Origin of the sequence: Pseudomonas sp. Irchel s3f19, assembly GCF_900187555.1 — a bacterium.
GTDB classification, from domain to species: Bacteria; Pseudomonadota; Gammaproteobacteria; order Pseudomonadales; family Pseudomonadaceae; genus Aquipseudomonas; species Aquipseudomonas capeferrum.
In genome coordinates this window covers 1-56,437 of sequence record NZ_FYDW01000004.1, presented here as the reverse complement: position 1 = coordinate 56,437, position 56,437 = coordinate 1, and the positions used below count along the sequence as shown (strand labels likewise).

Annotated in this window: 48 protein-coding genes, 1 rRNA gene and 1 pseudogene (1 of these 50 cut by a window edge); 25 read left to right on the top strand and 25 right to left on the bottom strand. The window is 63.9% G+C overall.

Features of this window, described 5'->3' with window-relative positions:
- Positions 1–833, top strand: the 3' portion of a protein-coding gene (locus CKW22_RS12100; RefSeq protein WP_033702929.1) for an acetyl-CoA C-acetyltransferase. The gene continues 346 nt to the left of window position 1, outside the view; only the last 833 of its 1,179 coding nucleotides appear in the window; the start codon falls outside the window, past its left edge; its stop codon occupies positions 831–833.
- 67 nt (positions 834–900) lie between these two features.
- Here the strand turns inward: CKW22_RS12100 and CKW22_RS12095 are convergent, their stop codons facing one another.
- Both CKW22_RS12095 and CKW22_RS12090 read right to left on the bottom strand, forming a co-directional pair.
- The gene (locus tag CKW22_RS12095; RefSeq protein WP_095064173.1) at positions 901–1,620 is read right to left on the bottom strand and encodes an SDR family oxidoreductase; all 720 of its coding nucleotides are present in this window, start codon (positions 1,618–1,620) and stop codon (positions 901–903) included.
- Between the two features lie 72 nt (positions 1,621–1,692).
- Positions 1,693–2,829, bottom strand: a pseudogene (locus CKW22_RS12090) (5-methyltetrahydropteroyltriglutamate--homocysteine S-methyltransferase); the annotation flags it as partial.
- A gap of 214 nt (positions 2,830–3,043) precedes the next feature.
- Here CKW22_RS12090 and CKW22_RS12085 point away from each other — a divergent pair.
- The gene (locus CKW22_RS12085; RefSeq protein WP_047582615.1) at positions 3,044–4,531 is read left to right on the top strand and encodes a methylenetetrahydrofolate reductase C-terminal domain-containing protein; all 1,488 of its coding nucleotides are present in this window, start codon (positions 3,044–3,046) and stop codon (positions 4,529–4,531) included.
- On the opposite strand, the gene yjiA is transcribed toward CKW22_RS12085, so the two are convergent.
- The 3 genes from yjiA to CKW22_RS12070 all read right to left on the bottom strand — a co-directional run bounded on the left by yjiA (position 4,491) and on the right by CKW22_RS12070 (position 7,828).
- Entirely contained in the window at positions 4,491–5,468 is a 978-nt protein-coding gene (yjiA, locus tag CKW22_RS12080) for a GTPase (RefSeq protein ID WP_033702933.1), read from the bottom strand. The two genes, CKW22_RS12085 and yjiA, sit on opposite strands and share 41 nt — an antisense overlap.
- A 78-nt stretch (positions 5,469–5,546) precedes the next feature.
- Positions 5,547–5,744 (bottom strand): YbdD/YjiX family protein, encoded by a 198-nt coding sequence (locus CKW22_RS12075; protein WP_027595234.1) that lies wholly within the window; start codon positions 5,742–5,744, stop codon positions 5,547–5,549.
- A gap of 17 nt (positions 5,745–5,761) precedes the next feature.
- Positions 5,762–7,828: a carbon starvation CstA family protein gene (locus tag CKW22_RS12070; RefSeq protein WP_033702935.1), complete on the bottom strand. Its 2,067-nt coding sequence runs from the start codon at positions 7,826–7,828 to the stop codon at positions 5,762–5,764.
- Positions 7,829–8,188: 360 nt separating this feature from the next.
- Here CKW22_RS12070 and CKW22_RS12065 point away from each other — a divergent pair, with 360 nt between their 5' ends.
- The 3 genes from CKW22_RS12065 (at position 8,189) to CKW22_RS12055 (ending at position 10,605) form a co-directional block, all read left to right on the top strand.
- Positions 8,189–8,353: a lytic polysaccharide monooxygenase gene (locus tag CKW22_RS12065; RefSeq protein ID WP_095064172.1), complete on the top strand. Its 165-nt coding sequence runs from the start codon at positions 8,189–8,191 to the stop codon at positions 8,351–8,353.
- A gap of 103 nt (positions 8,354–8,456) precedes the next feature.
- The gene (locus CKW22_RS12060; protein ID WP_033702937.1) at positions 8,457–8,822 is read left to right on the top strand and encodes a PilZ domain-containing protein; all 366 of its coding nucleotides are present in this window, start codon (positions 8,457–8,459) and stop codon (positions 8,820–8,822) included.
- Between the two features lie 265 nt (positions 8,823–9,087).
- Positions 9,088–10,605: a nucleobase:cation symporter-2 family protein gene (locus tag CKW22_RS12055; RefSeq protein WP_095064171.1), complete on the top strand. Its 1,518-nt coding sequence runs from the start codon at positions 9,088–9,090 to the stop codon at positions 10,603–10,605.
- A 79-nt stretch (positions 10,606–10,684) separates the two neighbouring features.
- On the opposite strand, the gene radA is transcribed toward CKW22_RS12055, so the two are convergent.
- On the bottom strand, positions 10,685–12,055 hold the full coding sequence (radA, locus tag CKW22_RS12050) for a DNA repair protein RadA (RefSeq protein WP_033702939.1): 1,371 nt from the start codon (positions 12,053–12,055) through the stop codon (positions 10,685–10,687).
- Positions 12,056–12,232: 177 nt separating this feature from the next.
- Between radA and mscL the strand changes: the two genes are divergently transcribed.
- Entirely contained in the window at positions 12,233–12,652 is a 420-nt protein-coding gene (mscL, locus tag CKW22_RS12045) for a large-conductance mechanosensitive channel protein MscL (protein WP_033702940.1), read from the top strand.
- A gap of 30 nt (positions 12,653–12,682) precedes the next feature.
- On the opposite strand, the gene CKW22_RS12040 is transcribed toward mscL, so the two are convergent.
- Positions 12,683–13,459, bottom strand: coding sequence for a ferredoxin--NADP reductase (locus CKW22_RS12040; protein WP_033703015.1), 777 nt, complete (start codon positions 13,457–13,459; stop codon positions 12,683–12,685).
- A 217-nt stretch (positions 13,460–13,676) separates the two neighbouring features.
- Between CKW22_RS12040 and CKW22_RS12035 the strand changes: the two genes are divergently transcribed.
- Together CKW22_RS12035 and CKW22_RS12030 are read left to right on the top strand one after the other, a co-directional pair.
- Positions 13,677–14,384, top strand: a complete 708-nt coding sequence (locus CKW22_RS12035; protein ID WP_033702941.1) for an autoinducer binding domain-containing protein — start codon at positions 13,677–13,679, stop codon at positions 14,382–14,384.
- 96 nt (positions 14,385–14,480) lie between these two features.
- Positions 14,481–15,605: a methyltransferase gene (locus CKW22_RS12030; protein WP_047582611.1), complete on the top strand. Its 1,125-nt coding sequence runs from the start codon at positions 14,481–14,483 to the stop codon at positions 15,603–15,605.
- A 32-nt stretch (positions 15,606–15,637) separates the two neighbouring features.
- Here the strand turns inward: CKW22_RS12030 and CKW22_RS12025 are convergent, their stop codons facing one another.
- From CKW22_RS12025 to CKW22_RS12015, 3 genes are read right to left on the bottom strand one after another with little or no spacing between them, the layout of a single operon-like run.
- Positions 15,638–15,793 (bottom strand): DUF2474 domain-containing protein, encoded by a 156-nt coding sequence (locus CKW22_RS12025; protein ID WP_033702943.1) that lies wholly within the window; start codon positions 15,791–15,793, stop codon positions 15,638–15,640.
- 9 nt (positions 15,794–15,802) lie between these two features.
- Positions 15,803–16,810, bottom strand: a complete 1,008-nt coding sequence (cydB, locus tag CKW22_RS12020; RefSeq protein WP_033702944.1) for a cytochrome d ubiquinol oxidase subunit II — start codon at positions 16,808–16,810, stop codon at positions 15,803–15,805.
- Positions 16,811–16,813: 3 nt separating this feature from the next.
- Positions 16,814–18,250, bottom strand: a complete 1,437-nt coding sequence (locus tag CKW22_RS12015) for a cytochrome ubiquinol oxidase subunit I (protein WP_033702945.1) — start codon at positions 18,248–18,250, stop codon at positions 16,814–16,816.
- A 354-nt stretch (positions 18,251–18,604) separates the two neighbouring features.
- Between CKW22_RS12015 and CKW22_RS12010 the strand changes: the two genes are divergently transcribed.
- From CKW22_RS12010 to CKW22_RS11990, 5 genes are all read left to right on the top strand, one after another.
- Complete coding sequence (locus tag CKW22_RS12010) at positions 18,605–19,825, top strand: MFS transporter (RefSeq protein WP_033702946.1); 1,221 nt, start codon at positions 18,605–18,607, stop codon at positions 19,823–19,825.
- A 212-nt stretch (positions 19,826–20,037) separates the two neighbouring features.
- Positions 20,038–21,333 (top strand): NCS2 family permease, encoded by a 1,296-nt coding sequence (locus tag CKW22_RS12005; RefSeq protein WP_033702948.1) that lies wholly within the window; start codon positions 20,038–20,040, stop codon positions 21,331–21,333.
- Entirely contained in the window at positions 21,330–22,415 is a 1,086-nt protein-coding gene (trmA, locus tag CKW22_RS12000; RefSeq protein WP_033702949.1) for a tRNA (uridine(54)-C5)-methyltransferase TrmA, read from the top strand. Before CKW22_RS12005 ends, trmA begins: the two co-directional genes overlap by 4 nt.
- Positions 22,416–22,473: 58 nt before the next feature.
- Entirely contained in the window at positions 22,474–23,379 is a 906-nt protein-coding gene (locus CKW22_RS11995) for a LysR family transcriptional regulator (RefSeq protein ID WP_095064170.1), read from the top strand.
- Positions 23,380–23,482: 103 nt separating this feature from the next.
- Positions 23,483–23,917 carry a cupin domain-containing protein gene (locus CKW22_RS11990; RefSeq protein ID WP_033702951.1) on the top strand — a complete coding sequence of 145 codons (435 nt, stop codon included), beginning with the start codon at positions 23,483–23,485 and terminating at the stop codon, positions 23,915–23,917.
- Positions 23,918–23,951: 34 nt separating this feature from the next.
- Here the strand turns inward: CKW22_RS11990 and pcaG are convergent, their stop codons facing one another.
- Together pcaG and pcaH are read right to left on the bottom strand one after the other, a co-directional pair.
- Positions 23,952–24,557 (bottom strand): protocatechuate 3,4-dioxygenase subunit alpha, encoded by a 606-nt coding sequence (pcaG, locus tag CKW22_RS11985; protein WP_033702952.1) that lies wholly within the window; start codon positions 24,555–24,557, stop codon positions 23,952–23,954.
- Positions 24,558–24,567: 10 nt separating this feature from the next.
- Positions 24,568–25,287, bottom strand: coding sequence for a protocatechuate 3,4-dioxygenase subunit beta (pcaH, locus tag CKW22_RS11980; RefSeq protein WP_033702953.1), 720 nt, complete (start codon positions 25,285–25,287; stop codon positions 24,568–24,570).
- Positions 25,288–25,487: 200 nt separating this feature from the next.
- Between pcaH and CKW22_RS11975 the strand changes: the two genes are divergently transcribed.
- Positions 25,488–26,375 (top strand): neutral zinc metallopeptidase, encoded by an 888-nt coding sequence (locus CKW22_RS11975; protein WP_095064169.1) that lies wholly within the window; start codon positions 25,488–25,490, stop codon positions 26,373–26,375.
- A 183-nt stretch (positions 26,376–26,558) separates the two neighbouring features.
- Entirely contained in the window at positions 26,559–28,478 is a 1,920-nt protein-coding gene (locus CKW22_RS11970; protein ID WP_095064168.1) for a methyl-accepting chemotaxis protein, read from the top strand.
- Between the two features lie 118 nt (positions 28,479–28,596).
- Here CKW22_RS11970 and ggt read toward each other — a convergent pair whose 3' ends face one another.
- The 3 genes from ggt to CKW22_RS11955 form a co-directional block, all read right to left on the bottom strand.
- Positions 28,597–30,264, bottom strand: coding sequence for a gamma-glutamyltransferase (gene ggt, locus CKW22_RS11965; protein WP_033702957.1), 1,668 nt, complete (start codon positions 30,262–30,264; stop codon positions 28,597–28,599).
- A 117-nt stretch (positions 30,265–30,381) separates the two neighbouring features.
- On the bottom strand, positions 30,382–31,278 hold the full coding sequence (locus tag CKW22_RS11960) for a LysR family transcriptional regulator (protein WP_033702958.1): 897 nt from the start codon (positions 31,276–31,278) through the stop codon (positions 30,382–30,384).
- 91 nt (positions 31,279–31,369) lie between these two features.
- Entirely contained in the window at positions 31,370–31,960 is a 591-nt protein-coding gene (locus tag CKW22_RS11955) for an NAD(P)H-dependent oxidoreductase (protein WP_095064167.1), read from the bottom strand.
- Positions 31,961–32,155: 195 nt separating this feature from the next.
- Between CKW22_RS11955 and CKW22_RS11950 the strand changes: the two genes are divergently transcribed.
- The gene (locus tag CKW22_RS11950) at positions 32,156–32,470 is read left to right on the top strand and encodes a putative quinol monooxygenase (RefSeq protein WP_033702960.1); all 315 of its coding nucleotides are present in this window, start codon (positions 32,156–32,158) and stop codon (positions 32,468–32,470) included.
- Here the strand turns inward: CKW22_RS11950 and CKW22_RS11945 are convergent.
- Positions 32,460–33,224, bottom strand: a complete 765-nt coding sequence (locus tag CKW22_RS11945; protein ID WP_095064166.1) for a sulfite exporter TauE/SafE family protein — start codon at positions 33,222–33,224, stop codon at positions 32,460–32,462. The genes CKW22_RS11950 and CKW22_RS11945 overlap by 11 nt on opposite strands.
- Positions 33,225–33,301: 77 nt before the next feature.
- Here CKW22_RS11945 and CKW22_RS11940 point away from each other — a divergent pair, with 77 nt between their 5' ends.
- The 8 genes from CKW22_RS11940 to CKW22_RS11905 all read left to right on the top strand — a co-directional run bounded on the left by CKW22_RS11940 (position 33,302) and on the right by CKW22_RS11905 (position 40,536).
- The gene (locus CKW22_RS11940) at positions 33,302–34,201 is read left to right on the top strand and encodes a LysR family transcriptional regulator (RefSeq protein ID WP_095064165.1); all 900 of its coding nucleotides are present in this window, start codon (positions 33,302–33,304) and stop codon (positions 34,199–34,201) included.
- Positions 34,202–34,282: 81 nt separating this feature from the next.
- Positions 34,283–34,888 carry a CDP-alcohol phosphatidyltransferase family protein gene (locus CKW22_RS11935; protein WP_095064164.1) on the top strand — a complete coding sequence of 202 codons (606 nt, stop codon included), beginning with the start codon at positions 34,283–34,285 and terminating at the stop codon, positions 34,886–34,888.
- Positions 34,889–34,917: 29 nt separating this feature from the next.
- Positions 34,918–36,675, top strand: coding sequence for a bifunctional alpha/beta hydrolase/class I SAM-dependent methyltransferase (locus tag CKW22_RS11930; RefSeq protein WP_095064163.1), 1,758 nt, complete (start codon positions 34,918–34,920; stop codon positions 36,673–36,675).
- A complete protein-coding gene (locus tag CKW22_RS11925; protein WP_033702965.1) occupies positions 36,672–38,000 on the top strand; it encodes a phosphatase PAP2/dual specificity phosphatase family protein in 1,329 nt (442 codons plus the stop codon). The genes CKW22_RS11930 and CKW22_RS11925 overlap by 4 nt, the downstream gene beginning before the upstream one ends.
- A complete protein-coding gene (locus tag CKW22_RS11920; protein WP_033702966.1) occupies positions 37,997–38,428 on the top strand; it encodes a hypothetical protein in 432 nt (143 codons plus the stop codon). The genes CKW22_RS11925 and CKW22_RS11920 overlap by 4 nt, the downstream gene beginning before the upstream one ends.
- A 10-nt stretch (positions 38,429–38,438) precedes the next feature.
- Positions 38,439–39,062: a lysophospholipid acyltransferase family protein gene (locus CKW22_RS11915; protein WP_033702968.1), complete on the top strand. Its 624-nt coding sequence runs from the start codon at positions 38,439–38,441 to the stop codon at positions 39,060–39,062.
- Between the two features lies 1 nt (position 39,063).
- Positions 39,064–39,996, top strand: a complete 933-nt coding sequence (locus CKW22_RS11910) for a phosphatidate cytidylyltransferase (protein ID WP_033702976.1) — start codon at positions 39,064–39,066, stop codon at positions 39,994–39,996.
- Positions 39,997–40,191: 195 nt separating this feature from the next.
- Positions 40,192–40,536, top strand: coding sequence for a cupin domain-containing protein (locus tag CKW22_RS11905; RefSeq protein WP_003251579.1), 345 nt, complete (start codon positions 40,192–40,194; stop codon positions 40,534–40,536).
- A gap of 140 nt (positions 40,537–40,676) precedes the next feature.
- Here the strand turns inward: CKW22_RS11905 and mmsB are convergent, their stop codons facing one another.
- On the bottom strand, positions 40,677–41,564 hold the full coding sequence (mmsB, locus tag CKW22_RS11900; RefSeq protein WP_033702977.1) for a 3-hydroxyisobutyrate dehydrogenase: 888 nt from the start codon (positions 41,562–41,564) through the stop codon (positions 40,677–40,679).
- 10 nt (positions 41,565–41,574) lie between these two features.
- Positions 41,575–43,101 (bottom strand): CoA-acylating methylmalonate-semialdehyde dehydrogenase, encoded by a 1,527-nt coding sequence (locus CKW22_RS11895; RefSeq protein WP_033702978.1) that lies wholly within the window; start codon positions 43,099–43,101, stop codon positions 41,575–41,577.
- 132 nt (positions 43,102–43,233) lie between these two features.
- Between CKW22_RS11895 and CKW22_RS11890 the strand changes: the two genes are divergently transcribed.
- Positions 43,234–44,184 (top strand): LysR family transcriptional regulator, encoded by a 951-nt coding sequence (locus CKW22_RS11890; protein ID WP_033702979.1) that lies wholly within the window; start codon positions 43,234–43,236, stop codon positions 44,182–44,184.
- A 183-nt stretch (positions 44,185–44,367) separates the two neighbouring features.
- Here the strand turns inward: CKW22_RS11890 and CKW22_RS11885 are convergent, their stop codons facing one another.
- From CKW22_RS11885 to rrf, 7 genes are all read right to left on the bottom strand, one after another.
- On the bottom strand, positions 44,368–44,859 hold the full coding sequence (locus CKW22_RS11885; RefSeq protein ID WP_047582598.1) for an OmpA family protein: 492 nt from the start codon (positions 44,857–44,859) through the stop codon (positions 44,368–44,370).
- A 4-nt stretch (positions 44,860–44,863) separates the two neighbouring features.
- A complete protein-coding gene (locus tag CKW22_RS11880; RefSeq protein ID WP_033702981.1) occupies positions 44,864–46,132 on the bottom strand; it encodes a diguanylate cyclase domain-containing protein in 1,269 nt (422 codons plus the stop codon).
- Complete coding sequence (locus CKW22_RS11875) at positions 46,129–46,695, bottom strand: YfiR family protein (protein ID WP_033702982.1); 567 nt, start codon at positions 46,693–46,695, stop codon at positions 46,129–46,131. Before CKW22_RS11875 ends, CKW22_RS11880 begins: the two co-directional genes overlap by 4 nt.
- A 265-nt stretch (positions 46,696–46,960) precedes the next feature.
- A complete protein-coding gene (gene recD / locus CKW22_RS11870) occupies positions 46,961–49,036 on the bottom strand; it encodes an exodeoxyribonuclease V subunit alpha (RefSeq protein ID WP_095064162.1) in 2,076 nt (691 codons plus the stop codon).
- Positions 49,033–52,710, bottom strand: a complete 3,678-nt coding sequence (recB, locus tag CKW22_RS11865) for an exodeoxyribonuclease V subunit beta (RefSeq protein ID WP_095064161.1) — start codon at positions 52,708–52,710, stop codon at positions 49,033–49,035. Before recB ends, recD begins: the two co-directional genes overlap by 4 nt.
- Positions 52,707–56,189, bottom strand: a complete 3,483-nt coding sequence (recC, locus tag CKW22_RS11860; RefSeq protein ID WP_095064160.1) for an exodeoxyribonuclease V subunit gamma — start codon at positions 56,187–56,189, stop codon at positions 52,707–52,709. The genes recB and recC overlap by 4 nt, the downstream gene beginning before the upstream one ends.
- 148 nt (positions 56,190–56,337) lie before the next feature.
- Positions 56,338–56,437 (bottom strand): 5S ribosomal RNA (gene rrf / locus CKW22_RS11855); the annotation flags it as partial.

The following is a 56,437-nucleotide window of genomic DNA, read 5'->3' as shown; positions in this document are numbered from 1 at the left end:
AAAACATGAGCCTGGCCCCCTACGTCATGCCTTCGGCCCGCACCGGCCAGCGCATGGGCCACGGTCAACTGGTCGACAGCATGATCACCGACGGCCTGTGGGACGCCTTCAACGACTACCACATGGGCATTACCGCCGAGAACCTGGTGGACAAGTACGGCCTCAGCCGTGAACAACAGGACGCCTTCGCCGCCGAGTCCCAGCGCAAGGCCGTGGCCGCGATCGAGGCCGGCCGATTCAGGGACGAGATCACGCCGATCGTGATGCCGCAGAAAAAGGGCGAGCCCACGGTCTTCGAGCGCGACGAACAACCCCGCCCAGGTACCACTGCCGAGTCTCTGGGCAAGTTGCGCGCAGCCTTCAAGAAAGAGGGCAGCGTGACGGCCGGCAATGCTTCCAGCCTCAATGATGGCGCCGCTGCCGTATTGCTGATGAGTGCCGCCAAGGCCAAGGCCCTGGGCTTGCCGGTGCTGGCGAAGATCGCGGCCTATGCCAGCGCGGGCGTGGATCCGGCGATCATGGGTATTGGCCCGGTTTCGGCTACCCAACGCTGCCTGGACAAGGCGGGCTGGCAGCTGGCGGACCTGGACCTGATCGAAGCCAACGAGGCCTTTGCCGCACAGGCGTTGGCGGTGGGCAAGGCCCTGGAATGGGATGCGGCGCGGGTCAATGTGAATGGCGGGGCGATTGCCCTGGGCCACCCGATCGGTGCGTCGGGGTGCCGGGTGCTGGTGACCCTGTTGCACGAGATGATCAAGCGAGATGCCAAGAAAGGGCTCGCCACGTTGTGCATTGGGGGTGGCCAGGGGGTAGCGCTGGCGATCGAGCGTTGATCCGTCATTGATGCCTGCAGGCTCGGCCCCTTCGCGAACAAACCCGCGAAGAGGCCGGGCTGGTTACTCAGAAGCGCTCATCGGCAATCGCTGGCAGTGTCAGCTCACGCACATAACTGGCCGCCGACAGTTCCAGCATCGTGCGCACCACCAGCACCACATCGTGCAGCGGAATCAGCCCCCCTTCCCCGCGCGCCGCGGCTTCTGCCACTGGCACATCCAAGCCATCCTCGGTGTTCAGGTAGCCCAGGTTCAGGCACGTCACACCAAGCCCCTGCTCGCGATACCCTTCACGCAAGGCTTCGGCAATACCGCGCAGGGCGAACTTGGACGCGGCAAAGGTCACTTCAGGGCGCCCGCTTTGCGGCAGACCCGAGGTGGAACCGGTAAGCAGGATCCGTGGCTTTTCGCTTTCGAGCAGCATCGGCAGCAAGCGCTTGATCAGCAGGATGGTGGCCGTGATGTTGCAGTCGACCATGCCTTGCAGTTCGGCATCGCGGTCGGCAAGAAAGCTGTAGTGCTCGGCAAACGCCTCGGCTTCCCACAGCCCGAGGTTGTAGATGAGGGTATCCACGCCACCGCCCGCCAGCGCCTGGGCAATGGCCTCGACGGCGGCGGCCGGCTGAGCGAGGTCGGCCGCGATCCACTGCACCTCGACATCCTTGCTGGCCACCACCCGCTCGGGGCGCGAGCGGGACACGCCGATCAGCGTATCGCCCGGTTTGCCCAGCCCTTCCATGAAGGCCTTGCCCAGCCCCTTGCTGGCGCCAACTACCAGAACTCTCATCGCATCATTCCCTGTCGATTACCTTTCGAGCCGGCATTATAAGCACCCGTAGCGGCCCGATGATCAAGCCGTGGCGCGCAACGCGCGGGCAGCCTCTGGCGCGTCGAGCGCTTTGCTCAGCGCGGCCACTTCCTGGCACTTCTGCACGGCGAAGGCCAACCCGCCTTTGCGCTCGGCGTCGAGCTGGTCTTCACAGGCCAGCCCCAATGGGTTGTGCAACAGCGAGCAGGACGGCGCGACCCACAGGCGGTCACCCAGGCGTTCGGCCGCGTGCTGCAACACAGCCAGGGCTTTTTCCAGGTCGCAGGCCGAGACACTAGAGCCGTCGACCAGGCCCAACGACAGGATCTTGTAAGCCGGCAGGCGGTCGAGCAGGGTCGGGTACTGGTCTGGCGCACGCACCAGGTCGATGTGCAGGCCATCGACGGGCAGGTTCGCCGCCAGGCCCAGGTTTTCTTCGAGGCCCCCAAAGTAGGTGGCGATCAGTTTCTTCAGCGGCGCACGTTGCAGGATGTTGTAAACGCGCTCGTAGGCGTTTTTCCAGTCTTGCGGCAAATCCAGCACCAGGATCGGCTCGTCGATCTGCACCCATTCAACGCCCTGTGCGGCCAGGCGGTTGAAGATTTCGTCGTACAGCGGCAACAACCGGTCGACCAGCTCCAACTTGTCGACGTCGGCGCCTTGGGCCTTGCCCAGCCACAGATAGGTCAGCGGGCCGATCAGCACGGGTTTGACCGCATGGCCCAGGGCCTTGGCTTCTTCGACCTCTTCGAACAGCTGCTCCCAGCTCAGGGCAAACTGTTGGTCGGCGGTGAATTCCGGTACCCGGTAGTGATAGTTGCTGTCGAACCAGCGGGCCATTTCCTGGGCGTGGGCACCGCCGCTGTCGCTGCGCTCGGTCGTGCCTCGCGCCATGGCGACCAAGGTTTGCAAAGTAGGCTTGGCACCATCGTGGCTGCGAAAGCGCTGCGGGACGACACCGAAGGTCAGCGAATGGGTCAGCACCTGGTCGTGCCAGGCGAAATCGCCCACCGGCAGCAGCTCGATGCCGGCGTCCTTTTGCACCTGCCAATGGCTGGCACGCAGCGCGCGGCCCACAGCGCGCAGGCCGGCTTCGTCGAGTTCACCTTGCAAGAAGGCTTCCTGGGCTTTTTTCAGATCGCGATCATGGCCGATGCGTTGAAAGCCCAGGGAATGTGCCAGTGCCATGTCTCGTGCCTCAGAATGTCTAAATGAATATGGGCATTTTCGGGACCAACGAGCGCTGAGACAAACTCATTTAATTTGATATGAAATCAAGATTTACTCATGTTGATGTGTCCACCTGCATGTCTCGTTCAGAGCAGCACCCTACGCATCCGGACATGACCCCATCGGCCCTTTGCCGCACAATGCCACCCTGCCCCAACCCGGTGCCCGATCCATGAGCCTGCTGAAAACGGCGCTGCACGAAAAAACCTTCGTCTGCGTCATGGAGTTCGTCCCCAAGCCCTCGGCGGAACGTTTCGCCGCCATGGAAGCGATCATGGCCCGTGCGCACCTGTGTGGCTGGCCGATGACCCTGGCCATCGGTGATCGCGTCGGCAGCCCACTGGACCTGTCGCCCCTGGACGCCCTCGCCAGCTTCAGCTCACCCGTGCCTGCCCTGCCGCACTTTTCTGGCAAGGACCGCGAACGGCACCACTTGCTGGCGCAACTGCAACGCATGGATGCCGACGGGCTTGACCAACTGCTGCTGCTCACTGGCGACCGCCTGCCTGGGCATCAACCCGCAGAGCGCCCGGTGCGCTACCTGGAATCGGTGGCCGCCCTGCAGCTCGCGCGCCAGGCTTGCCCACACTGGTTGCTCGGTGCCGCGCTCAACCCATTCAAGTACTGCGAGGAAGAAGGCGGCGCGCAGTACTTCAAGGCCGAGAAAAAACTGGCTGCGGGCGCCGACTTTCTGACCCTGCAACTGGGCTTCGATGCCAGCAAGCACCAGGAAGCCCAAACCTGGATGAACCGCCAGCCGCACCCGAAACCCTTGCTGGCCTGCCTGATGAGCCTTACCCATGGCCGCGCCGCAATGCTCGATCACGTGGCTGGCGTGACGGTCACGCCGTCCATGCGCGACATGCTCGAAGCGGAAGCAGCCGTGTCCAAGGCCCACGCCCAGGCGCGCAGCGTCGACCGGCTGGCGCTGCAGGTGATTGGTGTAAAACTGATGGGCTACGCCGGGGTGCACGTGTCGGGCATTCACGAACTCAAGCAGCTGTTGGCCCTGGAACAACGCATCGAACACTGGCAAGCGCAGATCCACTCACTGGAACAGTGGGCGCCAGCCTGGGCGGCCAGTTGGCAGGTGCCCGGCCTGCCTGCCGTGGTCTTTCATCCGCCGTCAGCGAGCTGGCGCCAGGGCGAGTCGAAGGTCAGCGCGTCGAACAAAGAGAAGGCGCGGTACCACCTGCTGCACGCGTCCCATGCCTTGCTGTTCAGCCGCAGCAACTGGCTGAGCCAGGCATTCGGCTGGGCCGTTCGCCAACCGTTGTGGGCAACAGCCCGCGGTGCGCGCGTGCTGCACGGGGTGGAGCGTGCGCTGAAGCGACCGCTGGTGGGCTGCGACACCTGCGGCCGCTGCCGCCTCGAAGACACCCTCTACATCTGCCCGGAAACCTGCCCCAAGGGCCTGGCCAACGGCCCCTGCGGCGGTACCTCGCTGAACCGCTGCGAATTCGGCGACCGCGAATGCATCCACAGCGTCAAGTACCGCACCGCCAAGGCTGCGCGGCAGACGGCTGTGCTCACCGAGCGGCTGATCCCGTGCATCGAAGTGCAAACCCGCCACCGCAGTTCATGGCCGGCCTGGTTCGCGGCCCAGGCACCTCACCGGCTCAAGCCCTGCTCAAAGCCTCGAACCCAGCCCGAATCGTAGCCTCGGGCAGGTCATCGGCAATGAACACCAGCACGCTTTCGCGGGCCTCGCCTGCTGCCCATTCGGCATCCCAGTCAAAGCCGTAGAGCTTGAGCACGCCCTGAAACACCAGGCGACGATCGTCCCCGGCAATGTTCAGCACGCCCTTGTAACGCAGCAATTGCTTGCCGTGGGTTTCCAGCAGCGCGTTCATGAAGTCGCTGAGGCGGTCGATGTCCAGCGGGGTGTCGGTGCGCAACACCAAGGTCGAGATACGGTCCGGGGTGGCCGGCTTGAGCACCGGGCGCAGGGCCGGCTTGAGGCTGGCGCCCAGGTCGCTATTGAGGTTGAAACCGCGCACATCGAGTAGTTCGGCCAGGTCGATGCGCCCCTGTTCGACCACACGAATGGCGGCACGGCCGTTGATGCGCGACAGGCGCTCGCGCAGGGCATCCACCGCCGCAGGTTCGACCAGGTCGGTCTTGCTCAGCAGCAGGCGGTCGGCAAACCCGACCTGGGCCTGGGCAATGGCCTGGGTCAGGTGCAGCTCGGCATGGGCGGCGTCGACCAGGGTGATGATGCCGTCGAGGATGTAGCGATCACGCAGGTCCTCGTCGATGAAAAAGGTCTGCGCAACCGGTGCAGGGTCGGCAAGCCCGGTGCATTCGATCACCAGGCGGTCGAAGGCGATCTCGCCGGCGTCCAGGCGCTCCAGCAGCAGGTACAGGGCGCGGGTGAGGTCGCCATGGATGCTGCAGCACACGCAGCCGTTGGCCAGGGTCATGACCTGCACCGGCTCGTCGCCCAGCAGCTGGCTGTCGATACCGGCCTCGCTGAACTCGTTCTCGATCACGGCGATCTTCAGGCCGTGCTCGGCCTTGAGCATGTGCTTGAGCAAGGTGGTCTTGCCGGCACCCAGAAAGCCGGTCAGTACGGTGACGGGAATAGGCGATTGCACGCAAAAAGCTCCTGAAGCTGAAAATGAATGTGGGAGCCCGGCTGCCCGGGCTCCCACAGGTTCACAGGTGTTGCAGGCTCAACAGCACTTGGGCCCGGACTTGCCACCGTAACGCGCTTCCTGGCGTTCACGGAAGAACGCCTCGTAGCTCATCACCGGTTTGTCCGGGTGCTTGTTCTGCATGTGTTCGACATAGTTGTCGTAGTCGGGCATGCCGACCATCAGGCGGGCTGCCTGCCCCAGGTACTTACCCAGTCGACCCAGGTCGTTGAACATAGCTGCAGTCCTCTCGTTTACGCGTCAGGCAGCGCCTGGAACGGGGTTTCCTTGTCGGTGCGTTCCTTGCGGCCCCAGGCGGCGTAGCCGACCTTGATGGCGAAGAACAGGATGCTGAACACCACCAGCAGGAACAGAATCGTCAGGCCCGCGTTGGTGTAGGCGTTGTAGATCACGTGCTGCATCTGCCCGATGTCCTTGGCCGGGGCCAGTACCTGGCCGGCGTCCAGCGCAGTGCTGTACTTCTTGGCCAGGGCCAGGAAGCCAACGGCCGGGTTCGGGTCGAACAGCTTGATCAGGCCTGCGGCAGTGGTACAGATCAGCAGCCACACGGCCGGCACCAGGGTGACCCAGATGTAGCGCTGACGCTTCATCTTGATCAGCACCACAGTACCGAGCATCAAGGCGATACCGGCCAGCATCTGGTTGGAGATGCCAAACAGCGGCCACAAGGTGTTGATGCCACCCAGCGGGTCGATCACGCCCTGGTACAGCAGATAACCCCACATTGCCACGCAGCCAGCGGTGGCGAGCAGGTTGGCACCCCACGATTCGGTGCGTTTGAGCGCCGGCACGAAGCTGCCCAGCAGGTCCTGCAGCATGAAGCGCCCGGCACGGGTACCAGCGTCCACGGCGGTGAGGATGAACAGGGCTTCGAACAGGATCGCGAAGTGGTACCAGAAGGCCATGGTGTTCTCACCCGGCAGCACCTGGTGAAGGATCTGCGCGATACCCACCGCCAACGTTGGCGCACCACCGGCACGGGCCAGCACGGTGTGCTCGCCAATGTCGCGGGCGACCGCTTCGAGCTGCTCAGGGGTGATCAGGAAGCCCCAACTGCTGACCGTCTGCGCCACCGTAGCAACGTCGGCGCCAACCACCGCAGCCGGGCTGTTCATGGCGAAGTACACGCCAGGCTCGATCACCGAGGCGGCGACCATGGCCATGATGGCGACGAACGACTCCATCAGCATGCCGCCGTAGCCGATGTAACGGGCGTTGGTTTCGTTATCCAGCAGCTTGGGCGTGGTGCCCGAGGAGATCAGCGCGTGGAAGCCCGATACCGCACCGCAGGCGATGGTGATGAACAGGAACGGGAACAATGTGCCCTTCCAGACCGGCCCAGTACCGTCGGTGAACTGGGTCAGGGCCGGCATTTTCAGCTCTGGCGCGATGATCAGGATACCGATGGCCAGGCCAACGATAGTGCCGATCTTGAGGAAGGTCGACAGGTAGTCACGCGGTGCCAGCACCAGCCATACCGGCAGTACGGCAGCGACGAAGCCATAACCCACCAGCATCCAGGTGATCTGCACGCCGGTGAAGGTGAACGCCGGGCCCCAGACCGGGTCCGCAGCGATCACGCCGCCCAGCCAGATCGACGCCAGCAGCAGCACCACGCCGACCACCGAAATCTCGCCGATGCGGCCCGGGCGGATATAGCGCATGTAAATGCCCATGAACATCGCGATCGGAATGGTCGCCATCACCGTGAACATGCCCCATGGGCTCTCGGCCAGGGCCTTGACCACGATCAGCGCCAGCACCGCGAGGATGATGATCATGATCAGGAAGCAACCGAACAGGGCGATGGTGCCCGGGATCCGGCCCATTTCCTCGCGCACCATGTCGCCCAGCGAGCGACCGTTGCGGCGGGTAGACATGAACAGGACCATGAAGTCCTGCACCGCACCGGCCAGCACAACGCCGGCGATCAGCCAGAGCGTGCCGGGCAGGTAGCCCATTTGCGCGGCAAGTACCGGGCCCACCAGTGGGCCGGCGCCGGCAATAGCGGCGAAGTGGTGGCCGAACAGGATGTGCTTGTTGGTCGGGACGTAGTCCAGGCCATCGTTGTTGAGCACCGCCGGGGTGGCTCGGCGCGGGTCGAGTTGCATCACCTTGGTGGCGATGAACAGGCTGTAGTAGCGGTAGGCGACCAGGTAGATGGCCACTGCCGCGACCACGATCCACAAGGCGTTGATCGCCTCGCCGCGACGCAGGGCGACAACACCCAGCGCGCAGGCTCCTATGACCGCCAACGCCAGCCACGGGATGTGGCGTAGCAGGCTGTTATTGTTGTTCATGGCATGCTTCCAGCTAAGTGGTTGGAATAGACAGCCCCTTGAGTCTAGGGCCTGCTTGACGGCTTTACCATCCCGATTTGGCGCTCAGCCACTGACCAGCACGCGCTCTAGCACGCTACTACCCGAACTACCCGCAGTCCGTGGCGACAACGTTACTTCGGCTGACCTGTCATTTCTGCCAGTTGTCCAGGGTGGCAACCGCGCATTAAATGATCAGGCAAACCAGTCGCCACGATATGACTCACGGTGCGCAAACGCTCGAACCGTGCGTCGATCAGTTGATAACCAGCAAGCAGGGACAGATGATGACTCAGGATAAGAGTAAATCCACGCGTGACTCAGGCTCAATCGAACCCACCCATGGCTCGATCTCAAAGCCCAAGTCCCGAGCGACCTTCGCTGAGGAAAGAGACGCTGAAGTTGCCTGAGCGCGACGGTTATCATGTGCTGCTTGGGGTATGGGAAATTGCCGAGATCGATAAAGCCTTCTATCAGGTGGTTGACCTGAATTTCGTCCCCAACTAAGGGCGGCACCAGGCGACGCCCGCAGACGGTATCTTGTCGCTCGCCATCAGGCAGAACAGGCCATGGCTGGTCTATAGTCAGAACATCTGACGAGGGGCCCGCCATGACCACTTCTTCCAACAATCGCCGACGCTTCCAGCGCATAGACTTCGACGCCCCCACCGAACTGCGCCAGGGTGACCGCCGCTGGCCGGTCAAACTGCTTGACCTGTCGCTCAAGGGCCTGCTGGTCGAGCGCCCCCAGCCGTGGAATGCCGACCTCTCACAGGACTTCGATGCGGTCATCCACCTTGACCCGCATACCCACGTGCGGATGCAGGTGGAGCTTCGTCATGAAGAAGCACAGCGCCTGGGCTTCGTCTGCCTCTACATCGACCTCGATTCGATGAGCCATTTGCACCGTCTTGTAGAACTGAACGTGGCCGACAGCACCGAAATGATGCGTGAGCTGCGAGAACTCATCGAATAATGGGATCTCTTAGCTAGCTAACATCCTTCCCACCTAGCGTTTCCTGTCTACCCAGACAGCTTTAAGCCTGGGTAGCAGCTCTTTGTACACACCCCTCTAATACAGCCTTTCATGACTTGGTACGCGTTCTGCATTGGGTTTCAGGCCACCCTGAAGCCGGGCTTGTTCGCGCTCCGATCAAAATATTGTATACAATTCTTGTAGCAATCAATTGTAGGAAGTGTCTACAGTAGCGGCACAACAATAAACGCAGAGAGCCTGCTCCATGACTACGTCCCCTAGCACGTCTCCCGCCAAGCGCCCCGAGGATGAAAACCTCGGCCTTGGGGCCAACCTGGCCTATGGTCTGCAGCATGTGTTGACCATGTATGGAGGGATCGTTGCGGTACCCCTGATCCTGGGGCAGGCCGCGGGCCTGAATGGTGCCGAAATCGGCATGCTGATCGCCGCGTCATTGTTTGCCGGTGGCCTGGCCACCTTGCTGCAGACGCTTGGCCTGCCATTCTTCGGTTGCCAGTTGCCGCTGGTGCAGGGCGTATCGTTCGCCGGCGTGGCAACCATGGGCGCCATTCTCAGCAGCGAAGGCGGTGGTGGCCTGCCGGGTGTGCTGGGTGCGGTCATGGCGGCTTCGTTCATCGGCTTCCTGATCACGCCGGTGTTCTCGCGCATCACCAAGTATTTCCCACCGCTGGTAACCGGCATCGTCATCACCACCATCGGTTTGACCCTAATGCCGGTGGCCGCACGCTGGGTGATGGGCGGCAACAGTGCTTCGCCGGAGTTCGGCAGCGTGGCCAACATCGGCCTGGCGGCACTGACCTTCGCCATCGTGCTGCTGCTGAGCAAACTGGGCAGCGCGACCATCTCGCGCCTGTCGATTCTCCTGGCCATGGTGTTTGGCACCCTGATCGCCTGGGCGCTGGGCATGACCGACTTCAGCAAGGTCACCCAAGGCCCGATGTTCGCCTTCCCCACGCCGTTCCATTTCGGCATGCCGGAATTCCACATCGCCGCGATCCTGTCGATGTGCATCGTGATCATGGTGACACTGGTGGAAACCTCGGCCGACATTCTCGCGGTGGGCGACATCATTGAAACCAAGGTCGACTCCAAGCGCCTGGGCAATGGCCTGCGTGCCGACATGGCGTCGAGCATCCTGGCACCGATCTTCGGCTCGTTCACCCAGAGCGCCTTCGCCCAGAACGTCGGCCTGGTGGCCGTGACCGGGGTCAAGAGCCGCTACGTGGTGGCCACCGGTGGCGTCATTCTGGTGGTGCTCGGCTTGCTGCCGGTCATGGGCCGGGTAATTGCCGCCGTGCCAACCCCGGTATTGGGCGGCGCGGGGATCGTGCTGTTCGGCACCGTGGCAGCCAGCGGTATCCGTACCCTGTCCAAGGTCAGCTACAAGAACAACGTCAACCTGATCATCGTCGCCGCTTCGCTGGGCTTCGGCATGATCCCGATTGCCGCACCGACCTTCTACCACCACTTCCCGAACTGGTTCGAGACCATCTTCCACTCGGGCATCAGCTCGGCGGCGATCATGGCGATTCTGCTGAACCTGATCTTCAACCACTTCACCACTGGCAACTCGGACCAGCAGTCGGTATTTGCCGCAGCCTACGAACGCACCATCCAGTATTCGGACATTTCTGCACTGCGCGATGGCGATTACTTCAAGGATGGCAAGCTGTTCGATGCCGAGGGTATTGAAGTGCCGATGCTGGAGCTGGACGAGCATGGCAAAGAGGCGCCCAGGCGCAGCCCGGTTGCCGAGCATTGACCGCTGATTGAGCGGTTAAGCAAGGGGAGCCGATGCGCATCGTCGGCTCCCCTTTTTGTTTGCCTTTACAGGCAATACATCACTCGAACAGGGCATCCAAAGCCTGTTCCAGCCGGGTCACGGCGATCACCTGCAACCCTGCCGGCGGCTCCTTGGGCGCATTGCCCTTGGGCACGATGGCCCGCTTGAAGCCATGCTTGGCCGCCTCTTTCAGCCGCTCTTGGCCACTGGGCACCGGCCGCACCTCGCCCGACAAGCCAATCTCGCCAAACACCAGCAACCCATGGGCCAACGGCCGGTTGCGCAGGCTGGACATCACCGCCGCCAACAAAGCCAGGTCAGAAGCCGTCTCCAGCACTTTCACACCGCCCACCACGTTGAGGAACACATCCTGGTCGTGGGTAGGAATGCCGCCATGGCGGTGCAGTACTGCCAGCAACATGGCCAGGCGGTTCTGGTCCAGGCCCAGGGTCACCCGGCGCGGGTTGGCCAGGTGGCTGTCATCGACCAGCGCCTGCACCTCGACCAGCATCGGCCGAGTGCCCTCCCAGGTGGCCATCACCACACTGCCCGGCACCTCTTCCTGGGTGCGATTGAGGAAGATCGCCGAAGGGTTCGAAACCTCCTTGAGGCCGCGGTCGGTCATGCCGAACACGCCCAGTTCGTTGACCGCACCAAAGCGGTTTTTCACCGCCCGCAGCAGGCGCAGGCGGCCATCGGACTCGCCCTCGAAATACAGCACGGTGTCGACCATGTGCTCCAGCACCCGCGGCCCGGCCAGCGAGCCTTCCTTGGTGACGTGGCCCACCAGGAAGATGGCCGTGCCGCTCTGCTTGGCGTAACGCACCAGCAACGCCGTGCTCTCGCGCACCTGGGCCACGCCACCGGGCGCTGATTGCAGCTGTTCGGTGAAAATGGTCTGGATCGAGTCGATGACCATGACTCGGGGCTTTTCCTGGCGAGCCGTGGCGATGATGGTCTCGATACAGGTTTCGGTCATCACCTTGAGCTGGTCCTGGGGCAGGCCCAGGCGGCGCGAGCGCATCGCCACCTGCTGTTGCGACTCTTCGCCGGTGACATACAGCGCAGGCATGTGCACGGCAATGTTGCACAGGGTCTGCAACAGAATGGTCGACTTGCCGATACCCGGGTCACCGCCGATCAGCACCACCGAGCCATCGACCAAACCGCCACCCAGCACGCGGTCCAGTTCGCTGCTGCTGGTGGTGAAGCGCGGGATCTCTTCCACGCTGACTTCGGCCAGGGTCTTGATCTGCGCCTGTTGCCCGGTCCAGCCGGCACGGCCACTGCTGGGTGCCGCCGCCCCGCCGCTCTCGATCATGGTTTCGACCAGGGTGTTCCAGGCCCCGCATTCGCCGCACTGGCCGGCCCATTTGGGGAAGGTCGCGCCGCATTCGGTGCAGCCATACAAGCGCTTGGCCTTGGCCATGGGCGGTTTCTCCTGGAAAAAACCGCCATGATAGCCGAGCGAGACGTGTCTCGAACGCTTCGGCGTGCGACAAAACTATTCGTTCTAACCGCAGTCACTACCCCTGAACACAACGCATGAAGCGTTTTAGTGGCTTACACTGCGTTAACCTCACCATTTGTTACAAAGGAATCGAACATGGGCATGATCAGTGAGTTCAAGGCCTTCGCGGTCAAAGGCAACGTCGTCGACATGGCGGTCGGTATCATCATCGGCGCGGCCTTCGGCAAGATCGTCTCGTCCTTCGTGGGTGACGTAGTCATGCCACCACTGGGCCTGTTGATCGGTGGCGTGGACTTCAGCGACCTGGCCATTACCTTGAAGGCTGCAGAAGGCGACGTTCCGGCAGTAATGCTGGCCTACGGCAAGTTCATCCAGACCGTGATCGACTTCTTGATCGTTGCGTTCGCCATCTTCATGGGCGTGAAGGCGATCAACCGCCTGAAGCGCGAAGAGGCCGTGGCACCGAGCGCGCCACCCGTGCCAAGTGCCGAAGAGACGTTGCTGACCGAAATCCGCGACCTGCTCAAGACGCAGAACCAGAACCGCCTGCCTTGAAGGTGCCGGGGCCGCGTTGCGGCCCCCGTGTCACCAGTAGTTTTCTACCGCCACCTGCCCTGGCCGCTTGCTCAGGCTCAACTGCAGATCACGCGCCTTGAGCACCTTGCGCGTTTCATCGATCATCTCCGGGTTGCCGCAGAGCATCACGCGTGAATGCTCGGGCGACAGCGCAAGCCCCGCCGCCTTCTCCAGCTCACCGTTCTCGATCAACGTGGTAATGCGTGCATTCAACGCGCCCGGATGCTGCTCACGGGTCACTATCGGGATGAACTGCAATTTGCCGGCGTGCTCTGCCAGGTAGTCGCGCTGCTCCAACTCGGCGATTTCCTTCACGTAGGCCAGCTCCTTCGCTTCGCGCACCGAGTACACCAGCTTGATGCTGTCGAAACGCTCCCAGGCCTCGAAGTCCTGGAGGATGGACATGAACGGTGCAATGCCGGTGCCGGTGGCCAGCAACCACAGGTCGCGGCCGCCAATGAAGCGATCAAGTGTCAAAAAGCCAAAGGCCTGCCGGTCGATCAGCAGGCTGTCACCCTCGCCCAGCCGGCTCAGCTCGCTGGTGAACTCCCCGCCGGGCACCACGATCGAGAAGAAGTCGAGGTACTCGTCATGGGGCGCGCTGACCATGGAATAGGCGCGCCACACCACACTGCCATCGGCCTTGGTCACCCCGAGACGAGCAAACTGGCCGGCCCGGAAGCGAAAGCCCGAATCGCGTGTTACCCGCAGGCTGAAGAGGTTCGGCGTCAGTGGCTGAACATCGAGCAGGGTCTGGCGGGTGAACTTTTCGGCGCTGGCAGTCATATCGGGCTCCAAGGTTGACGTGCGCACAGTGTCGCGCAAAGCGGCCTGGATAAAAACCACCCGTTTGTAAGGCCTCACCACCTCGATGCTGCCGATGTCGCAGACAAACATGATCGCTATAACAAAAAATTCCCAACGCTTTGGTAGGTTTTTCCTACAATGATGCGGGTATGCAAACGGATTGGATCCTGTTGCCCCATCCATAGGAGCGTTACGGATGCCTCACTGGAAACCCGAGCATCTCCATCAATTTGTCAGCGAGCGGTGCCCGCGCAAGTTGTTCAACATCGCTGTGCATCTGGTGCAAGACTTGGGTATGGAACACTTGGGGCTGAACATTCGCATCCAGATTGCCACGCAGACACCCCGGCTTTACCTCTACAGCAATTACCCAAGCGAATGGATCGAGCGCTATCAGCGCGATGATTTCTACAAGCAAGACCCGGCCGCACGCTTGAGCCATGGCCAGACCACACCTGTATTGTGGACCGACGAACTGTATTGCGAGGCCCCGCAATTTCGCGAGGCTGCCTGCCAGCACGGGCTGCGTCATGGTTGGACACAGTCGCTGCACGACCTGCAGCACAATGAAAGCCAAGTCAGCGTCGCCAGGCCAGCAGGCCAGATTGCAATCAACGAACTCTACGAAAAAGCCGCCAGCGTGCAGTGGCTGTGCCACACCCTGCACTCGGTACTGTGCGAGCACCACCTGGACGCGCTCTGCCCGCCTCAGCCGAAAATGAGCGAGCGGGAGCTGGAAGTGCTGAGGTGGTCAGCTGCAGGCAAGACCGCCGCCGACGTTGCCTCCATCCTGTCGCTGTCACAAAGTACGGTCAACTTCCATATCCGCAGCGTGATCACCAAAACCAACGCCTCCAACAAGGCAGGCGCCATCGCCATAGCCGCCCTGCGTGGGTGGATCTGATAGCCACCCCTGCGACTACCGGCAAAGCCCTGTAGAATGGCGCGGCAAAGCCCGTGGCGATCCGCAACGGGCAGATTCGTACCCGAGCCAGACGCCATGCCCTTGTTGACCACCCCCTATGCCGAACTCGACCTGATCCGCCAGCCGGACCAGGCCAACGAACCTCTGCAGGCATTCGACGCCGCTGACGAGTACCTGCTCGCGCACTTGCATGAGCAGGCGCCTGACGCCAGCTGCCGGGTATTGGTGCTCAATGACAGCTTCGGTGCCCTGGCCGCCAGCCTGGCCGGGCAGCTTGCAGTGACCAGCAGTGGCGATTCGCACCTGGCGCACCTGGCCTTGGAAAAAAACCTCGCGCGCAACGGCAAGCCGTTCGACAGCGTGCCGTTCGTACCGGCCAGCGAACCGTGGCAGGGTCCGTTCGACCGGGTGCTGGTACGCGTGCCCAAGACCCTGGCCTTGCTCGAGGAGCAACTCATTCGTCTGCAGGGCCACCTGGCGCCCGGCGCGCAGGTGATTGCCGGGGCGATGATCAAGCACCTGCCCCGTGCCGCCGGTGAGCTGATGGAAAAGTACATCGGCCCGGTTCAGGCCTCGCTGGCGCAAAAGAAGGCCCGACTGCTGACGGCCACCGTTGCCGACCGCCCGGCCGCGCGCTCGCCCTACCCTAGCCGCTATCAGCTCGAAACGCCGGCCCTTGAGCTGCTCAACCACGCCAACGTGTTCTGCCGCGATGGCCTGGATATCGGCACCCGTGCCTTTCTCCCTCACCTGCCGCGCAACCTGGGCCAGGCCCGTGTTGCCGACCTTGGCTGCGGCAACGGCGTCCTGGCGATCGCCAGCGCACTGGCCAACCCCGAGGCGCATTACACGCTGGTCGACGAGTCGTACATGGCGGTGCAATCGGCGCGGGAAAACTGGCAGGCGGCACTGGGCGAGCGCCCGGCATTGATGCTGGCGGCCGATGGTTTGGCGGGGGTAGAAAAGCAGTCGCTGGACGTGGTGCTGTGCAATCCGCCGTTCCACCAGCAACAGGTGGTGGGCGACTTCCTCGCCTGGCGCATGTTCCAGCAGGCCCGGGAGGCATTGGTGGTGGGCGGTGCGTTGTATATCGTCGGTAACCGTCACCTGGGTTACCACAGCAAGCTGGCGCGGCTGTTCCGAGGGGTGGAACAGGTGGCGGCGACGCCGAAGTTCGTGATTCTCAAGGCCCGCAAGTAAGTGGCTGGGGCCGCTTGGCGGCCCCAGCCCCTTTAATGGGTAGTCAGGCCGGCTGCCCCCATGAACAGCCGCATTACCCAGGCCGCCACCCCCAGGGCCGCCACGCTCATCGCCCAGATCAGCACCAGCCAACCCAGCCGCTGCCACAAGGGCTTTTTCTCTTCTACACCATGCTTGCCGGTCATCATGCGGCCCTCCTAGTGATAGCCGTCTTCGTGAGTCACCTTGCCGCGGAACACGTAGTAGCTCCAGAAGGTATAGCCAAGGATGAACGGCAGGATGAACAACGTCCCCACCAGCATGAACCCTTGGCTCTGCGGCGGCGCCGCTGCGTCCCAGATCGAGATCGACGGCGGGATGATGTTCGGCCACACACTGATACCCAGGCCGCTATAGCCGAGGAACACCAGCACCAGGGTCAGCAGGAACGGCGTGTAGTTGGCATTGCGCGCGACTGCCTTGAGCAACCCGTAGAAGGTCACCAGCACCAGGATCGGCACCGGCATGAACCAGATCAGGTTGGGCATGCTGAACCAGCGATCGGCAATCTGCGGGTAGGCGAGCGGCGTCCACAGGCTGACGATGCCGATCACCACCAGCAGCACCAGCGCCAGCGGCCTTGCCAGGTCATGCATCTGCAGCTGCAGCGGCCCCTCGGTCTTCATGATCAGCCAGGTGCAGCCCAGCAGGGTGTAGGCGACGATCAGGCCCAGGCCGCTGAACAGGCTGAACGGGGTCAGCCAGTCGAGCGTGCCACCGGCATAGTGGCGGTCGACCACCTTGAAGCCCTCGATGAACGCGCCCAGGGCAACCCCCTGGAAGAAGGTGGCGATCAGCGAACCCCAGATGAACGCCTTGTCCCAGATGTGGCGCTTGTCGTCCTTGGCCTTGAAGCGGAACTCGAAGGCCACGCCACGGAAGATCAGCCCGATCAGCATGAGTATTAGCGGCAGGTACAAGGCTTCGAGCACCACCGAATAGGCCATCGGGAAGGCCCCGAACAGCCCGGCGCCGCCCAGCACCAGCCAGGTCTCGTTGCCGTCCCATACCGGGGCGACGGTGTTCATCATCACATCACGGTCACGCTCGCCCTTGACGAAGGGGAAGAGCATGCCGATGCCCAAGTCGAAACCATCCATCACCACGTACATCATGACGCCGAAGATGATGATCACGGCCCAGATCAGCGGAAGGTCGATACCCATGGCTCAGTTCCCCTTGCTCAGGCTGGCAGTGTCGGCCTCATGGCCATCATCGGCGGCGGACAACGGCCGCGCCGGCGTGCGTTTCTGGCCTGGGCCACCCGGGTTGGGTTCATCACCCTCGCCCGTCTGCGGCCCTTTGCGCACCAGGCGCATCATGTAGCCAAGGCCGGTGCCGAACAGCGCGAAGTACACCACCACGAACGCCACCAGGGTAAAGCCGAGCTGCGCATAACTGTGGTTGGACACCCCTTCGGAGGTGCGCATCAGGCCATACACCACCCACGGCTGGCGGCCGATTTCGGTGGTGAACCAACCCGCAAGGATGGCGACAAGGCCAGAGGGGCCCATCCACAAGGTCAGGTACAGGAACGGCCTGGAGCTGTAGAGCGTGCCGCGCTTGCGCAGCCACAGGCTCCACAGGCCAACGAAGATCATCAGCAAGCCCAGCCCGACCATGACCCGGAACGACCAGAACACGATGGTCGAGTTAGGCCGGTCCGCCGCCGGGAATTCCTTCATCGCCGGCACTTGCTTGTCCAGGCTGTGAGTCAGGATCAGGCTGCCAAGCGCTGGGATCTCGACCTTGAAGCGCGTGGTCTCGGCTTTCATGTCGGGGATGCCGAACAGGATCAGCGGGGTCGGCTCGCCCGGCACGTTCTCCCAATGGCCTTCGATGGCCGCGATCTTCACGGGCTGGTGCTTGAGCGTGTTGAGGCCGTGGAAGTCACCGATCACCGCCTGGACCGGCGCGACGATCAGCGCCATCCACATGGCCATCGACAGCATCTTGCGCACGGCCGGGTTGTCACGCCCGCGCAGCAGGTGCCAGGCCGCCGATGCACCGACGAAGAAGGCGGTGGCGACGAACGCGGCGGTGGCCATGTGCATCAACCGGTAGGGGAACGAGGGGTTGAAGATCACTGCCAGCCAGTCCACCGGCACGACCCGGCCATCGATGATTTCGTGGCCTTGCGGGGTCTGCATCCAGCTGTTGGACGCCAGAATCCAGAAGGTCGAGACCAGCGTGCCAAGCGCCACCATGACCGTGGCGAAGAAGTGCAGGCCACGGCCCACACGGTTCCAACCGAACAGCATGACGCCCAGGAAGCCTGCCTCGAGGAAGAACGCCGTCAGCACCTCATAGGTCAGCAAGGGGCCGGTGACGGCACCGGCAAAATCGGAGAAGCGGCTCCAGTTGGTGCCGAACTGATAGGCCATGACCAGGCCAGAGACCACGCCCATGCCGAAGTTGACGGCGAATATCTTCGACCAGAAGTGGTAAAGGTCACGGTAGACCTGGTGGTGGGTCCGCAGCCAAAGGCCTTCAAGGACCGCCAGATAGCTCGCCAGACCAATGGTGATGGCCGGGAACAGGATGTGAAAGGACACGGTAAACGCAAACTGGATTCGGGCGAGATCTAGGGCCTCTAAACCGAACATAGTGCTTCCTCTTCAGATAATCCGGCGTTCGGGCTCGTGGCCTTTGCGCCTACTGCCCCCACGGTATCGAGTGCGGCGAGTTTGAATTGTTCTGTGCAATCGCAGGGATTCCGGCCCAAGGGCCACATCGTTGCCGGTTCGTTGCAAATACAACGATTGATCCAGATCAACGACTGACTGCAAGCATAGTCCTGAATAGCCAGCCGGGCCGTGTGGTTGATTGCCGCGTGACCTGTTGCCCCACCCTCTTTCAGAACCTGTGAAAAAGTGCCGATCACGGCAAACAGTAACTGCTTGTTACAAACAGATGATAATCTGCCGGCCCCTCTACTGCGCCAAGGCCACAGGTTTCCGATGCCCGATTCCGCACCGCAGCTGTTGCGCCATCATCGCCCCTTCCTCGCCTTCTGGCTGGCCCGTGTGTTCACCGCCAGCGGCTTCCAGATGCTCACCGTGGCCATTGGCTGGCACCTCTACCAGCTCACCGGCAATGTGCTCGACCTGGGCCTGGTCGGCCTGGTCGAATTCGCCCCACGGGTGCTGTTCATGCTGCACACCGGGCATGTCGCCGACCGCTATGACCGGCGCAAGGTCGCGGCCCTGTGCCAAAGCCTGCAGGGGCTGATTGCCCTGGCGCTGGTAGTGGGCAGCGCCACCGACAACGTCAGCCGCGAGCTGATCTTCGCCCTGGCCTTCCTGCTGGGCGCCACGCGCTCGTTCGAGATGCCGGCCACCCAGGCCCTGCTGCCCAATGTGGTGCCGCCGGGGTTGTTCCCACGGGCGGTGGCGGCCTCGGCCTCGGCGACCCAGGCAGCCACCATCGTCGCCCCGGCGGTGGGCGGGTTGCTGTATGCCTTCGGCAGTATCTGGGTGTACGGCCCGACCGTGGCGCTGTACGCCATTGCCTGTGCACTGACATTGAGCCTGGACGCACGCCAGCAAGTGGCCCAGCGTGGCCGTGCCAGCCTGGAGTCGCTGCTGGCCGGCATCCGCTTCATCCGCAGCCGGCCAGACATCCTCGGCGCCATCTCGCTGGACCTGTTCGCCGTGCTGCTGGGCGGTGCCACCGCGTTGTTGCCGGTGTTCGCCAAGGACATCCTGCTGACCGGCCCCTGGGGCCTGGGCCTGCTGCGCTCGGCACCGGCGGTGGGGGCGTTGCTGATGTCGCTGTGGCTGGCGCGCTTCCCGTTCGAGCGCAAGGTAGGCCGCACCATGTTCACCGCCGTGGGCGTGTTTGGCGTGGCGACCATCGCATTTGGCCTGTCGACGTCGTTCTGGTTCTCGCTGGCGGTGCTGGTGGTACTCGGTGCGGCGGACATGATCAGCATGGTCATTCGCAGTTCGTTCGTGCAACTGGAGACGCCGGATGAGATGCGCGGGCGGGTGAGCGCTGTGAACGGGTTGTTCATCGGTGCCTCGAACCAGCTCGGTGAATTCGAATCGGGGGTCACCGCGCACTGGTTTGGCACAGTGCCGGCGGTAGTGCTGGGGGGCGTGGGCACGCTGGTGGTGACCGGGGTGTGGATAAAATTGTTCCCGACCCTGGCCAAGCGCGACCGCTTGCACAGCGGTTGATGGCTCGGCGGTACTGGCCTCTTCACAGCTAAACCCACTGCCACGGGCGATGGAAAAGCCATTCCCCGAAGGCCATAGGCCCCTGCCGAGCATGCTGGTATGATGCGCGGCTTTTTTCCGCCCCAGATAAAACCACGGCAACCGGTACGGTCTGTGCTTTGCTGATGGGGTCGATATATATCACGGCGCCGGGGGCGCCTTGGGGAGCGGGCATGCTGGAAAGGCTGTTTCAACTAAAAGCACACGACACCAATGTGCGCACCGAGATTCTTGCGGGCGTCACCACCTTCCTGGCCATGGCCTACATCCTGTTCGTCAACCCCAGCATCCTGGGCGAGACCGGCATGGACAAAGGTGCGATCTTCGTCGCCACCTGCCTGGCCGCGGCCATCGGTTCGGCGACCATGGGCCTGATCGCCAACTACCCGATCGCGCTGGCGCCGGGCATGGGCCTGAACGCCTTCTTCACCTATACCGTGGTTCTGCACATGGGCCATACCTGGCAGGTTGCGCTGGGTGCTGTGTTCCTGTCGGCGGTGATGTTCTTCCTGTTGTCGATCTTCCGCATCCGCGAATGGATCGTGAACAGCATCCCGCTGCCGCTGCGCTCGGCCATTGCCGCAGGCATCGGTTTGTTCCTGGCACTGATTGCCCTGCATAACGCGGGCATCGTCGTCGATAACCCAGCCACCCTGGTGGGCATGGGCGACCTCAAGCAGCCCTCGGTGATCCTCGCCACGCTGGGCTTCTTCCTGATCGTCGGCCTTGAGTCGCTGAAGGTGCGCGGCGCGGTGCTGATCGGCATCCTGGCCGTCACTGTCGCGTCGATCGCGATGGGCGTCACGCCGTTCGGCGGCATCGTGTCGATGCCCCCTTCGCTGGCACCGACCTTCCTGCAACTGGACATCGCCGGTGCCCTCGATGTGGGCCTGATCAGCGTGATCTTCGCCTTCCTGTTCGTCGACCTGTTCGACAACTCCGGCACCCTGATCGCCGTGGCCAAGCGCGCCGGCCTGATGGGCAAGGACGGCCACATGCCGAAGATGGGCCGCGCCCTGATCGCCGACAGCACCGCGGCCATGGCCGGTTCGCTGCTGGGCACCTCGACCACCACCAGCTACATCGAATCGGCTGCCGGCGTGAGCGCGGGCGGGCGTACCGGCCTGACCGCCATCGTGGTGGCCGTGCTGTTCCTGCTGGCGCTGTTCTTCGCACCGCTGGCCGGTAGCGTACCGGCCTTCGCCACGGCACCGGCGCTGCTGTTCGTCGCCGTACTGATGGCTTCGGGCCTGGCGGAAATAAACTGGGACGACGTCACCGAAGCCGCGCCCGTGGTGGTGACGGCCCTGGCCATGCCACTGACCTACTCGATCGCCAACGGCATCGCCTTCGGCTTCATTTCCTGGACTGCCATCAAGCTGATTTCCGGCCGCCACCGCGACCTGAACCCGGCCCTGGTGATCCTTTCCATCCTGTTCGTCATCAAGCTGGGCTGGTTCAACGCATGAGTGCTGCTTTCGACCCCTCCTCCTACGCCACCCAGCTGGACGCCAAGGTTGCCCGGCTGCGCGAGCTGCTGGCGCCGTTTGGCGCGCCGGAACCGGCTGTTTTCGATTCGCCGCGCGAGCACTACCGCCTGCGCGCCGAGTTCCGCCTGTGGCGCGAGGACGGTCAGCGCCACTACGCGATGTTCGCCCCAGGCGAGAAGCACAAGGCGATCCTGATCGACGACTTCCCCATCGCCAGCGAGCGCATCAACCTGCTGATGCCGCGCCTCAAGGCGGCCTGGCAGGCCAGCGAGGCGCTGAGCAACCGGCTGTTCCAGGTGGAGTTCCTTACCACCCTGGCGGGCGATGCGATGGTCACGATGTGCTACCACCGCCCGCTGGACGAGGCCTGGGAAGTGGCCGCACGGCAACTGGCCGAAGACCTGGGGGTGAGCCTGATCGGCCGCTCCAAGGGCAAGCGCCTGGTGATCGGCCGTGATTATGCGGTGGAGCAATTGGACGTGGCGGGCCGCGTATTCAGCTACCGCCAGCCAGAAGGCGCGTTCACCCAGCCCAACGGCGCGGTGAACCAGAAGATGCTGAGCTGGGCCTACGACGCCATTGGCGAGCGCGACGATGACCTGCTGGAGCTGTACTGCGGCAATGGCAACTTCACCTTGCCGCTGGCCACCCGCGTGCGCCAGGTGCTGGCCACCGAGATCAGCAAGACGTCGGTCAATGCAGCGCTGAGCAACCTCGATGAGAACGGTGTGGATAACGTGCGGCTGGTGCGGCTGTCGGCTGAAGAGCTGACCCAGGCACTGAACGAGGTGCGGCCGTTCCGCCGGCTGGAAGGCATCGACCTGAAAAGCTATACGTTCGGCACCGTGTTCGTCGACCCGCCGCGTGCTGGCATGGACCCGGACACCTGCGAGCTGACCCGGCGTTTCGAGCGCATTCTGTACATCTCGTGCAACCCGGAAACGCTGGCGGCGAACATCGCCCAGCTGCAAGATACCCACCGTATCGAACGCTGCGCGCTGTTCGACCAGTTCCCGTATACCCATCACATGGAAAGCGGGGTGCTGCTGGTTCGGCGCTGATCCGTGTCGCGTTGGGGCCTGGCCGGCCCCAACGCACACTGCCAGGAGAGTTGCGCCGATGGACCAGTTCAGTGCCATGCACACCTTCCGCCGCGTCGTAGACCTCGGCAGCTTCAGCGCCGCCGCCAACCAGGCCGGCGTCTCGCATACCGTGCTGTCACGCCAGGTGAAGCACCTCGAACGCCACCTCGGCACGCAGTTGCTCACCCGTACCACCCGCCGCCTGCACCTGACCGAAGCCGGTGCGCTGTTCTATCGCCATTGCGTGCAGATCCTCGAACAGATGCAGGCCATGACCCTGGAACTGTCCGAGCATCAGCAACAACCTGCCGGCACCTTGCGCCTGGGCGTTGCCACGGCCTTTGGCGAGCTGGAACTGGGGCGTTGGTTGCCAGATTTTGTCGAGCGCCATCCACAGCTACAGATCGAGCTGCACTGCAGCGATCGCTTCGTTGACCTGCTGGAGGAGGAGATCGACGTGTGCCTGCGGGTCACCGACCACCTGCCTGACTCCAGCCTGGTGGCACGCCGTCTGGCCACCAGTGAAGTCCTGCTGGTGGCCGCACCGCGCTACCTGCAACGCCACGGTACGCCCGCCTCACCCGACGACCTGGCCGGCCACCCGTTGCTCGGCTACAGCCAGTTGCTGCACCCGCAACGCTTGCAGGTGGCCAACGACGCGGGCGAGCAGCGTGAAATCCTGATGCCCCGGCGCTTGAGCGCCAACTCCCCCATGGCCCTGCGCGCCGCCGCCATCGGCGCCCTGGGTATCGCCAGTTTCGACCGTTTCATCGTCGATGATGCGCTGCGCGACGGGCGCCTGGTGCAGGTGCTGAGCCATTGGCGGCAGCCGGCGCGCAGCCTGTTCGCGGTTTATCCACAGAGCCGTTACCTGGCGCCCAAGGTGCGTGCGCTGCTGGATTACGTGCAGCACTACTACGCAACGCCCAGGTGGCAGGGCTGATTTGTGCTTTATCTGCACAAGTCTTGCGGAGTTTAGGCCGTATTTGTGCTCTTGATGATTCATTAACCTTCGCTGCACGTTACTTCAGCGAAGAGGACTCATCATGAAATCATTGCAGGCAGTCATCACCGGCATCGCGCTCAGCGCTGTGGCAATCGTCGCCCATGCAGCAGAACAAACCGTTTCGGTCCCTGACAACGCGGGCTTGAAGTGGCAGGACGTGCCCAACACCCGCGGCGCCGTCAGCTACGCCAACGTCGAAGGCGATATCTTCGGCAAGGGGCCGTATTCGGCTTATGTGAAATTCAGAAAAGGCACCGACAACGGCCTGCACCAGCACAGCCAGACCTTGCCGACAGTGGTATTGAGCGGGACGTTCTACGCAGTGATCGATGGCAAGCGCACCGAGTACCCCGCCGGGGCCTACTACAAACTGCCCGCCGACCTGGTGCATGAAAGTGGCTGCACGGCGGCTGCCGATTGCCTGTTGTTCCAGTATCAGGCCGATGCCTTTGACCTGAAACCGGTCAAAGGTTGAGAGGCCGGGGCCGCCTTGCGGCCCCAAGCTTCACTCAGAAGTCGAAGAACACCGTCTCCCCTTCCCCCTGAATACGGATATCGAAACGATAGGCCGTCTTCCCATCCACTTCGCAACGCTTGGCAACCAACGTCTCACGGCGCTGCGGCTGCTCGATCAGGTTGAGCACCGGGCACTTGGCGTTGGCTTCGGCTTCATCGTCGAAATACAGGCGCGTGTGCAGGTGGATGTTGATGCCACGGGCAAACAGGCTGATGTTGATGTGCGGCGCCATCGGCACGCCAGCAGCATTGTTCACCACACCCGGCTTCACCGTTTGCACGGTCCATTCACCGGCATCAAAGGTGGTGGCGGTGCGGCCAAAGCTGTTGAAGGCGTTTTCCAGGTTGTATTGATCCTGGTACTGGCCGGCGGCATCGGCCTGCCACAGCTCCAGGAACGAATCGCGCACCAGGTGCCCGTTACCGTCATAGACCTGGCCGATCAACAGGATGTGTTCACCCGGTGCTTCTGGCTTGGCCAGGCGGTTCCAGATTTCCTGGTCGCGGGTCGGGTTGCCGGCCGCTTCCAGGGCCAGGCCGATGTGCACGTAGGGGCCGGCAGTCTGCGAAGGGGTTTCCGGCAGCAGTTCGATTGGCATGGCGGGGTCCTCAGCAGTTTTCGAAGTGGGTCTTGCGCTGGCCGCGCAGCACGATGTCGAAGCGGTACGCCAGGCAGTCCATCGGGTTGGCGTTGCTCATGTCGAGCTTGGCGATCAACTGCTGTACGGCCTCGGGGTTGGCGATCGACTTGACGATCGGGCACTTCGGGATCAGCGGGTCGCCCTCGAAGTACAGCTGGGTGATCAGCTTGGTGGCGATCGACGGGCCGCTGATGCCGAAGTGAATGTGCGCAGGGCGCCAGTCATTCGGGCCGTTGCGCCATGGGTACGGGCCGGGCTTGATGGTGCGGAAGCTGTAGTAGCCGTCGCGGTCGGTCAGGCAACGGCCAACGCCACCGAAGTTCGGGTCCAGCGGGGCCAGGTAGCGGTCGTTCTTGTGCCGGTAGCGGCCGCCGGCATTGGCCTGCCACATTTCTACCAAGGTGTTGGGCACCGGTTTGCCGTACTGGTCGACAACCCGGCCGGCAACGATGATGCGCTCACCGACTGGCAGGCCACCGTTGTTGAAGTTCAGCAGCAGGTCATGGTCGTGGGCACCGAAACCCAGGTGGGTGAAATCCGGGCCGGTGGTTTCGCTGATCGACTGCGGGATGCTGACCAGTGCCTGGCGCGGGGAGCGGGCAATGGACGTCTTGTAGTCGGGGGTCAGGGCTTTGGGGTGCCAGTTGCGATCACGGATCACGAAGCGGCTGGTGTCCTGGGCGGGCATGCCGTTTTCCTCTCTTGGTATTATCAAAACGCCTGTACGTGGCAGGCGGACTTGCAGTTTCGGATAACTCGCGTGGGATGAATACTGAAATCAGCCCCTCAATACATAACCATATGGTTATGGCTTAACACCTTTGGCTGACACCTTTCGCTGAGGTGAACTAATCTTTGTCTTCTTGTTTCACGCTCCGGAGAGCATTCATGGAATGGCGAAAAGGCCGACGCAGCGACAACGTGGTCGATGCCCGAGGCGAAGGTGGCGGTGGTGGCGGCATGCGCTTTGGCGGCGGCAAGGGCCTGGGGCTGGGGGCGATCCTGCTGATCGTGGGCATTGGCTGGCTCACCGGGCAAGACCCGCTGCAGATCCTTGGCCAGCTCACCGGGCAAATGCAACAGCAACAGCAGGCCCCCAGTAGCGTGGGCACCAAGGCGCCGCCGGCCAATGACCAGCAGGCCGAATTCGTCGCCTCGGTGCTGGGTGACACCGAGGACACCTGGAAGGCGCTGTTCTCCCAGGCCGGCAAGCAGTACCGCGACCCCAAGCTGGTGCTATTCAACGGCCAGGTCAACTCTGCCTGCGGCTTCGCTTCGGCGGCGGTGGGCCCGTTCTACTGCCCGGCCGACCAGCGGGTGTACCTGGACATGTCGTTCTTCCGCGAGATGGAAACCCGCTTCGCCGCAGCGGGCGACTTCGCCCAGGCCTATGTCATCGCCCACGAAATCGGCCACCACGTGCAGACCCTGCTCGGCGTGTCGGCCAAGGTTGATGCGGCCCGTCGCAATGGGCAGCGCATGGAGGGCGACAACGGCTTGCTGGTACGCCAGGAACTGCAGGCCGATTGCCTGGCCGGGGTGTGGGCGTATCAGGCACAAAAGCGCCTGAACTGGCTGGAGCCAGGTGACGTCGAGGAAGCACTGAATGCGGCCAACGCCATTGGTGACGACCGCCTGCAGCAGAAAGGCCAGGGGCGCGTGGTGCCCGACTCTTTCACCCACGGCACCTCGGCGCAGCGCGTGCGCTGGTTCAAGGCTGGCTTTGCCGAGGGCGAAGTGAACAGCTGCGATACCTTCAGTGCACGTAACCTGTGACACCCTGCGGGGCTGCCTGGCAGCCCCCGCTTCAACCGGACGACCGGTTACAAATCTGCTGAAAAAGCGTTTCAGCTTCCAGATTCATTGCCGATAACCCCTGCACGAATCAGCGGGCACCCAGAACAACAACGCCTTGCGATCGACGATCAAGAGAGCGAAAACAACTTCTGGAGTGCGTGCATGAACAGCTGGTTTGCCAACATCAGCGTCAACCTCAAACTCGGCCTGGGCTTCGGCCTGGTGCTGATCCTCACCGGCCTGCTGGCCCTGACCGGCTGGACCAGCCTCGGCAGCCTGATCGACCGCAGCAACTGGATGAGCGATATCAGCCAGCTCAACAAGGACCTGACTGACCTGCGCATTGCCCGCCTGCAGTACATGATTGCCAACGGCGACGATGCGGCGGCTGCCAACACCCTGGCCAAGCTGGATACCTTCAGCAACCAGCAGCAACGCCTGGCCGGCTCGTTCAAGAGCCCGGAGAACGTCAAACTGCTGCACGACCTTGGGCAGACCATCAGCCAGTACAAGGTGTCGCTGGGCACCATGCGCGCAGGCTACAACGCCACCCGCGCCGCCCGCGATGCCATGAATGTTTCTGCAGCCAATGCCGACCAGGCCATGGATGCCCTCAGCCAGGACGTCATGGCACGCCTCGAAAGTGACAGCGTGCGCCTGGCCCAGTACCAGCTGATCAGCAAGGCCCGCCAGCAACTGCTGCAGGTGCGCATCGACGTGCGCGGCTACATTGCCGATAACAGCGCGGCCAACGAGCAGGCTGCGCTGCGCCAGCTCGAAGCGGCGCTGGCCGAGGTCGACAACCTCAAGCGCCAGCTGCCCACTGCTGATGCCCGCCTGCAACAGTTCGAACAGTCGGTGCTAGCCTACCGTGACGCCGTGCGTCAGTTCCGCGATGCCCTCGCCGATATCACCAGCGCACGCGCAGAAATGACCGTCCAGGGCGCCGACATCGTCAAGACCAGCGACGCGCTGTACAAGATCCAGCTGGAGCGCCGCGACATCGAGAGTGCACAGGCCCGCAGCCTGCAGGCCATCGCGACCCTGCTGGCGTTGCTGGTAGGTGTACTGGCAGCGGTGCTCATCACCCGGCAGATCACCCGCCCGCTGCAGGAAACCTTGCAAGCGGTGGAACGCATCGCGGGCGGCGACCTGACACACGACCTGCGTGTCACCCGCCGTGATGAGCTGGGCGTGCTGCAACAGGGCATCGCCCGCATGGGCACCACCCTGCGCGAACTGATCAGCGGCATCCGCGACGGCGTCACCCAGATCGCCAGCGCCGCCGAAGAGCTGTCGGCCGTTACCGAACAGACCAGCGCAGGTGCCAACAGCCAGAAGGTCGAAACCGACCAGGTGGCCACCGCGATGCATGAAATGGCGGCAACCGTTCAGGAAGTCGCCCGCAACGCCGAGCAGGCCTCGCATGCCGCCACCGGTGCCGACGACGAAGCCCGCGCCGGCGACCGTGTGGTCGGTGAGGCAATCAGCCAGATCGAACGCCTGGCCGCAGAAGTGCACCGCTCCACTGAAGCCATGAGCCTGCTGCAGCAGGAAAGCCAGAAGATCGGCAGCGTCATGGACGTGATCAAGTCGGTGGCCGAACAGACCAACCTGCTGGCGCTGAACGCCGCGATCGAAGCCGCCCGTGCCGGCGAGGCGGGCCGCGGCTTTGCCGTGGTCGCCGACGAAGTGCGCGGCCTGGCGCAGCGTACGCAGAAGTCCACCGAAGAGATCGAAGAGCTGATCGCCAGCTTGCAGCACGGCACCCAGCAAGTGGCCACGGCCATGCAGGGTAGCCGGACCCTGACCGACAGCAGCGTCGAACTGGCACGCAAGGCCGGTGCCTCGCTGGAAAGCATCACCGGCACGGTGTCGAACATTCAGTCGATGAACCAGCAGATTGCGGCGGCGGCGGAAGAGCAGAGCGCGGTGGCGGAAGAAATCAGCCGGAGCATTCTGAATGTGCGGGATGTGTCTGAGCAGACCGCGGCGGCCAGTGACGAGACGGCGGCGTCCAGTGTTGAGCTGGCGCGGTTGGGTGGGCAATTGCAGATGCTGGTGAGCCAGTTCCGCGTTTGACCTTTAGATAGCATTCGCGGGGCAAGCCCGCTCCCACAGGTTTACGCTCTCGGAAGGCAGCGGTAATCCTGTGGGAGCGGGCTTGTCCCGCGAAGAGGCCAGCACTGAGTCTACAGAATTACTTGACGATCATCCCCACCCCACGCCCACGCGGGTCAGAAGCCGTCTCAAGCTTGTCTCCGTTCACCCGGATCGCCTGGATATCGCCCATCTCCCAGCCCTGGTCCTCCAGCACATACCCCATTTTCTTAAGGTCGTCCGCTACCGGCCCGGTCAGCGGCGCATAGCTGTCGAAATAAAGGGTGTCCTTGGGCAGCAACTGATGGTGCACGCGCTGTGCGGCCACCGCTTTCTCAAGCGGCATGCCGTAGTCGTACAGGTTGTTCATCACCTGGAAGATCGACGTGAAGATCCGCGAACCGCCCGGCGTGCCGATCACCAGCTCGACCTTGCCATCGCGGGTCATCAGGCTCGGGCTCATGGATGACAGCATGCGCTTGCCGGGCTCGATGGCGTTGGCATCACCGCCGACCACGCCAAAGGCATTGGCCGCCCCCGGTTTGGCGCTGAAGTCGTCCATCTCGTCATTGAGCAGGAAGCCGGCGCCCTTGACCACCACACCACTGCCGTAGTCGAGGTTGAGGGTGTAGGTGTTGCTGACCGCATTGCCCTGCTTGTCGACGATCGAGAAGTGCGTGGTCTGGTGCGGCTCCAGGCCCGGCTTGACGTCGTCGGTTGCCGAAATGGCCTTGGGGTTGACCTGCGCGGCGCGCTTGGCCAGGTAATCCTTGGCAATCAATTGATCCACCGGCACCTTGGTGAACGCCGGGTCACCCAGGTAGTCGGCGCGGTCGGCGAACACGCGCTTCTCGATCTCGGCCAGCAAGTGGATGTACTGCGCAGAATTGTGCGCGACGCCTTTGAAGTCCGCCGCACGGTCTTCCTTGATACCCAGCAGCTGGGCCAGGGCCACACCGCCAGAGCTTGGCGGCGGCGCGGTGTAGACCACGTTGCCACGCCAGCTCAGGGCCATCGGCTCACGCCAGACGGCCTTGTAGTCCTTGAGGTCTTGCTTGGTGATCAGGCCTTTGTCCGCCTGCATCTGCGCCACCAGCAGGTCGGCGGTCTTGCCCTGGTAGAACTCGCTCACGCCCTTGTCGGCAATGCGTTCGAGGGTCTGGGCCATCTCGGGCTGCTTGAACAGCTCGCCCACCTTCATGGTGCCGAAATAGTCGTTGAAATTGGTCGCGGTCTTGAACAGGCCTTGGGCATCGTTGCGGTACTGGTACTGCTTTTCGGCGATCTTGAAGCCGTTTTTCGCATAACCGATGGCCGGGGTCAGCAACTCGCTCCAGGGCAGCTTGCCGAACTTCTGATGCGCCTCCCACAACCCCATCACCGTGCCGGGCACGCCGGCGGCGCGCACGCCAACCAGGCTCAGGTTCTCGATCACTTCGCCCTTGTCGTCCAGGTACATGTTGCGGCTGGCGGCCTTGGGCGCCACTTCGCGGTAGTCGAGGAAGTAGGGTTTGCCGTCGACGAACAGGGTCATGAAGCCACCGCCGCCGATGTTACCGGCTTCAGGGTAGGTCACCGCCAGGGTGAACGCCGTTGCCACGGCGGCGTCCACGGCGTTGCCGCCTTTTTTCAGAATATCGGCGGCCACCTGTGCGCCATATTGATCAGGCGCGGCCACTGCGCCACCCTCAAGGGTGGCCGCAAAGGCCGAGGAACAGCTCAGGATAGCGGCTCCGAGGGCCATGGACTGGAACAGGACAATACGCATGACACTTCCTTGGTGTTGTTTTTGTTGATCAGTCAGTAAGGCCGAAGCGCGTCGACTGCACAATCCAACGTAGGAAGTTTCGCCGCCTTTGGGCAGGATTTGTCGCGTTCAGGCAACTCAGCAGGCGTACATCGCCAGCTTGCGCTGGATGAAGTCGAGAAAGCACTGGATGCGCAGCGCCAGCTGGGTGTTGCGGTAATACACCGCATGGATCGGCTGACGGTACCCGTTGTTGGCATCGCCCAGCAGCACCTGCAGGCGGCCGCTGCGGATGTCTTCGTGGGTCATGAAGTGCGACAGGCTGACGATGCCCTCCCCGGCCAGGGCCAACTGGCGCAGGGTCTCGCCGCTGGAGGCGATCAGCGCGGGGCGGATCGCCCAGCGGTCGCCCTGGGCATGGCGCAACGGCCAGTGGTTGAGCGACTCAGGCTGGCTGAACCCCAGCAGGCAGTGGTTGGCCAGGTCTTCGACGTGCTGCGGCGTGCCATGGCGTTCCAGGTAGGTAGGGCTGGCCAGCACCTGCACCGGGCTGCAGCCCAGGTTGCGGGCGTGCAGGCTGGAATCGGCCAGCTCACCGATGCGGATCGCCACATCGGTGCTTTGCTCCAGCAGGTCGATGATCAGGTCGTCGGTGTTGAGTTCCAGCTCGATGCCGGGGTACTGGCGGCGGAATTCGCCGATCCAGGGCAGGATGGCATGCAGCATGAACGGCGCAGCGGCGTTGATGCGCAGGCGCCCGGTGGCGGTCTGGCGGTTCATCGACAGGCGCTCTTCCATCTCGTCCATCTGTTCCAGAATCACCCGCGAGCGCGCCAGGAAGAAACGGCCTTCTTCGGTCAGGTCCATGCGCCGGGTGGTGCGGTTGACCAAGGTGGTGCCGAGTTTGGCCTCCAGGCGCGACAGGGTGCGGCTGACGGCGGACGGGGTCTGGCCCATCTGCTCGGCAGCGGCGGAGATCGAACCGCAGTCGATCACGGCGACGAATACCTGGAGTTCTTCGGATCGGGTTTTCACGCGCTTGGCCTTGGCTGGAGTGTGCGGTGATAGATAGCGGGTCAGTCGGGTCTGTGCAAGGTGGCTGCTGTGCAGCCCCTGTCACAGGCGCTTACGCAGCCTTGCCAAACACCTTGCCCAGGTGCGCTTCATAAGCGGCCAACGCCGCTGGTACATCCGGGCGCTTCATTACATCCACCGCCAGGAAGGTCGGCAACCCGGTCATGCCGAGGAACTGGTTGGCCTTGTGGAACGGGAAGTACACGGCGTCCACACCCTTGCCCTCGAAGAAATCGCCAGGGTTGTCGAACGCTTGCTGCGGGGCATTCCAGGTCAGCGACAGCATGTACTGCTTGCCCTGGATCAGGCCACCGCTGCCGTACTTCTGCGAAGCATCCGCGCGGGTCCGGCCGTCGCTGGCGTACAGGCTGCCGTGCCCTTCGGTGAAGACATCATCGATGTACTTCTTCACCGTCCACGGTGCGCCCATCCACCAACCGGGCATCTGGTAGATCACCACATCCGCCCAGAGGAACTTCTCGACCTCCTCCTGCACGTCGTAGCCACCATCGATGAAGGTCTGGCGCACGTCGAAACCGGCACGGTCCAGATGAGCGAGCGCCGCTTCGTGCAGGGTCGCGTTGAGGCGGCCATCGGAGTGAGCGAACTGTTTACCGCCGTTGAGCAAAAGGATCTTTTTCATGCTGGCCTCGATGTGTCGATGTCGATCCGAGGCCTGATTGCCTTGATCGAGTCAAATGGGATGACCGGCAGATTAGGGAGTCGCTGGCCTGGGAAAAAGCAGGCATGAGGCAAAATACAATTGACTTGAAATCACGAATGACCAAGCCATTATTGCCTTAGAATCGTTTCATCATTCACCAGCGAGTAGCGATCCATGAGCGAGCAGTACGCTTTTATCCTCAAAGCCAAGACCCGCCCGGAAATGGCCGAAGCCTTCGAAACCCTATTCCGCGCCTATGTCGAACCAAGCCGCCAGGAGCCGGGCTGTATCGAGTACCACATGCTGCGCGACAAGGCCGACCCCAGCCTGTTCGTGTTCTACGAGGTGTGGGCAGACAAGGCGGCACTGGATGTGCACTCGGCCCTGCCGCACATGGCCGCGTTCTTCGAAAAGCGCATGGACTACCTGGAGCGCGAATTCGATGTCCAGTTGATCGACATGCTCAGCGCCGCCTCTGCTAACCGTTGATCAGCAAATGGCCGCCGAGCACAGCCAGGCCGATGAAAAAGCAGCGTTTGAACAGCGCCGCGCTGATGCGCTGGCGCAACCACTGGCCCGCCAGCATGCCCACCAGCGCTGGCGCCAGCATCAGCAATGACGCACCCAGCGCCTGGCCGCCCAAAGCATCTTGCCCGGCCAGGCCCAGGGCCAATGCCACGGTCGAGACCGTGAACGCCAGGCCCAGCGCCTGGATCATCTCGTCACGGTTCAAACCCAGGCTTTGCAGGTACGGCACTGCCGGCATCACGAACACCCCGGTAGCGGCCGTTACCACGCCCGTCACCAGCCCGCAGATCGGCCCTAGCCACCACTCCCGCCTGTGCGCCACGCTCAGCCCAGGGCCAATCAGCCCATACACGGCATAGGCCACCAGCGCTGCGCCAAGCGCATGCACCGCCCAGGGGCCGCTGTTGATGCCCAACCAGGCGCTGCCGGCCAGGGTGCCGACGAAGATCATCGCCAGCATTGGCCCCAGCCGCCGCAGCAGTGCCAGCAGATGGCCCCCGGCCGCCAGTTGCCAGAGGTTGGTGAGGGTCGAAGGTACGATCAACAAGGCGGCAGCCTGCGCGGGCGGCATAGCCAGCCCCAGCAGCCCCATGGCGATGGTCGGCAGCCCGAGGCCGATGACACCTTTGACGGTGCCTGCCAGCAGGAAGGTAATCACCACCAGCAGCGTCAATGCCGGGCCGAGGGTCTGATAGAACGCGACCAAGGTACTCATGCCGCCATGATGGCGTGCGGCTGGCTGGCTGAAAATCTGCCATATACTCAGCCAGACTATCGCCAGGACAGAGGCACATGCACTTCGACCTGATTGACCTCGCGCTTTTCCGGCACACCCTGGAGTGCGGCAACATCACTGCCGGCGCGCGCCGCAGCCACCTGTCGCTGCCCGCTGCCAGCGCCCGTATTCGCGCCATGGAAGCCTCCCTGGGTACACCGCTGCTCGCGCGTAATCGCCGTGGCGTACAGCCGACCCCAGCCGGCCAAGCGTTGCTGCAACATGCCCGGCTGATCGGGCAGCAGATCGAGCGCCTGCAGTTCGACCTGGCTCACTATGCCCAGGGCCTGCAAGGCCAGGTACGGCTGCTGTGCAACACGGCGGCGCTGACCGAATACTTGCCCGAGTTGCTGGCCTGCTACCTCGCCGACCACCCCGCCGTCAGTGTCGATGTCCAGGAGCTGCCGAGCTTGCACATCGTGCAATCGATCACTCAGGCCATGGCGGACCTGGGGATCATCTCGAGCGCAGCGCCCAGTGAGCATCTGCAGACCCTGCCGTTTCGCGATGACCCACTGGTGCTGGTGACACCCCTTGAGCACCCCTTGGCGGCGCACCCTGCCCCGAGCTTCATCGACAGCCTCGCCCATGGCCATGTCGGGCTGGGGGCGGACAGCGCCTTGGCGTTGTACCTGGAGGAACAGGCACTGCGTGCGGGCAGGCGTATGCGCGTACGGGTGCGGGCCGATGGCTTCGATGGGATGCTGCGCATGGTCGCGGGCGGCGCGGGGGTGGGGGTGGTGCCACTGGCTTCGGTGAAGCGCTGGCAAGGGCTGTTGCCGCTGCACTGGGTGGCGCTGCACGAGGGCTGGGCCAATCGCCGGCTGCTGGTGTGTGCCCGGGACTTCGCCGCATTGCCGGGGTATGCCGCGGGTTTGGTCAGGCGCTTGACCAGCCGGCCAAGCGCGGTTTTGTAGGCGCGCAAATTTGGCGACCGCGCTTGCCGCCAGGCGGGCTCTTTGCCCACAATCAGGCTGCACCAAGAAAAGGAGTTTCCAGTGCCATCGATCTACCAGCTCAAGCCCCGCTTCCAGGCCCTGCTCCGCCCCGGCGTGAAGCGCCTCCACGAGCGCGGCGTCACCGCCAATCAGGTCACCGTCGCCGCCGGCCTGGTGTCGGTCCTGCTGGGCCTGCTGCTGGCAGGCCTCAGCCACATCACTTGGCTGTTCATCCTGATCCCGGTGTGGATGCTGCTGCGCATGGCCCTCAATGCCGTCGACGGCATGCTTGCGCGCGAATTCGGCCAGCAATCCAGGCTCGGCGCCTACCTCAACGAACTGTGCGACGTGATCGCCGACGCCGCGCTGTACCTGCCCTTCGCCCTGTTGGCCGGCGTCTGGCCGAGCCTGGTGGTGCTGGTGGTACTGAGCGCCACGGTGAGCGAATACGCCGGGGTAATGGGCCCGCTGGCAGGCGCATCCAGGCGCTACGACGGGCCGATGGGCAAGAGCGACCGGGCATTTGCCTTCGGCGTGCTGGGCACCGCCGTAGCCTTCGGCCTGCTCGATGCCAACTGGCTGAACGGCCTCTTGCTGGTCATCTTCGCGCTCTCGCTCTATACCCTCTACAACCGGGTTCGCCGAGGGCTGGCCGAAGCCCGCTGAGCCCATCGCCCCGGACAAGGATTCTCGCCATGCGCCAAGCGCAATCGCTGCATTTCTCCACCCATGACGGTGTCGAGCTGCACTACCGTCATTGGCCCGCTACCCGCAACGAACACCAGCCACGCCGTGCCGTGGTGATGTTCCACCGTGGCCACGAACACGGTGGGCGCATGGCCCACCTGGCCGACGAACTGGACATGCCGGGCTTCGACTTTTTCGCCTGGGACGCCCGCGGCCACGGCCAGTCGCCGGGTGCCCGCGGCGACAGCCCGGGGTTCGCCACCAGCGTGCGCGACGTGCAGACCTTCATCGAGCATCTGCAGAGCGTGCATGGCATCGCCGAGCAGGACATGGTGGTGCTGGCGCAAAGCGTCGGTGCCGTACTGATCGCCACCTGGGCGCACGACTACGCGCCCAAGGTGCGCTGCCTGGTGCTGGCCTCGCCGGCGTTCAAGGTCAAGCTGTACGTGCCCTTCGCACGCCCTGGCCTGAAACTGCTCAAGGCCGTGCGCGGCAACTTCTTCGTCAACAGCTACGTCAAGCCGCGCCTGCTCACCCACGACCCCGAGCGGGTCATGTCGTATGTGGCCGACCCGCTGATCAGCCGGCCGATTTCGGTGACCATGCTGTTGGGCCTGTACGACGCGGCCGACCGCGTAGTGGCGGACGCCCAGGCGATCCAGGTGCCGACCCAGCTGCTGGTCTCGGGTGCCGACCTGGTGGTCGAGCGCAAACCGCAGGTGCGCTTCTTCGAGCGCCTGGGCAGCGCGCGCAAGGAAATGCACACCCTCCCAGGCTTCTTCCACGACACCCTCGGTGAGCGCGACCGCGCCCATGCACTCAGGCGTATCGAGCGTTTCGTCGGGCATTGCTTCGACAGCCCTGTGCAGGCCCCTTCGCTGCTCGATGCCGACAAGGTCGGCGCCAGCTGCGCAGAGGCCGAGAGCCTGGCCGCGCCCTTGCCGCGCAACTCGCCCCGCGACCTCTACTGGCGTGCCACCCGCGCCGGCCTGCGCCTTGGCCAAGGGCTGGCCGAAGGCGTGAAGCTGGGGTTCGACACCGGCTTCGACTCCGGCAGCACCCTCGACTACGTCTACCGCAACCAGGCAACAGGCAAAGGCACGCTGGGCCGCATGATCGACCGCAACTACCTCGACGCCATTGGCTGGCGCGGCATACGCCAGCGCAAAGTGCACGTCGAAGCGCTGCTGCGCGAGGCCATCACCCGCCTGCGCGCGCAGCAACGGCCGGTGCATATCGTCGACATCGCCGCCGGCCATGGTCGCTACATCCTCGAAGCCCTGCAGGACCTCGAACAACTGCCAGACTCGATCCTGCTGCGCGACTACAGCGAGCTGAACGTGCAACAAGGCAGCGCATTGATCGCCGAAAAAGGCCTGGCCGAGGTTGCCCGCTTCGTCCAGGGCGATGCCTTCGACCGCGCCAGCCTCGCGGCGCTGCAGCCAGGCCCTACGCTGGCGGTGGTATCCGGCCTGTACGAACTGTTCCCCAGCAACACCCAGGTAGGCAACTCTCTCGCTGGCCTGGCCGATGCCGTCGAAGAGGGCGGTTACCTGGTCTACACCGGCCAGCCCTGGCACCCGCAACTGGAAATGATCGCCCGCGCCCTGACCAGCCACCGCGGCGGCGAAGCGTGGGTAATGCGCCGGCGCAGCCAGGCAGAGATGGACCAACTGGTCGAGGCGGCGGGCTTTCGCAAGCTGGCCCAGCGCATCGACGAATGGGGCATCTTCAGCGTCAGCCTGGCGCAACGGGTGCGTGAATGAACCCACCGCGTGAGCCCGGGCTGATCCGCCGTGGCGTGCTCTGGCTCCTGCTGCTGGGGCCGTTCTTCTTCCTCAGCTATGGGCTGGTGAACACCCACACCGCCGGGCGCAGTGATGTCGGCAGCCTGGTGTTCGGCTGGGAACAGCACATGCCGCTGTGGCCGTGGACGATCATCCCGTACTGGTCGATCGACCTGCTGTATGGCTTGTCGTTCCTGCTGCCGCGCACCCGCCGGGAGATGGACCGGCATGCCCTGGCGTTGCTCACGGCACAGGTGATCAGCGTGAGCTGCTTCTTGCTCTGGCCGCTGCGCTTCACCTTCGAACGGCCCGAGATAGGTGGGCTGTATGGCGGGTTGTTCGATGTGCTGATGGGCTTCGACAAGCCTTACAACCAGGCGCCATCGCTGCATATCGCCTTGCTGGTGATCATCTGGGCGATGTTCGCCCGGCACGTGCACCGCCAGCCCTGGCGCTGGGCCATGCACAGCTGGATGGCGCTGATCGGCGTGTCGGTGCTGACCACCTGGCAGCATCATTTCATCGACGTGCCCACCGGCGCGCTGGCGGGGTTTGCCTGCCTGTGGCTATGGCCGCGCCAAGGGCTGTTGCCGTGGCAGCAGGCGCGGCTGGCGCGCGATCGTAAATGTTGGCGGCTTGCGCTCTACTACGGTTTGGGGGCGTTGCTGTGCGCGCTGGCGGTGTTCACGGCAGGTGGCGCATGGCTGTGGTTGGCATGGCCTGGCGTGGCGCTGCTGCTGGTGGCGCTGAACTACAGCGTGTTCGGTGCCGGCGGTTTTCAGAAAGACACGCAGGGGCGCTTGTCGGCTGCTGCCTCCTGGCTGATGGCGCCCTACCTGATCGGGGCGTGGATCAACTCACGGCTATGGACCTGGCGCCGTCCGCAGCCAGACGCGGTATGTGACGGTGTATTCCTGGGGCGGCTACCTGGGCGTGGCGAAGGTGGGCAGTTCGCTGCCATCGTCGACCTTTGCGCAGAGCTGCCGCGCCGTTCGGCCGGCACTGGCCCCTTCGCGCAGCAGGGCTATCGAGCGCTCGCCACCCTGGACCTGATCGCCCCCGACAGCACCCTGCTGCACGACGCCGCCGCCGCCATCGAGCAACTGCGCCCTCAAGGCCCCTTGCTGGTCTGCTGCGCCTTGGGTTACTCGCGCAGCGCCAGCGCCGTGGCGGCGTGGCTACTGCTCACTGGCCGCTGCCCCGACGCAGAGCAAGCCGAGCAGCGGGTTCGCCAGGCCCGCCCTGGCGTGGTCTTGCACCCCGCCCATCGGCAGGTGCTGCAACAGCTAGGCGCGCAGCGATGAGCCTGCACCTGATCGCCAGCCTGCTGGCCCGTGGCCGTCAGCTGGAGCACCTGTCGGACGGCATCACCCTGTTGGCCCTGGGCTATGGCCTGGCCCCCTTGCTGGGCGCACAACTGCCTGCCCTGGCCAGCCTGTTGTGCGCCGTGTTGCTGGTGCTGGGTGTGCTGCACAAGTACTGGGCCATCCGCGTCGCGCTGGACGCCGAGCTGTTCGCCCGCCTCGCCAGCAGCCCTGACCTGCCAGCCGACACCCAGGCCCTGGACCGCGCCCTGTTCGACCTCAACCTCAAACCGCATGCCACCGACAGCCGCGACTGGCCCGCCCGCAGCCACGCCGCGCTGGCCCTGCTGCGCCGTCAGGCCGCGTGCCTGGGCCTGCAACTGTCGCTGACCTTGGCTACCCTGCTGACACTGCCTTTTACCGGATGACTACCGCCCCATGCTTGCGACCCTGACCGCCTTCGTCATCACCTCCGCCGCCCGGCTGATCACCGGTGCCCGTGCCTTGTGGCTCGGCTGCACGCCGTTGCCGGTGCAACGCCTGTACTTCGCCAACCACAGCAGCCACGGCGACTTCGTGCTGCTGTGGGCGTCGCTGCCAGAACCCCTGCGCAAGCGCACCCGCCCAGTGGCCGGAGCCGACTACTGGGCAAAGCCCGGCATCCGCGATTTTCTCATCCGCAAAGTCTTCAACGGCATATTGATCGAGCGACAGCGCACAGAAGGCCAAGGCAGCCCCCTGCAGCCAATACTCGAAGCGGTGGCCCAAGGCGACTCGTTGATCTTCTTCCCGGAGGGCACCCGCAACCTTGGCGACGAACCGCTCATGCCGTTCAGAAGCGGGCTGTTCCACCTGGCCGCAGCCAACCCCGAGGTCGAGTTGGTGCCTGTGTGGATCGCCAACCTCAACCGGGTCATGCCAAAGGGCCGCGCCCTGCCATTGCCGCTGCTGTGCACATTGAGCTTCGGCGAACCCCTGAACCTGCACGCTGATGAAAGCAAGCAGGCCTTTCTGCAGCGGGCCAGCCAGGCCCTGCTGAACCTGGCGCCGAAGGATGCCTGACATGGATGACAACACACTTTCCCTGTTCGCCGGCATCGGCGCCCTGCTGCTACTCGCCAGCGTGATCGGCCGCCTGCTCAAGTGGCGTGCCGGCCCGGCGCCGCATGCGGTGATCGACAACCTCAATGCCCGCATCAACGCCTGGTGGGTGATGGTGCTGGTGATCGGCATCGCCTTCGTATTTGGCAAGTACGGCGTGATCGTGCTGTTCTATGGCGTGTCGTTCTACGCCCTGCGCGAGTTCATGACGCTGACCCCGACCCGGCGCAGCGACTACCCGGCGCTGGTCGCCGCGTTCTATGTGGCGCTGCCGGTGCAGTACCTGCTGATTGCCATGGACTGGTACGGCCTGTTCAGCATCTTCATTCCGGTGTACCTGTTCCTGCTGCTGCCGATCCTGGCCAGCTTCGGTGGCGATACCACACGCTTCCTGGAGCGCGCATCGAAGGTGCAGTGGGGGCTGATGATCGCGGTGTACTGCGTTTCCTCCGTGCCCGCGCTGATGACGCTTGATATCCCGGGTTTCGAGGGCCGCAACCTGCTGCTGATCGCCTGGCTAATCCTGGTGGTGCAGATCAGCGACGTGTTGCAGTACGTGTGCGGCAAGCTGTTCGGCAAACGCAAGGTGGCGCCCAACCTGTCCCCCTCGAAAACCCTCGAAGGCCTGGTCGGTGGCGTGGCACTGGCCACTTTGATCGGCGCCCTGCTGTGCTGGATCACCCCGTTCAACTTCTGGCAGGCGGCCCTGATGGCCCTGACCGTCAACGCCATGGGCTTCTTTGGCGGGTTGGTGATGTCGGCGATCAAGCGTGACCGTGGGGTGAAGGACTGGGGGCACATGATCGAAGGCCACGGCGGCATGCTCGACCGGATGGACTCGGTGTGCTTTGCGGCGCCGGTGTTCTTTCACTTCGTGCGGTACTGGTGGGCTTGAGTAATGAGCGGCTCTGACACGCCGGGGCCGCTATGCGGCCCATCGCAGGCAAGCCAGCGCCTACAGGTGCCGCGTATACCCTCGGAAGACCAGATATAGCGCGGTCAGGCACCTGGACGTCGAGCCCAGGCAACTGCGGCCCGGCCGATAGCCCTATGGTGACGGGTCATTCATCCAGTCACCAGGAGTTGTGCCATGTCCGATTTCATCACCGTCCTGCGCGAGACCTGCCCGACGCCGGTCGTGGACGCCACCAAGTGGAAGCGCATCGGCGGCGATCCGCACACCGTCAACCTCAATGCCTACCTGTCGGCCGACGGCAGCAAGATCATGGGCACCTGGATCTGCACCCCGGGCAAGTTCGAGGTCAACTACGACAAGTGGGAGTTCTGCCACTTCCTCGATGGCTACTGCATCATCACCCCGGAAGGCGAAGAGCCGAAGCACCTGAAGGCAGGTGATGTATTCGTGATCGAACCCGGGATGAAAGGCACCTGGGAAGTGGTCGAGACCGTGCGCAAGTACTTCGTTTTCGCCTGATAGCCAAGCCCTGCTTACGCAGGGCACCTTCAGCATCCGTAAATCCTGGGCAAAAAAAATCGCGGAGCAGGTGCCCTTCCCTCTGGTGCGCAGTTACAGAGGGAAGGCCGCCTGGCCCGCGATGAAGTCCACCTCGCTCGTCAATCCTTTTTGCGGTACCCCTCGACGATGGCCGAGAAGTCCTTGCCACCCTCCCCGCGCAGGCTCATCGCCTGATACAACTGCTGGGCCACGGCCCCGAGAATCACCGGCTGGTGCGCCTGACGGGCAGCCTCGGTAGCCAGCCCCAGGTCCTTGAGCATCAACTCGGCGCCAAAGCCGCCGGTGTACCCGCGTGAAGCAGGCGCGGTCTCGATCACGCCGGGCCATGGGTTGTACGTGTCTGAGCTCCAGCAACGGCCGGTCGAGCTGTTGATGATGCCGGCCAGCACCTGGGTGTCGATGCCCAGTGCATTACCCAAGGCCATGGCCTCGGACACGCCGATCATCGAAATGCCCAGCAGCAGGTTGTTGCAGATCTTGGCAATTTGCCCGGTACCCACCTCACCGCAATGCACGATGTTGCGGCCCATCTGCTCCAGCACCGGTTTGAGCGTGGCGAACAGCTCGGCGCTGGCACCGACCATGAAGGTCAGGGTGCCGGCCGCCGCGCCGCCGGTGCCACCGGAGACCGGTGCATCGCCCATGTCGACGCCCTTGGCCGCTGCGGCCTTGGACACCTCACGGGCGGTCTGCGGGTCGATGGTGCTGCAGTCCACAGTCGGTGTGCCGGGGCGTACGCCGGCCAGCACGCCGTCATCGTTCAGGTAGACGCTGCGCACATGGGCTGCGGCCGGCAGCATGGTGATCACCAGTTCGCTGTTGGCCGCTGCTTCCTTGGGTGAAGGGCTGACCTGCCCGCCCAGTTCGGCGAGCTCGGCCAACACGGTCTTGTTCAGGTCGAACAGGTTCAGCTGATGCCCGGCCTTGATCAGGTTGCGGGCCATGGGCGCGCCCATGTTGCCCAGGCCGATGAATGCGATACGCATGGCGAACTCCTTAGCGCAGGCTGATGGTGGTGTTCACACCGTCATTGACGCTGTCGTCATCGAACCAGCGGGCGGTGACGGTCTTGGTCTGAGTGTAGAACTGCACCACTTGCTTGCCGTACGGGCCGAGGTCGCCGAGCTTGGAGCCGCGCGAGCCGGTGAAGCTGAAGTACGGCACCGGCACCGGGATCGGGATGTTGATGCCGACCTGGCCGATGTCGATCTCGCTCTGGAACTTGCGCGCCGCCGCGCCGCTCTGGGTGAACAGGCCAGTGCCGTTGCCGAACGGGTTGCTGTTGACCAGGGCGATGGCCTCATCGAGGGTATCGACCTCCAGGGTTACCAGCACCGGGCCGAAGATTTCCTGGGTGTAGACCTGCATGTCGGTTTTAACCCCGGAGAACAGGGTTGGGCCGACGAAGTTACCTTGCTCATAGCCTGGCACTTTGACGTCGCGGCCATCGAGTTCGAGCTTGGCGCCTTCCTTGATGCCGCTTTCGATCAAGCCCAGCACCCGCTCCTTCGCACGCTTGGAGACCACCGGCCCGACGTCGGTACCCGGCTCGGACCCTGCATTGACCTTGAGCTTGCTCGCGGCCTCCTTGATGTCCGGCAGCCACTCGCGGGCCTTGCCCACCAGCACCGCCACCGAGGTGGCCATGCAACGCTGGCCGGCAGCACCAAAGGCCGCGCCGACCAAGGCGTTGACGGTCTGGGTGCGATTGGCGTCAGGCAGTACCACGGCGTGGTTCTTCGCGCCCATCATCGACTGCACGCGCTTGCCGTGCTGGCTGCCCAGGTTGTAGACGTGGGTGCCGACTTCGGTGGAACCGACGAACGAGATCGCCTTGATGTCCTGATGGGTGCAAATCGCATCCACCACCTGCTTGCCACCGTGCACCACGTTGAGCACACCGGCCGGCACGCCGGCTTCGAGCGCCAGCTCGACCAGCATCATGGTCGACAGCGGGTCCTGTTCGGAAGGCTTGAGCACGAAGGTGTTGCCGCAGACGATGGCCATGGGGAACATCCACAGCGGGATCATGGCCGGGAAGTTGAACGGGGTGATGCCCGCGCACACGCCGATGGGCTGGCGCAGGGTGTAGGTGTCGACGCCGCCGGCTACGTTCTCGGCGAATTCGCCCATCTGCAAGGTGCCGATGGACGCCGCATGCTCGACCACTTCCAGGCCGCGGAAGATATCGCCTTCGGCATCGGCAATGGTCTTGCCCTGCTCGGCGCTGAGGGTCTGGGCGATGCGTTTGGAATGTTCGCGGATCAGCGCCTGCAGCTTGAGCATGATGCGCATGCGCGCGCCGATCGGGGTGTCACGCCAGGTCTTGAAGGCGCGATGGGCAGCCGCCACGGCAGCGTCGACTTCTTCGACGGTGGCGAACGGCACCCGCGCCAGCACTTGCTGAGTGGCCGGGTTGACGATATCGCGCCACTCGTCGGTCTTGGATTCGACCCACTGGCCATCGATCAGCAGCTTGACCTGCTCGACCTTGGTCTGGTCGGGGGATTGAGGTGCGTTCATCTGGGTTCTCCTTGGAATTATTGTCGGGTCGAGATCGCCAGCGCCGTGCAAACGCGAGGTGGCGTCCTGGGGCTTGTTTCGAGTATAGATGTGCAAACATCCAACAAGAACGCACAAAAAAACCGGATCATCATGCAAAAAGACCTCACATCCCTCAGCTCGCTCAACTGGGACGACCTGAAGTTTTTCCTCGAAGTGGCACGCACCCGCAAAGCCAGCAGCGCCGCCAAGCGCCTGAGCGTCGACTACACCACGGTGTCACGGCGCATCACGTCGCTGGAGGGGGCGCTGGGCACGCTGTTGTTCGAGAAGTCCCGGACCAACGGCTTCGTGCTTACCGCCGAAGGCCAGCGTTTGCTGGGCTATGCCGAGTCGATCGAGAGCACGCTGCACATGGCATGCGAGCAGGTGTCAGGCTCGGGGGTGGCGTTGTCGGGGCATGTGCGCATGGGCTGCACCGAAGGTTTCGGCAGCTTCTTCGTCACGCCGCAACTGAGCCACTTCGTCGATGCGTATCCGGCCATTTCGGTGGATATCCTGCCGCTGCCGCACTTCATCAGCCTGTCCAAGCGCGAGGCGGACATCGTCATTGCCCTGGAACGGCCCGAGCACGGCCCTTATGTGTGCTGCAAGCTGTGCGACTACCGGTTGCGGCTGTATGCGACCCAGGCGTACCTGGATAACCACGCGCCGATCCGCCAGGTGGGGGATTTGGCCAAGCACCCCTTCATCAGCTACGTGGATGACCTGGCGTTCAGCTCCGAGCTGCTGTACCTGGCCAACCTGATCCCCAATGCCAACGCGCATTTGCGCAGTACCAGCGTGATTGCGCAGTACACCGCAGCATTGCAGGGGCGTGGGCTGGCGATTCTGCCGTGTTTTCTGGCGGCGCAAGACCCGCGATTGGTCACGGTGCTACCAGAGCAGATCGAGGTGACGCGGCAATTCTGGATGTATTGCCGGGAAGATTTGCGCAAGTTGAAGCGCATTACCCTGCTGTGGGATTACATCCGTGGGGTGACCGAGGCGAATGCGCCGTTGTTGATGGGGGAAACCCGTGAGATGCGGTTTGCTCAGGAATGATGCAGCCCTCAGCAACGGCGCCGTACAGGTAGGAGCTGGCTTGGCCTGCGATGGGCCGCAACGCGGCCCCAGTTTGATGCCTTCCTCTTCGTCTCAAGGATTTGGGTGGCAGTCGTGCACGGTTTTCGAGGGCCAAGGCGAGGGCTGCGCCTGCAGGGACCGAGTCGGTCTGCAAGAGATCGCTCAGTACGACGCGACAACAATCGACACCCGTCGATTCTCGGTGCGCCCGGCACTGCTGCGGTTGTCCGCCACGGGTTGGGTACTGCCCAGGCCGCGGGTCTGGATGTTCTGCGCAGGCATGCCGATACCGATCAGCGTTCTGGCCACACTCTGCGCCCGGCGCTCGGACAATTGCTGGTTGTAGGCCGCCCTGCCCGACGCATCCGCGTGCCCATCCACTCGCACACCCTGGATACCAACCCCCAGCAGTGCTTTGCCAATACGCTCGACAATCGCCTGGCTCTGGCTATTCAGGCCGTCCAGGTCACTGCCGAACAGTACCTTGCCCGACAGATCGAAGGCCCAGCCTTCATCCGTCGGGGCAAAGCCTTCGCGCTTGAGCACGGCGATCTGCTCGGCAGTCAGGCCCTTGGGCGGTGTGCTCTGGCAGCCGGTCAGCGCGAGCAAGGTGAGCAGCAAAGCCCAAAGGGGGAAACGCAAACGATGAATCACGGGTTCAACTCCTGTTTTTGATTTCGGCGGCGGACCGTTCCGTCTGCGCCACTTGCCACTGGCCACGGCGTTTTCGCTTGGCCTGGTACATTGCCGCATCGGCGGCGTCGAGCAGGCTGGCAGGGTCAGTGCCATCGACCGGGTAATAGGCGATGCCGACACTCAGCGAGGTGGCAATGCTGCTGCCACTGTCCAACTGCACCGGCAGCTTCATGCTGGCGACGATCTTCTCGGCGATGAGCTCGGCGTCTTCACGCGAATGCAGCGGCGTCAGCAACACCGCAAACTCGTCACCGCCCAGGCGCGCCACCAGGTCGTGCTCACGCAGTTGGGCGCGGATGCGGTCGGCAACGCTGATCAGCACCTCGTCGCCTACGGCATGGCCCAAGCTGTCATTGATCTGCTTGAAGTGGTCACTGTCGAGGAACAGCACCGCCAGGTGATCCTGCTGGCGCGCAGCATTGCGCAGGCAACGGCTGAGGCGCCCTTCGAAGAAGGCGCGGTTGGGCAGGCCGGTCAGGCTGTCATGGCTGGCCTGGTGGGCCAGGGTCTGGTTTTCGCTCTGCAGGTGGCTGTGCCACACCTCCAGTTCATCGAGCAAGGCGTTGAAGTCGTTACCCAGCTCGTTGAGTTCGGCGATCGGCGCCTCCGGCACGCGACGGTCGAAGCGCCGTTCGCGCCGCGCGGCATGAGCAACGCTGGCCAAGCCGCGCAATGGCCGGACGATGTCGCCGAGCAGGCGCCGCGACAAGTACAGGGCGATGACTGCGCTGAGCACCATGCACAACAGGATCCCGCCCAACCCGCCGAGCAGGAACAGCAACAGGCTGCGGCCTTGGCCAATCAGCTCGATGTGCCCGACCTTTTGCTGCTGGTGATGGATCGGCAGGTTGACCGGTTCGTCCAGCAGCGTGGTGGCGACAAGGGTTTCCAGGTGGGCGAGCATGCCGCTGTCGTTGCGTTGCCAGTGGGCCAGTTGCTCACCGTCATTGTTGAACACCTTGGCGTCGGCCACCTCTTCGGTACTGGCGATCAGCGCCAGCGCCTCATTGGCTGCGACGCGGTCGTCGAACACCACGGCGGCTTCCACGGTGTAGGTGATCGAGCGGGCGATCAGGTGCAGGTTGTGGTTGGCATAGACCTGCAGGGCAAGCACGCCCAGCACGGTCAGCGAAACACCGACCAGGCCTACGGCGAGCAGGGCAACATTGAGGTGCCCACGGCCGAGCACCGAACGCAGGGTCGGGCGCATGCGCTTGTTGGCAGCTTTCATGGCTGCGCACCTCGGCGCCGGGACAATTGCAGCACGCTGGGGTGGATGCGTACGCCCGAACGGGCCACGGAGTCGAGGTTCACTTCAAAGGCGACCTGCTGATCGCTGACCCGCAGGCAGAACAAGCTGCCGACGGTACAGGGGTCGTCGGCCTCGCTGATGCTCAATACCGGGTGACCGCTGACGCGCTGGAACAACCGATCGCGTTGGCCTTGATCGAGCTTGCCGATGTAAATGGCATCGCAGGCCTGGGCGACTTGTGCATCGTCAGCCAGCAGGCGACGCACCTGCAAAGGCCGCCCGGATTCCTGCACATGCCCTTTGATCAGGTCGTCGGCGTACTCGGTAGGGCCGACCAGGCACAGGCGCAACGGCGCAGGTTCGGCTGGCCAGCGTGCGTAGCTGAAGATTCCCAACACCACCTGGGTGACGGCCTTGGCGCGTTGCTGTGCTTGCACAGCGGTGGCTGAGGATTCCGCCCAGGCAGGGCCTGCCGGTAGCGACAGGGCGGCCAGCAACAGCGAAAGCATACAGCTCGTCAATCGCCTCCCGGCCACGGTCATGTGGGAAATCTCTCGAAGTCCTTTCAGATATTGGCGCAACGATAGCACATGGCCGCCAACCCTGACTTGCGTGGCTTTTGTAGGAGCGGCCTTGCGTCGCGAAAGGGCTGCGCAGCGGCCCCGGCGATCTTGTTGCAACCACAGAACCTTGTTGCAACCACAGAACCTTGTTGCAACACAGAACCTGGGGCTGCTGCGCAGCCCTTTCGCGACGCAAGGCCGCTCCTACAAAGGCCGCGCCGCAATGATGGCAGCAGTGGGCGATTCAGACCTGTTCGAGCATCAAGCCGGAAATCCGCCGTACCTTGCGTGACACCGCCTCTTCGAATATGCCCTGGCGTGGCTCGATCAGGCTGAAGCAATGCTTGGCCCGGGTGATGCCGGTGTACACCAGCTCCTTGGTCAACACCGGGTTGAGGGCATCCGGCAGCACCAGCGCGGTATGGCTGAACTCCGAGCCCTGGGACTTGTGCACGGTCATGGCGAACACGGTTTCCACCTCGTTGAGCCGGCTTGGCAAGACAAAACGTACTCCGCCGTTGCCATCGTTACGCGGGAAGGCCACCCGCAGCAGCGGCTCGCCCCGCTCATCCGGCAGGCGCAAGGCGATGCCGATGTCACCGTTCATCAGGCCCAGGCCATAATCGTTGCGCGTCACCAGCACGGGCCGGCCCTCGTACCAGGGCTGCTGGGCGTCGATCAGCCCGGCATTGTGCAGCACCCGAGCCACCCGCTCATTGAGGCCCTCCACCCCCCAAGCGCCCCGGCGTACCGCACAGAGCAGCTGGAAGTCCTCGAAACCGTGCAGTACCTTGCTCGCCCATTGCTCCCACAGTGGGTCGTCATAAGCGGTGCCAGGTGCCGGCCGATAACGCCCCAGGGTCCGCAGGTAACTGCGATAGCCTTGCGGGCCCTCGGCGCCGCGGTTGAGGCCGTCGAGCAGCAAACGGTCGAAGGCCCGGTCCTGTTCGTTCTTAAGCGACAGGCCATTCACATCGGGCGGTGGCAGGGCGAGCAGTTTGCGCGCCGCATGCGATTCCTGACGGTTGACCAGCCGAGCCAATTGGCCAATACCGCTGCCCTCGCCGAAGCGCCGGGAAAAACGCAGCATCACCACTTGCTGCGCCAGCGGATTGCGCTGCGCATCACCGGCCACCAGCCCACTGCCCTGCAGCGACTGGCCGCCGATCTGCTCCAGCCACGCCTGGGTCGCGGCCGAGTAGCAACCGTCCTCGGCATCCCGGCACAGGTCACCCAGTACCGCACCCGCCTCGACCGAGGCCAACTGGTCTTTATCACCCAGCAAGATCAGCCGCGCGCGAGGTGGCAGCGCATCGAGCAGGTTGGCCATCATCTCCAGGTCGATCATCGAGGCCTCGTCCACCACCAGCACGTCCAGTGGCAACGGATTACCCGCATGGTGGCGGAAGTGCCGCGACCCTGGGCGGCTGCCCAGCAGCCGGTGCACGGTGCTGACCTCGGTGGGGATCTGCCCGCGCACGGCAGTACTGACCTGCAGCCGCTCGACCTGCTGGCCGATGGACTCGGTCAGGCGCGCCGCCGCCTTGCCGGTCGGCGCGGCCAGGCGAATGCGCAAAGGCCTGCCCTGCTCCACCGCCGGCGCCTGCAGCAAGGCCAGCAACCGCACCACCGTGGTGGTCTTGCCGGTGCCGGGGCCGCCAGTGATGATGCTGAAGCCGGCCCGGGTCGCCAGGGCGCAGGCAAGCTTTTGCCAATCGACCTGGCCAGCCAGGGCGCCTTCGTCGAACAACTGGCCCAGGCGAGCCGGCAAGTCGCTGGGCGCTGCCTCGTGCTGGCTCAGGCGCTGGCGCAGGTTGTGGTCGATGCGCCGCTCGTAGCTCCAGTAGCGGCGCAGGTACAGACGCTCGCCACTGATCACCAGCGGCCGCGCCTGCTGGCCGGGTGTGTCACCACTGGCCACCAGTGGGCTGGCCGCGATGCGCTGACGCCAGGCCTGAAGGTCCAGACCGGCAAGCAGTTGCGAAGGCAACAGCAAGGGGCCGATCAGGGCGTCACCTTCCGGCGGCAGCGACAGCGCGAAGTCTGGCTCGGCCAGGGTCTGCTGCAGGTCCAGGCAGACATGCCCATGGCCCAGCTGATGGCTTGCCAAGGCTGCCGCCAGCAACAGCAACGGATCGCTGCCGGGCGCACGTTCTTCGAGAAACGACACGAAGGCACGGTCGAGGGCACGCAGCCAGCCACGCTCGACCCAACGGTCCAGCAGTAGCAGCAGGTCGCCGCTGTCGCGCTGCGGCGCGAGGGCCAGCAGGTGCTCGGCATGCAAGGGGGTGGGCAACAGGTCGGTGAGGCTTCGGCTCATGGCGCGGCTCCGGCAAACAGGTCCTGCTGCTCGGGCGCAGACTCACCCCGGAACAGTGCATCGAGTGCTTCGATCAGCACACGCGGCGGCTTGGCGAAGTACACGCCATGGCCGCTGCTGCTGGCACCACGCAGGAAGATGAACAGGGCGCCGCCGACATGGCGGTCGTAATCGTAATCAGGCAGCCGGGCGCGCAACTGACGGTGCAGGGCCAGCAGATACAGGACGTACTGCAAGTCGTAGCGATGCTCGAGGATGGCTTTTTCCATGGCCAAGCTGTCGTAAGCCTGGACGTCCGGGCCCAGCCAGTTGGATTTGTAATCGGCCACGTAATAGCGCCCGTCCAGTTCGAAGGCCAGGTCGATAAACCCCTTGAACATGCCGTTGAGCAACGTCGGTTGCGCCGCCGGGCGCGCATGGCCTGGGTGGGTGTGGCGCGCCACCAGCCGATCGAGCTGTTCGGCGTCGACCTGATGGCTGGCGAACCAGAACTCCATTTCGATCTGGTAATGACGCAACTGCGCAAGGGTCAGGCTTACTTCCTGGCCCAGGACAGGCATTGGTTCGTTCAGCAACTGGTGCAGCCAGGGCGTCAGCGTCGCGATCCAGCCGGTCCAGTCACGCCGATTGCAGCGCTGCCCGACGGTGCGTTCGATCAGTTCAAGGTTGCCGCTGACCTCGGCGAAGCCTTCCCGGCCGGCCCACTCCAGCAGGCCGTGCAGGAAGGTGCCGGGGTTCGGCCCCCGCGGGAAGCGGTGGATATCGCCGCCTTCTGCCGGCAACTCGCGCAGTACCTGGGCGTCGACCACTTCGTCATCCAACAGTTGCTGGGCCTGCGAGCTGTCGGCGCCGAGAGTCTGCTCGCCGACGCGCAGGGCACTGTAGGACGCGATCCACCAGTTCTCGGCGGCCGCCCGCCGGGGTTTGCGCGCAGGCAGCAGCTCACGTTCGGCATGCGGCATGCGATACCCCTGATCATCGGCCAGCGGCAGCGGCGGGCAGGCAATGTACGGGCAGGCCGATGCCAACGCCTGCAGCCAGCCCGCCAGTTGCTCGGAACTCGGCAGGGCAAGGCCACCGCCCAGCAGGTAACCGAGCGCCGAACGGTGCAGTTGCGAGTGCTTCTGGTTGCCGCGCTTCAGGTCGGCGACGCCAAGCCAGCAGGCATGCTGGGCGCGGGTCAGGGCAACATAGAGCAGGCGCAGGTCTTCGGCCAGGCGCTCGTCATCGGCCCGGGCGATCTGCTCTTGATCAGGCGTAAGGGTCAGGTGGGCGTTGCCTTGGCTGTCATGCCAGGCCAACGGCAGGCGCGTACCGTCTACCGGCTTGCTGGTGCAGATGAACGGCAGGTAGACCAAGGGGTATTCCAGGCCCTTGGACTTGTGGATAGTCACCACCTTGACCAGTTGCTCATCGCTCTCCAGCCGCAGGATCTGCTCTTCGCCGGCCTGGCCGGAGCTGGACAGGTGCTCGGCCAGGTGACGGATCAATGCCTGCTCGCCATCCAGCTCACCTGCCGCCTGTTGCAGCAATTCGGCCAGGTGCAGCAGGTTGGTCAGCACGCGCTCGCCGTCACTGCGGGCGATGAGCGTGCGCGGCAGCTGGAAGTCATGCAGCAGGTGCCGCAGCATCGGCAGCACACCCTGGCGCTGCCAGGTCTCGCGGTAGCGACGAAAACGCATGACCCAGTCTTCCCACACGCGCTCGTCCTGGTTCAGCTTGTCCAGCGCGGCCAATGACAGGTCGAGGGTGAGGCTGGCCAGGGCGGCCTTGAGCAGGCGCTCCGAGTCCGGTTCGGCGCAGGCCTTCAGCCACGCCAGCAGGTCATGGGCCTCCTGGGCGGCGAACACCGAGTCCTTGTCGGACAGGTACACGCTGCGCACATCCCGAGCAGCCAGCTCGCCACGGATCATCTGGGCTTCGTGGCCGTCGCGCACGAGGATGGCGATATCCGATGGCAGGCAAGGGCGCAGTTCGCCTTCGCCGTTACGGAAACCCGCCGTGCCCTGCTGGCCACCGTTGAGCAGGGCGACGATATGGCTGGCGCAACTGGCCGCCAACTGCTGACGGTACAGGGTGCCCGAGACCGGTTCTTCGCTCTGCAGTTGCCAGCATTGCAAGGCTGCACACACCTCGCCATCCACCAGCAGCTGTTCACCACGGCCTTTGGCACGCACCTCGATGAACGGCAACGGGTTGTCATCGGCTTCACGGAACAGGAACGCCCCTCGCCCCTGGCTTCGCGTCTCGGCCTGGAGGAACACCTGGTTGACCGCCGCGACCATCGCCTGGCTCGAGCGGTAGTTGGTGTCCAGGCTGTGTAGGCGCCCGGTGGTGGCACGCCGGGCGGCAAGGTAGGTATAGATGTCGGCGCCGCGGAAGGCATAGATCGCCTGCTTGGGGTCGCCGATCATGAACAGCCCGGTTTCGGTGCGGTTTTCGGTGATCTGGTAGATCCGCTCGAAGATGCCGTACTGGACCGGGTCGGTGTCTTGGAATTCGTCGATCAGTGCCACCGGGAACTGCTCACGAATCAACCCGGCCAGGCGCTCGCCGGCCTCGCTGGCCAGGGCATGTTGCAGGCGCAACAGCATGTCGTCGAAGCCCATTTCGGCGCGCCGACGCTTCTCCACTTCAAAACGCGCCGAGACCCAGCTGGCAGCATGTTCAAGCAGCCGCGCATCCGGGCTGGCCAGCGCCTGCAATTGCTGCTGCAGCGTCTGCATGGCACGCAGCCCCGGGTGATCGGGTGGCTCGCCTGACTTCCAGGCCTCGGCCATGCCGGCCGGGGTCAGGCGGGTGAAGCCGGTACCCAGGTCGAGTTCGACGATGTGTTCGTCGGCGGCCCATGCGCTCAGCTTGTCGAACCAAGGTTCGAAGTAGCGTGCCTGCATCTTGCGGCCGTCGGCCAGCTTGGCGGCCACGGCATCGCGGCAGATCTGCCGCAGCTCATCGGCCCACTGTGCCCAGGGCGCCTTGAGCTGGGCCAACTGCTCGGTACGTTGCGCAAGCGCGTCTTCAATCAACGCCTCGGGTTCTTGCTCGTGCTGCTGGGCCCGTACCCGACCGAACAGCGGGCGAATGCGCGGCAACAGCGCGTCGGGGCTGCCCCAGTGGCCACGCACCCAGGCCAGCGCCTCACCCTGCATGCCATAGCAGAACCGCCGCCAGTAATCGCGCATGACCTGGCCAAGCAGGTCGGTGTGATCGGTCTCCAGCGTCTGGGTGAACAGGCTGCCGCTGTCGAACGCGTGCTCGCGAAGCATGCGCTGGCACCAACCGTGGATGGTCGACACCGCCGCTTCGTCCATCCATTGCACGGCGATTTCCAGGCGGCTGGCGCAACGCGGCCAAGCTTCTTGCGGGTAATCGCTGCGCAACTGATGCAGCAGTGGGTCGGCCGCTTCAAGCTCGCCACGGAAGAACCGCGCCGCTTCGGCCAGGCGGGCCCGTATGCGTTCGCGCAGCTCTTTGGTGGCGGCGTCGGTAAAGGTCACCACGAGGATCTGCGGGGGCAACAGCTCACGGCCGAAAGCCTGTTCGCCGCCGTGGCCGAGGATCAGCCGCAGGTACAGCGCCGAGATGGTGAATGTCTTGCCGGTACCGGCGCTCGCTTCGATCAGCTGGCTGCCATGCAGGGGAAAACTCAGTGCCAGGGGACGGTCCAGCGTCATGCGCCACTCTCCGGGTTGCCCAGGGCCTGCCAGGGTGCGTTGAACAATGGGCGGTACAAGGTTTCGCACCAGCCTTCAAAGGTTTCGTCGGCGCTAAGCGCGGCGAAATCACGGAACTGCCGGGCCAGGGCAATACTTTCGCTGCGCTCGCCGAAGCTGTTGCGCTCGTCACCTTCATAGGCACGGGCCGCTGCGGCCAGCGCCTTGTCGGCATCGTCCTGGCCCAGCCAGGCAAAGGCGGTCTTGGCTGCCACCGACAGTGGCGCGTTCATTGCCGCCTGGCGCGCTACCAGCAGGTCGCCGAGCAGCTGCGCCGCCTCACCTTGCGGCAAGGGCGCGAGCAGCAGGGTCAGGTCACTGGCCACCAGCGCACTGTTAAGCGGGTAACCCGCAGCACAGGCGGCCAGGTGCATGACCCAGGGCGCGATCAGCCGGTGCCACTTGTAGTTGTTGCGCCCGGCGCTGATGGTGTTCGGTACCGTGGTGATACTGAGCAGGCTTTGATCTTCTGCCTGGTAAACCCGGCCCAGCCAGCCTTCGAGGCGATGCCTGCCCTGTTCAAAATGAACAGGCAATGCGCCTTCGACCAGGTGAGGCCAGCGTTGCAACAACTGGCGATGGCGTTGCAGCAGATCGGGCAGCGGCTGGATCAGCTCGGCCTGCAAGAGCTGCCCGAAACCGGCAAGGGGTAACAGGCCACAGGCTTGCAGGCGGCGGGCCTGCGCCTGCAAGGCAGGCTCGGCATGGTCCGGGTCAGCCAATGCGGCATTCAACAGGCTTTCGGCGGCACCATAGCGTTGCAAGGTATCGAGCACGAACGGCTCTTCATCCGGGGTCGGCGCCTCCAGGGCCTCGAAGAACACCTTCAAACGCTGGCTGAAGAAGTGCCGCACCGGGTGGCGAAGAAAGTCGTGCAGTTGCGTCAGGCTCAGCGCTTCATCATCGACGTAGGGCGGCAGATCGGGATCGGGCTGCGCGACCGCCTGCCCGGGCAGATGCAGCACCTGCCACTCATGGGCGAAGCTGAACAAAGGGCTGCCCTTCTGGAAGTAACGCGGGCTGAACGGCTGTAGCGGGTGCTCCTGCGTCAAGGCATGCAGCAACCGCTCGTCCGGCCCAAACCCTGGGCCCGCGTCGGTGCCGGCCAAACGCCAACCTGCAGCCACATGGTCGCGTAACTGGCCGATAAGCACTGAGGCCGGGCGCTCACTGTTGTCGCGGATACTGCGCCCGACCCAGCTGACATACAGCTGATCGCGTGCCGACAGCAGGGCTTCGAGCAGCAAGTAACGGTCATCCTCACGGCGCGAGCGATCACCGGGGCGGTAGTCGCTGGCCATCAGGTCGAAGTCCAGCGGCTGCTGGGCGCGGGGGTAGTCACCATCGTTCATGCCCAGCAGGCAGACCACCCGGAAGGGGATGGCGCGCATGGGCATGAGGGTGCAGAAGTTTACCGAGCCGGCGAGGAAGCGCTGGGACAGCTTGCCCTGATCCAGGCCAGACAACCATGCTTCGCGGACCACGGTCAGCGGTAGCGAGTCCTGCAGGCCGACGGTTTCGCACACTTGCAGCCAGGCATCGCGCAAGTCCTGCAGCTGCATCAACAGAAACTCGTCGTGCTCACCTTCAGCCAGGAAGAACACCTGCAACAAGGCATTCAGGCGTTCGCCCCACTGGGTGACAGTCGCGGGCTGGGCCAGTGCCTGGCACGCCACATCCAGGGCATCCAGCAGGGCCACCAGCGGGCCGATCAGTGCAGCATCCAGGCCGCCGATTTCGTCATAGGGTTCAATGCCATCACAGCCCTCACCTACGCCAACGGCATAACCCAGCAGCATACGCCGCAGGCCGAACCGCCAGCTGTTCTGCTCCAAGCCTTCCGGCAAGCCCAGGCTGGCGCGCTGCTCGGCATCCAGGCCCCAACGGATACCGGCGCCTTCGATCCAGCGATGCAGGGTGGGCAAGTCACTCTCACGGATGGCGAAACGGGCGCGTACCGCCGGCACGTCGAGCAGGTCGAGCACTTCGCTGACGGCGAAACGGCTATCCGGCAACTTGAGCAGGTGCTCCAGGGCAATCAGCAATGGCTCCCGACCGCGTTGGCCTTGATCGGTGAGGGTGAACGGAATGTAGCGTGGGTCATGACGCTGCAGCTGCCCGAATACGGCGCGGATATGGGGCGCGTAGGTGTCGATTGCCGGCAGCATCACGATCACGTCGCGCGGGCGCAGGGTAGGGTCGGCGCTGAAGCGTGCCAGGAGCTGGTCGTGGAGAATCTCCACCTCGCGTTGCGGGCTGTGCGCGACGTGAAAGCGCATCGAACGGTCCTGCCCGAGGTTAACTTGCGGCCAGCGCTCACGGGTTTCGGCGAGCGGGCGCAGTTCAAGGATGTCATCTTGCAGCTGGTTGAGCAGCGTGGTCGGCGAACCCTCGCTGAACAGGTCGATGCGCCCCTCGCTGAACACACCGCGGTAGCTGCCCGGGTCGTCATAGCTGTCGAGCAGGTTGATGTAGTCACGGCCCTGCTTGCCCCAGGCGGCCAGCAGCGGATGCGCGTGCTGGTGCAGGGATTGGTCATCCAGCAGCAGCGGCATGCCCTGCTTGCGCTGTTGGCGCTTGTACTGATGGCGCAGCAGGTCTTTGTCGGCGACGATATCGGCCCAGTGATGGCGGCAAGGGTTGTGAACGCAAAGCAGTACTTGGCTGAACCGGGCCAGCCCAGCCAACGCCTCCAGTGCCTGAGCCGGCAGGGAAGAGATACCGAACACGATCACCCGCGATGGCAGGCCCGCAGGGGCTTGTTCCAGGCTGTTGATGCGCTCGATGAAACGCTGATGCACGCCCGCGCGACTCTGCGCCATGCCTTGTTCGCCGACATCTTCCAGCAGGGCGCGCCACAGCTCGGCCTGCCAGCGATTGCCAGGGGGCAGCGCTTTACGCTCGCCCCGAGCGGTATTGAGGACGTGATCACCGCCCGCCCAGTCCTTGAGCCAGTCAGCTCGGTAGACCTGGTATTGGTCGAACAAGTCGGCGAGGCGCTCGGCAAGCTGATAACGCTTGCGCAGGTCGCTATCGTCGGTAAGAAAACGCCGCAAGGGCTCGAAGTGCTCGCGCTCGATCAACGACGGCAGCAAGCGCATCAGGCGCCAGGTCAGCGGCGCCTTGTCGAGCAAGGACACCTCAGGGATTTCATCGCGGCCCAGTACCCGACGGTAAAGCTGCCACATGAAACTGCCGGGCAGTTGCACATCGATCGCGGCCGCGATGCCACAGCCGCCCAGGTCACCCTCTTCAGGGTCTTCAGCCAGCGCCAGTTTCAGCCACTGGGCAATGCCGTTGCTTTGCACCAGGGCAATTTCGTTTTCCAACGGCGCTAACGGGTACCGACGCATCCAGCTCACCACCAAGCTGCGCAAGTCGTCTAGGCGGTTGCCATGCACGATCATGAAGCCGGGCTGAAGGGTGGTGGTGTTGACCATTGAGCATTCCCTGGAAGGCAGTGGGTTCTGATGCGGAACCATATCACGGGGCATGCCCGGGCTTATGGCGAGCATGGCGACAATTCTTTTCCAGCCGCAAAGACAAAACCCCTACCTGCTCGCGCAGATAGGGGTTTTGCGAAATGAATCTTGACGATGACCTACTCTCACATGGGGAGACCCCACACTACCATCGGCGATGCATCGTTTCACTACTGAGTTCGGGATGGGATCAGGTGGTTCCAATG

What these genes read in the sequence shown, in the direction of transcription:
- CKW22_RS12095 (WP_095064173.1), bottom strand. Translation starts at nt 1,620, where the DNA reads ATGAGAGTTCTGGTAGTTGGCGCCAGCAAGGGGCTGGGCAAGGCCTTC.
- CKW22_RS12085 (WP_047582615.1), top strand. Translation starts at nt 3,044, where the DNA reads ATGAGCCTGCTGAAAACGGCGCTGCACGAAAAAACCTTCGTCTGCGTC.
- CKW22_RS12075 (WP_027595234.1), bottom strand. Translation starts at nt 5,744, where the DNA reads ATGTTCAACGACCTGGGTCGACTGGGTAAGTACCTGGGGCAGGCAGCC.
- CKW22_RS12070 (WP_033702935.1), bottom strand. Translation starts at nt 7,828, where the DNA reads ATGAACAACAATAACAGCCTGCTACGCCACATCCCGTGGCTGGCGTTG.
- CKW22_RS12065 (WP_095064172.1), top strand. Translation starts at nt 8,189, where the DNA reads ATGGCTCGATCTCAAAGCCCAAGTCCCGAGCGACCTTCGCTGAGGAAA.
- CKW22_RS12060 (WP_033702937.1), top strand. Translation starts at nt 8,457, where the DNA reads ATGACCACTTCTTCCAACAATCGCCGACGCTTCCAGCGCATAGACTTC.
- CKW22_RS12055 (WP_095064171.1), top strand. Translation starts at nt 9,088, where the DNA reads ATGACTACGTCCCCTAGCACGTCTCCCGCCAAGCGCCCCGAGGATGAA.
- radA (WP_033702939.1), bottom strand. Translation starts at nt 12,055, where the DNA reads ATGGCCAAGGCCAAGCGCTTGTATGGCTGCACCGAATGCGGCGCGACC.
- mscL (WP_033702940.1), top strand. Translation starts at nt 12,233, where the DNA reads ATGGGCATGATCAGTGAGTTCAAGGCCTTCGCGGTCAAAGGCAACGTC.
- CKW22_RS12040 (WP_033703015.1), bottom strand. Translation starts at nt 13,459, where the DNA reads ATGACTGCCAGCGCCGAAAAGTTCACCCGCCAGACCCTGCTCGATGTT.
- CKW22_RS12035 (WP_033702941.1), top strand. Translation starts at nt 13,677, where the DNA reads ATGCCTCACTGGAAACCCGAGCATCTCCATCAATTTGTCAGCGAGCGG.
- CKW22_RS12030 (WP_047582611.1), top strand. Translation starts at nt 14,481, where the DNA reads ATGCCCTTGTTGACCACCCCCTATGCCGAACTCGACCTGATCCGCCAG.
- CKW22_RS12025 (WP_033702943.1), bottom strand. Translation starts at nt 15,793, where the DNA reads ATGATGACCGGCAAGCATGGTGTAGAAGAGAAAAAGCCCTTGTGGCAG.
- cydB (WP_033702944.1), bottom strand. Translation starts at nt 16,810, where the DNA reads ATGGGTATCGACCTTCCGCTGATCTGGGCCGTGATCATCATCTTCGGC.
- CKW22_RS12015 (WP_033702945.1), bottom strand. Translation starts at nt 18,250, where the DNA reads ATGTTCGGTTTAGAGGCCCTAGATCTCGCCCGAATCCAGTTTGCGTTT.
- CKW22_RS12010 (WP_033702946.1), top strand. Translation starts at nt 18,605, where the DNA reads ATGCCCGATTCCGCACCGCAGCTGTTGCGCCATCATCGCCCCTTCCTC.
- CKW22_RS12005 (WP_033702948.1), top strand. Translation starts at nt 20,038, where the DNA reads ATGCTGGAAAGGCTGTTTCAACTAAAAGCACACGACACCAATGTGCGC.
- trmA (WP_033702949.1), top strand. Translation starts at nt 21,330, where the DNA reads ATGAGTGCTGCTTTCGACCCCTCCTCCTACGCCACCCAGCTGGACGCC.
- CKW22_RS11995 (WP_095064170.1), top strand. Translation starts at nt 22,474, where the DNA reads ATGGACCAGTTCAGTGCCATGCACACCTTCCGCCGCGTCGTAGACCTC.
- CKW22_RS11990 (WP_033702951.1), top strand. Translation starts at nt 23,483, where the DNA reads ATGAAATCATTGCAGGCAGTCATCACCGGCATCGCGCTCAGCGCTGTG.
- pcaG (WP_033702952.1), bottom strand. Translation starts at nt 24,557, where the DNA reads ATGCCAATCGAACTGCTGCCGGAAACCCCTTCGCAGACTGCCGGCCCC.
- pcaH (WP_033702953.1), bottom strand. Translation starts at nt 25,287, where the DNA reads ATGCCCGCCCAGGACACCAGCCGCTTCGTGATCCGTGATCGCAACTGG.
- CKW22_RS11975 (WP_095064169.1), top strand. Translation starts at nt 25,488, where the DNA reads ATGGAATGGCGAAAAGGCCGACGCAGCGACAACGTGGTCGATGCCCGA.
- CKW22_RS11970 (WP_095064168.1), top strand. Translation starts at nt 26,559, where the DNA reads ATGAACAGCTGGTTTGCCAACATCAGCGTCAACCTCAAACTCGGCCTG.
- ggt (WP_033702957.1), bottom strand. Translation starts at nt 30,264, where the DNA reads ATGCGTATTGTCCTGTTCCAGTCCATGGCCCTCGGAGCCGCTATCCTG.
- CKW22_RS11955 (WP_095064167.1), bottom strand. Translation starts at nt 31,960, where the DNA reads ATGAAAAAGATCCTTTTGCTCAACGGCGGTAAACAGTTCGCTCACTCC.
- CKW22_RS11950 (WP_033702960.1), top strand. Translation starts at nt 32,156, where the DNA reads ATGAGCGAGCAGTACGCTTTTATCCTCAAAGCCAAGACCCGCCCGGAA.
- CKW22_RS11945 (WP_095064166.1), bottom strand. Translation starts at nt 33,224, where the DNA reads ATGAGTACCTTGGTCGCGTTCTATCAGACCCTCGGCCCGGCATTGACG.
- CKW22_RS11940 (WP_095064165.1), top strand. Translation starts at nt 33,302, where the DNA reads ATGCACTTCGACCTGATTGACCTCGCGCTTTTCCGGCACACCCTGGAG.
- CKW22_RS11930 (WP_095064163.1), top strand. Translation starts at nt 34,918, where the DNA reads ATGCGCCAAGCGCAATCGCTGCATTTCTCCACCCATGACGGTGTCGAG.
- CKW22_RS11925 (WP_033702965.1), top strand. Translation starts at nt 36,672, where the DNA reads ATGAACCCACCGCGTGAGCCCGGGCTGATCCGCCGTGGCGTGCTCTGG.
- CKW22_RS11920 (WP_033702966.1), top strand. Translation starts at nt 37,997, where the DNA reads ATGAGCCTGCACCTGATCGCCAGCCTGCTGGCCCGTGGCCGTCAGCTG.
- CKW22_RS11915 (WP_033702968.1), top strand. Translation starts at nt 38,439, where the DNA reads ATGCTTGCGACCCTGACCGCCTTCGTCATCACCTCCGCCGCCCGGCTG.
- CKW22_RS11910 (WP_033702976.1), top strand. Translation starts at nt 39,064, where the DNA reads ATGGATGACAACACACTTTCCCTGTTCGCCGGCATCGGCGCCCTGCTG.
- CKW22_RS11905 (WP_003251579.1), top strand. Translation starts at nt 40,192, where the DNA reads ATGTCCGATTTCATCACCGTCCTGCGCGAGACCTGCCCGACGCCGGTC.
- mmsB (WP_033702977.1), bottom strand. Translation starts at nt 41,564, where the DNA reads ATGCGTATCGCATTCATCGGCCTGGGCAACATGGGCGCGCCCATGGCC.
- CKW22_RS11895 (WP_033702978.1), bottom strand. Translation starts at nt 43,101, where the DNA reads ATGAACGCACCTCAATCCCCCGACCAGACCAAGGTCGAGCAGGTCAAG.
- CKW22_RS11890 (WP_033702979.1), top strand. Translation starts at nt 43,234, where the DNA reads ATGCAAAAAGACCTCACATCCCTCAGCTCGCTCAACTGGGACGACCTG.
- CKW22_RS11880 (WP_033702981.1), bottom strand. Translation starts at nt 46,132, where the DNA reads ATGAAAGCTGCCAACAAGCGCATGCGCCCGACCCTGCGTTCGGTGCTC.
- CKW22_RS11875 (WP_033702982.1), bottom strand. Translation starts at nt 46,695, where the DNA reads ATGACCGTGGCCGGGAGGCGATTGACGAGCTGTATGCTTTCGCTGTTG.
- recD (WP_095064162.1), bottom strand. Translation starts at nt 49,036, where the DNA reads ATGAGCCGAAGCCTCACCGACCTGTTGCCCACCCCCTTGCATGCCGAG.
- recB (WP_095064161.1), bottom strand. Translation starts at nt 52,710, where the DNA reads ATGACGCTGGACCGTCCCCTGGCACTGAGTTTTCCCCTGCATGGCAGC.
- recC (WP_095064160.1), bottom strand. Translation starts at nt 56,189, where the DNA reads ATGGTCAACACCACCACCCTTCAGCCCGGCTTCATGATCGTGCATGGC.